Annotated in this window: 52 protein-coding genes, 1 tRNA gene and 1 pseudogene (1 of these 54 only partly in view); 26 read left to right on the top strand and 28 right to left on the bottom strand. The window is 68.8% G+C overall.

Annotated elements, in window-relative coordinates:
• Window positions 1-163 precede the first annotated feature (163 nt).
• The 5 genes from RS85_RS03830 (at window position 164) to RS85_RS03810 (ending at window position 5,747) form a co-directional block, all read left to right on the top strand.
• Window positions 164-376: a heavy-metal-associated domain-containing protein gene (locus tag RS85_RS03830; RefSeq protein ID WP_046012093.1), complete on the top strand. Its 213-nt coding sequence runs from the start codon at window positions 164-166 to the stop codon at window positions 374-376.
• On the top strand, window positions 373-1,293 hold the full coding sequence (locus RS85_RS03825) for a hypothetical protein (RefSeq protein ID WP_046012092.1): 921 nt from the start codon (window positions 373-375) through the stop codon (window positions 1,291-1,293). Before RS85_RS03830 ends, RS85_RS03825 begins: the two co-directional genes overlap by 4 nt.
• Window positions 1,290-3,566, top strand: coding sequence for a heavy metal translocating P-type ATPase (locus RS85_RS03820; protein WP_046012091.1), 2,277 nt, complete (start codon window positions 1,290-1,292; stop codon window positions 3,564-3,566). Before RS85_RS03825 ends, RS85_RS03820 begins: the two co-directional genes overlap by 4 nt.
• A 110-nt stretch (window positions 3,567-3,676) precedes the next feature.
• Complete coding sequence (locus RS85_RS03815; protein ID WP_052703367.1) at window positions 3,677-4,510, top strand: sugar nucleotide-binding protein; 834 nt, start codon at window positions 3,677-3,679, stop codon at window positions 4,508-4,510.
• Window positions 4,511-4,655: 145 nt separating this feature from the next.
• Complete coding sequence (locus RS85_RS03810; protein WP_235282326.1) at window positions 4,656-5,747, top strand: zinc-dependent alcohol dehydrogenase family protein; 1,092 nt, start codon at window positions 4,656-4,658, stop codon at window positions 5,745-5,747.
• Here the strand turns inward: RS85_RS03810 and RS85_RS03805 are convergent.
• Entirely contained in the window at window positions 5,698-6,714 is a 1,017-nt protein-coding gene (locus tag RS85_RS03805) for a LacI family DNA-binding transcriptional regulator (protein ID WP_046012088.1), read from the bottom strand. The genes RS85_RS03810 and RS85_RS03805 overlap by 50 nt on opposite strands.
• Window positions 6,715-6,809: 95 nt before the next feature.
• Complete coding sequence (locus RS85_RS03800; RefSeq protein ID WP_052703364.1) at window positions 6,810-7,838, bottom strand: zinc-dependent alcohol dehydrogenase; 1,029 nt, start codon at window positions 7,836-7,838, stop codon at window positions 6,810-6,812.
• A 192-nt stretch (window positions 7,839-8,030) separates the two neighbouring features.
• On the opposite strand from RS85_RS03800, the gene RS85_RS03795 reads away from it, so the two are divergent.
• The 8 genes from RS85_RS03795 to RS85_RS03760 all read left to right on the top strand — a co-directional run bounded on the left by RS85_RS03795 (window position 8,031) and on the right by RS85_RS03760 (window position 17,586).
• Window positions 8,031-9,050 carry a substrate-binding domain-containing protein gene (locus RS85_RS03795; RefSeq protein ID WP_200894785.1) on the top strand — a complete coding sequence of 340 codons (1,020 nt, stop codon included), beginning with the start codon at window positions 8,031-8,033 and terminating at the stop codon, window positions 9,048-9,050.
• A gap of 47 nt (window positions 9,051-9,097) precedes the next feature.
• Entirely contained in the window at window positions 9,098-10,627 is a 1,530-nt protein-coding gene (locus RS85_RS03790; protein ID WP_046012086.1) for a sugar ABC transporter ATP-binding protein, read from the top strand.
• Window positions 10,624-11,628 carry an ABC transporter permease gene (locus tag RS85_RS03785; RefSeq protein ID WP_046012085.1) on the top strand — a complete coding sequence of 335 codons (1,005 nt, stop codon included), beginning with the start codon at window positions 10,624-10,626 and terminating at the stop codon, window positions 11,626-11,628. The genes RS85_RS03790 and RS85_RS03785 overlap by 4 nt, the downstream gene beginning before the upstream one ends.
• Window positions 11,629-11,673: 45 nt before the next feature.
• Window positions 11,674-13,134 (top strand): L-fucose/L-arabinose isomerase family protein, encoded by a 1,461-nt coding sequence (locus RS85_RS03780; RefSeq protein ID WP_082087478.1) that lies wholly within the window; start codon window positions 11,674-11,676, stop codon window positions 13,132-13,134.
• 47 nt (window positions 13,135-13,181) lie between these two features.
• On the top strand, window positions 13,182-14,639 hold the full coding sequence (locus tag RS85_RS03775) for an L-fucose/L-arabinose isomerase family protein (RefSeq protein ID WP_046012084.1): 1,458 nt from the start codon (window positions 13,182-13,184) through the stop codon (window positions 14,637-14,639).
• A gap of 70 nt (window positions 14,640-14,709) precedes the next feature.
• Entirely contained in the window at window positions 14,710-16,020 is a 1,311-nt protein-coding gene (locus RS85_RS03770; RefSeq protein ID WP_046012083.1) for an MFS transporter, read from the top strand.
• On the top strand, window positions 16,017-16,340 hold the full coding sequence (locus tag RS85_RS03765) for an L-rhamnose mutarotase (protein ID WP_235282325.1): 324 nt from the start codon (window positions 16,017-16,019) through the stop codon (window positions 16,338-16,340). Before RS85_RS03770 ends, RS85_RS03765 begins: the two co-directional genes overlap by 4 nt.
• Before the next feature lie 79 nt (window positions 16,341-16,419).
• Complete coding sequence (locus RS85_RS03760; protein ID WP_046012082.1) at window positions 16,420-17,586, top strand: MalY/PatB family protein; 1,167 nt, start codon at window positions 16,420-16,422, stop codon at window positions 17,584-17,586.
• A 15-nt stretch (window positions 17,587-17,601) separates the two neighbouring features.
• Here the strand turns inward: RS85_RS03760 and RS85_RS03755 are convergent, their stop codons facing one another.
• Entirely contained in the window at window positions 17,602-18,288 is a 687-nt protein-coding gene (locus tag RS85_RS03755; RefSeq protein ID WP_046012081.1) for an SGNH/GDSL hydrolase family protein, read from the bottom strand.
• A 64-nt stretch (window positions 18,289-18,352) separates the two neighbouring features.
• Window positions 18,353-18,426 (bottom strand) — tRNA-Gly (locus tag RS85_RS03750).
• A gap of 102 nt (window positions 18,427-18,528) precedes the next feature.
• Between RS85_RS03750 and dcd the strand changes: the two genes are divergently transcribed.
• Together dcd and RS85_RS03740 are read left to right on the top strand one after the other, a co-directional pair.
• Window positions 18,529-19,134: a dCTP deaminase gene (dcd, locus tag RS85_RS03745; protein WP_046012080.1), complete on the top strand. Its 606-nt coding sequence runs from the start codon at window positions 18,529-18,531 to the stop codon at window positions 19,132-19,134.
• 1 nt (window position 19,135) lies between these two features.
• The gene (locus RS85_RS03740) at window positions 19,136-19,591 is read left to right on the top strand and encodes a hypothetical protein (protein ID WP_046012079.1); all 456 of its coding nucleotides are present in this window, start codon (window positions 19,136-19,138) and stop codon (window positions 19,589-19,591) included.
• On the opposite strand, the gene RS85_RS03735 is transcribed toward RS85_RS03740, so the two are convergent.
• A complete protein-coding gene (locus tag RS85_RS03735) occupies window positions 19,575-20,516 on the bottom strand; it encodes an alpha/beta fold hydrolase (RefSeq protein WP_046012078.1) in 942 nt (313 codons plus the stop codon). The two genes, RS85_RS03740 and RS85_RS03735, sit on opposite strands and share 17 nt — an antisense overlap.
• A 72-nt stretch (window positions 20,517-20,588) precedes the next feature.
• Between RS85_RS03735 and RS85_RS03730 the strand changes: the two genes are divergently transcribed.
• A complete protein-coding gene (locus tag RS85_RS03730; protein WP_046012077.1) occupies window positions 20,589-21,236 on the top strand; it encodes a TetR/AcrR family transcriptional regulator in 648 nt (215 codons plus the stop codon).
• Window positions 21,237-21,369: 133 nt separating this feature from the next.
• Window positions 21,370-22,539, top strand: a complete 1,170-nt coding sequence (locus RS85_RS03725) for an ATP-binding protein (protein WP_046012076.1) — start codon at window positions 21,370-21,372, stop codon at window positions 22,537-22,539.
• Between the two features lie 76 nt (window positions 22,540-22,615).
• Here the strand turns inward: RS85_RS03725 and RS85_RS03720 are convergent, their stop codons facing one another.
• Window positions 22,616-23,350, bottom strand: coding sequence for a MarR family winged helix-turn-helix transcriptional regulator (locus RS85_RS03720; RefSeq protein WP_046012075.1), 735 nt, complete (start codon window positions 23,348-23,350; stop codon window positions 22,616-22,618).
• Between the two features lie 103 nt (window positions 23,351-23,453).
• On the opposite strand from RS85_RS03720, the gene RS85_RS19950 reads away from it, so the two are divergent.
• Window positions 23,454-24,011 (top strand): MarR family winged helix-turn-helix transcriptional regulator, encoded by a 558-nt coding sequence (locus RS85_RS19950; protein ID WP_235282324.1) that lies wholly within the window; start codon window positions 23,454-23,456, stop codon window positions 24,009-24,011.
• A 219-nt stretch (window positions 24,012-24,230) separates the two neighbouring features.
• Here RS85_RS19950 and RS85_RS18905 read toward each other — a convergent pair.
• A pseudogene (locus RS85_RS18905) lies at window positions 24,231-26,162 on the bottom strand (Ig-like domain-containing protein); the annotation flags it as partial.
• 825 nt (window positions 26,163-26,987) lie between these two features.
• Here RS85_RS18905 and RS85_RS03700 point away from each other — a divergent pair.
• Window positions 26,988-27,797: a CPBP family intramembrane glutamic endopeptidase gene (locus tag RS85_RS03700; protein WP_046012072.1), complete on the top strand. Its 810-nt coding sequence runs from the start codon at window positions 26,988-26,990 to the stop codon at window positions 27,795-27,797.
• Here the strand turns inward: RS85_RS03700 and RS85_RS03695 are convergent.
• The 3 genes from RS85_RS03695 to RS85_RS03685 all read right to left on the bottom strand — a co-directional run bounded on the left by RS85_RS03695 (window position 27,794) and on the right by RS85_RS03685 (window position 31,315).
• Complete coding sequence (locus RS85_RS03695; protein ID WP_046012111.1) at window positions 27,794-28,702, bottom strand: cation diffusion facilitator family transporter; 909 nt, start codon at window positions 28,700-28,702, stop codon at window positions 27,794-27,796. The genes RS85_RS03700 and RS85_RS03695 overlap by 4 nt on opposite strands.
• A 141-nt stretch (window positions 28,703-28,843) precedes the next feature.
• Complete coding sequence (locus tag RS85_RS03690) at window positions 28,844-30,244, bottom strand: MFS transporter (protein ID WP_052703359.1); 1,401 nt, start codon at window positions 30,242-30,244, stop codon at window positions 28,844-28,846.
• Between the two features lie 174 nt (window positions 30,245-30,418).
• On the bottom strand, window positions 30,419-31,315 hold the full coding sequence (locus RS85_RS03685; protein WP_046012071.1) for an Lrp/AsnC family transcriptional regulator: 897 nt from the start codon (window positions 31,313-31,315) through the stop codon (window positions 30,419-30,421).
• Between the two features lie 221 nt (window positions 31,316-31,536).
• Here RS85_RS03685 and RS85_RS03680 point away from each other — a divergent pair, with 221 nt between their 5' ends.
• From RS85_RS03680 to speB, 4 genes are read left to right on the top strand one after another with little or no spacing between them, the layout of a single operon-like run.
• Window positions 31,537-32,874 (top strand): MFS transporter, encoded by a 1,338-nt coding sequence (locus tag RS85_RS03680; protein ID WP_046012070.1) that lies wholly within the window; start codon window positions 31,537-31,539, stop codon window positions 32,872-32,874.
• 49 nt (window positions 32,875-32,923) lie between these two features.
• Window positions 32,924-34,591, top strand: a complete 1,668-nt coding sequence (locus tag RS85_RS03675; RefSeq protein ID WP_046012069.1) for an amidohydrolase — start codon at window positions 32,924-32,926, stop codon at window positions 34,589-34,591.
• Complete coding sequence (locus RS85_RS03670) at window positions 34,584-36,206, top strand: thiamine pyrophosphate-binding protein (protein WP_046012068.1); 1,623 nt, start codon at window positions 34,584-34,586, stop codon at window positions 36,204-36,206. Before RS85_RS03675 ends, RS85_RS03670 begins: the two co-directional genes overlap by 8 nt.
• Before the next feature lie 2 nt (window positions 36,207-36,208).
• Window positions 36,209-37,165, top strand: a complete 957-nt coding sequence (speB, locus tag RS85_RS03665) for an agmatinase (RefSeq protein WP_046012067.1) — start codon at window positions 36,209-36,211, stop codon at window positions 37,163-37,165.
• 211 nt (window positions 37,166-37,376) lie between these two features.
• Here speB and RS85_RS03660 read toward each other — a convergent pair whose 3' ends face one another.
• Window positions 37,377-38,204, bottom strand: a complete 828-nt coding sequence (locus RS85_RS03660) for a serine protein kinase RIO (RefSeq protein WP_046012066.1) — start codon at window positions 38,202-38,204, stop codon at window positions 37,377-37,379.
• 193 nt (window positions 38,205-38,397) lie between these two features.
• Window positions 38,398-39,447, bottom strand: a complete 1,050-nt coding sequence (locus RS85_RS03655) for a hypothetical protein (RefSeq protein WP_235282323.1) — start codon at window positions 39,445-39,447, stop codon at window positions 38,398-38,400.
• A 136-nt stretch (window positions 39,448-39,583) separates the two neighbouring features.
• Between RS85_RS03655 and RS85_RS03650 the strand changes: the two genes are divergently transcribed.
• Entirely contained in the window at window positions 39,584-40,774 is a 1,191-nt protein-coding gene (locus tag RS85_RS03650; RefSeq protein WP_046012109.1) for an MFS transporter, read from the top strand.
• Window positions 40,775-40,781: 7 nt separating this feature from the next.
• Here RS85_RS03650 and RS85_RS18900 read toward each other — a convergent pair whose 3' ends face one another.
• Window positions 40,782-41,699 carry a helix-turn-helix domain-containing protein gene (locus tag RS85_RS18900; RefSeq protein ID WP_052703357.1) on the bottom strand — a complete coding sequence of 306 codons (918 nt, stop codon included), beginning with the start codon at window positions 41,697-41,699 and terminating at the stop codon, window positions 40,782-40,784.
• Between the two features lie 146 nt (window positions 41,700-41,845).
• Here RS85_RS18900 and RS85_RS03640 point away from each other — a divergent pair, with 146 nt between their 5' ends.
• Window positions 41,846-42,307 (top strand): DUF3817 domain-containing protein, encoded by a 462-nt coding sequence (locus RS85_RS03640; protein WP_046012064.1) that lies wholly within the window; start codon window positions 41,846-41,848, stop codon window positions 42,305-42,307.
• 12 nt (window positions 42,308-42,319) lie between these two features.
• Here the strand turns inward: RS85_RS03640 and RS85_RS03635 are convergent, their stop codons facing one another.
• The 15 genes from RS85_RS03635 to RS85_RS03565 form a co-directional block, all read right to left on the bottom strand.
• Window positions 42,320-42,997 carry a hypothetical protein gene (locus RS85_RS03635; RefSeq protein ID WP_046012063.1) on the bottom strand — a complete coding sequence of 226 codons (678 nt, stop codon included), beginning with the start codon at window positions 42,995-42,997 and terminating at the stop codon, window positions 42,320-42,322.
• Between the two features lie 5 nt (window positions 42,998-43,002).
• Window positions 43,003-43,632 carry an RES domain-containing protein gene (locus RS85_RS03630; RefSeq protein ID WP_052703355.1) on the bottom strand — a complete coding sequence of 210 codons (630 nt, stop codon included), beginning with the start codon at window positions 43,630-43,632 and terminating at the stop codon, window positions 43,003-43,005.
• Window positions 43,629-44,195, bottom strand: coding sequence for a hypothetical protein (locus RS85_RS19670; protein WP_046012062.1), 567 nt, complete (start codon window positions 44,193-44,195; stop codon window positions 43,629-43,631). Before RS85_RS19670 ends, RS85_RS03630 begins: the two co-directional genes overlap by 4 nt.
• A 100-nt stretch (window positions 44,196-44,295) precedes the next feature.
• Window positions 44,296-45,255 (bottom strand): NAD(P)/FAD-dependent oxidoreductase, encoded by a 960-nt coding sequence (locus RS85_RS03620; protein WP_046012061.1) that lies wholly within the window; start codon window positions 45,253-45,255, stop codon window positions 44,296-44,298.
• Window positions 45,248-45,577 carry a ferredoxin gene (fdxA, locus tag RS85_RS03615; RefSeq protein ID WP_046012060.1) on the bottom strand — a complete coding sequence of 110 codons (330 nt, stop codon included), beginning with the start codon at window positions 45,575-45,577 and terminating at the stop codon, window positions 45,248-45,250. Before fdxA ends, RS85_RS03620 begins: the two co-directional genes overlap by 8 nt.
• The gene (locus RS85_RS03610) at window positions 45,574-47,016 is read right to left on the bottom strand and encodes an FAD-dependent oxidoreductase (protein WP_046012059.1); all 1,443 of its coding nucleotides are present in this window, start codon (window positions 47,014-47,016) and stop codon (window positions 45,574-45,576) included. The genes fdxA and RS85_RS03610 overlap by 4 nt, the downstream gene beginning before the upstream one ends.
• A 22-nt stretch (window positions 47,017-47,038) precedes the next feature.
• Window positions 47,039-47,950 carry a uroporphyrinogen-III C-methyltransferase gene (cobA, locus tag RS85_RS03605; protein WP_082087473.1) on the bottom strand — a complete coding sequence of 304 codons (912 nt, stop codon included), beginning with the start codon at window positions 47,948-47,950 and terminating at the stop codon, window positions 47,039-47,041.
• The gene (locus RS85_RS19945; RefSeq protein ID WP_046012058.1) at window positions 47,947-48,867 is read right to left on the bottom strand and encodes an ABC transporter permease; all 921 of its coding nucleotides are present in this window, start codon (window positions 48,865-48,867) and stop codon (window positions 47,947-47,949) included. The genes cobA and RS85_RS19945 overlap by 4 nt, the downstream gene beginning before the upstream one ends.
• Window positions 48,857-49,600, bottom strand: coding sequence for an ABC transporter ATP-binding protein (locus RS85_RS03595; RefSeq protein ID WP_046012105.1), 744 nt, complete (start codon window positions 49,598-49,600; stop codon window positions 48,857-48,859). The genes RS85_RS19945 and RS85_RS03595 overlap by 11 nt, the downstream gene beginning before the upstream one ends.
• Before the next feature lie 116 nt (window positions 49,601-49,716).
• Window positions 49,717-50,832, bottom strand: a complete 1,116-nt coding sequence (locus RS85_RS03590) for an ABC transporter substrate-binding protein (RefSeq protein WP_235282321.1) — start codon at window positions 50,830-50,832, stop codon at window positions 49,717-49,719.
• Between the two features lie 65 nt (window positions 50,833-50,897).
• Window positions 50,898-52,211 (bottom strand): sulfate adenylyltransferase subunit 1, encoded by a 1,314-nt coding sequence (locus tag RS85_RS03585; protein WP_046012057.1) that lies wholly within the window; start codon window positions 52,209-52,211, stop codon window positions 50,898-50,900.
• The gene (gene cysD, locus RS85_RS03580; protein ID WP_082087470.1) at window positions 52,211-53,173 is read right to left on the bottom strand and encodes a sulfate adenylyltransferase subunit CysD; all 963 of its coding nucleotides are present in this window, start codon (window positions 53,171-53,173) and stop codon (window positions 52,211-52,213) included. The genes RS85_RS03585 and cysD overlap by 1 nt, the downstream gene beginning before the upstream one ends.
• Entirely contained in the window at window positions 53,170-53,931 is a 762-nt protein-coding gene (locus RS85_RS03575; protein ID WP_046012056.1) for a phosphoadenylyl-sulfate reductase, read from the bottom strand. Before RS85_RS03575 ends, cysD begins: the two co-directional genes overlap by 4 nt.
• Window positions 53,928-55,649, bottom strand: a complete 1,722-nt coding sequence (locus RS85_RS03570; RefSeq protein ID WP_046012055.1) for a nitrite/sulfite reductase — start codon at window positions 55,647-55,649, stop codon at window positions 53,928-53,930. Before RS85_RS03570 ends, RS85_RS03575 begins: the two co-directional genes overlap by 4 nt.
• Before the next feature lie 157 nt (window positions 55,650-55,806).
• Entirely contained in the window at window positions 55,807-56,481 is a 675-nt protein-coding gene (locus tag RS85_RS03565; RefSeq protein ID WP_046012054.1) for a sirohydrochlorin chelatase, read from the bottom strand.
• 172 nt (window positions 56,482-56,653) lie between these two features.
• Between RS85_RS03565 and RS85_RS03560 the strand changes: the two genes are divergently transcribed.
• Window positions 56,654-56,781 carry the start of an ABC transporter substrate-binding protein gene (locus tag RS85_RS03560; RefSeq protein WP_046012053.1) on the top strand. 1,147 nt of this gene lie beyond the right edge of the window, so the window shows 128 of its 1,275 coding nt (coding positions 1-128); the start codon lies at window positions 56,654-56,656; its stop codon lies beyond the right edge, outside the window.

The raw sequence follows: 56,781 nt of genomic DNA, 5'->3' as shown, positions 1-56,781 counted from the left end.
GGGGTGGGTGGGACATGGTTCTCCTCCTTGATTTCCGGACCGTCCGGCGAGTGGTCAGTCTATACCCCCGGGGGGTATCTTAACGTCAGAGTGGCGGAATACCCAGGCGGGGTATACCGTTGGGACAAGTACACCGACCGAGAACGACACGGAAGAGGATGAGATGACGACGAACGAGTACCAGGTGACGGGCATGACCTGCGGACACTGCGAGATGTCGGTGCGTGAAGAGGTCGAGCAGATCGCCGGCGTCGAGGGCATCCAGGTGAGCGCGAAGACCGGGCTTCTCTCGGTCACCACATCCGCGGAGATCGACGACGCGCAGATCCTCGCGGCCGTCGAGGAAGCGGGCTACTCGGCGGTACGAGCGTCATGAGGACCGGCGCACGGCTGGCGCTCTACGGAGCAGGGCTGGTGGTGGCCTTCGCCGGCGCCTTCGGCATCGCCGCAGCCGTCGCGCCGGATGACATCGTGACGGCATCCGAAGAAGGGAATGAGATGAACCAGCACGGAGACGGTCACGCGACCGGGCCCGAGTCGGCCGAATCGGCGCCGGAGCTGGCCGCCGCCCTCAAGGGCCTGGCGATCAGCATCGACGGCTACGTGCTCTCGCCGGTCGAGGCTCCCGCCGTGGTCGGCGAGGCGGAAGAGCTGAGCTTCCGGATCGAGGATGCCGCGGGAGACACGGTCACCGACTACACGACCTCGCACGACAAGCAGCTGCATCTGATCGTCGTGCGCTCCGACGGCACCGGCTTCCGCCACGTGCACCCGGAGCTCGACGACTCCACCGGCACCTGGTCGCTCCCCTGGGAGTGGACGGATGCCGGAACGTACCGCGTGTTCGCCGACTTCACCCCGGCGGACGGCGAGGGCATCACGATCTCCCGCACCGTCCAGGTCGCCGGCGACTTCGCCCCTGTGGCATCCGAGCCGAGCCAGGTCGATGAGGTCGACGGCTTCACCGTCTCTCTCGAGGGTGCTGTGGTCGCGGGCTCCGCGAGCGAACTGACCATCTCGATCTCGCGCGACGGCGAGCCCGTCACGGCTCTCGAGCCCTACCTCGGCGCGTTCGGCCACCTGGTCGCGCTGCGCGAGGGCGATCTCGCGTTCCTGCACGTGCACGCTGAGGGTGACGAGCCGCAGGCCGGAGACACCGCAGGACCCGAGATCACGTTCTTCGCCGAAGCTCCGACCGCCGGCCGCTACCTGCTGTACCTGGACTTCCAAGTCGACGGCGAGGTGCACACGGCGTCGTTCGTGGTCGACGCCGAGCACGGAGACCACTCATGAGCACTTCCCTGTCGCAGACCTCGGGGTCCGGGGTCGAGCTCGAGATCGGCGGGATGACCTGCGCCTCCTGCGCGATGCGGATCGAGAAGAAGCTCAACAAGCTCGACGGCGTCACGGCGACCGTGAACTACGCCACCGAGAAGGCGAAGGTCACCGTGCCGGAAGGCTACGACACCGCCGCGCTGATCGCCGAGGTCGAGAAGACCGGATACACGGCCGCGCTGCCCGCACCGAAGTCGGCGCGACCGGCCGGAGGCGCCGACGACGACGAGGACCCCGAACTGCGCTCGCTGCGCCACCGGCTGATCGGTTCGATCGTGCTGACCATCCCGGTCATCGCGATGGCGATGATCCCCGCGCTGCAGTTCACCTACTGGCAGTGGGCGTCGCTGGCGCTCGCCGCGCCCGTGATCGTCTGGGCCGCCTGGCCGTTCCACCGTGCCGCGTGGATGAACCTGCGTCACGGCGCCGCGACCATGGACACGCTCATCTCGATGGGCACCTCGGCCGCGTTCCTCTGGTCGCTGTACGCGCTGTTCTTCGGGACGGCGGGCACCCCGGGGATGACGCACCCGTTCGAGTTCTCGCTGTCGCCCTCCGACGGCGCCGCGAACATCTACCTCGAGGTCGGCGCGGGCGTGACGATGTTCATCCTCGCCGGGCGCTACTTCGAGAAGCGGTCGAAGAAGCAGGCGGGCGCTGCTCTTCGCGCGCTGCTCGAGCTCGGCGCCAAAGAGGTGTCGGTCGTGCGCGACGGCTCTGGAGGGAAACCCGTCGAGGTGAAGATCCCCGTCGAGGACCTGCGCGTCGGCGACCAGTTCATCGTCCGCCCGGGCGAGAAGATCGCGACCGATGGCATGGTCGTCTCGGGCACCTCGGCGGTCGACGCCTCCATGTTGACGGGGGAGTCGGTGCCAGTCGAGGTCGCCGAGGGCGACGCCGTCACCGGTGCCACCACGAACATCGGGGGACGACTCGTGGTGCGCGCGACGCGCGTCGGATCCGACACGCAGCTGGCCCAGATGGCTCGCCTCGTCGAGGACGCGCAGACCGGCAAGGCCGAGGTGCAGCGGCTCGCCGACCGCATCTCGGGCGTCTTCGTGCCGATCGTGATCGTCATCGCCGTGGTCGCCCTCGGCGCGTGGCTGGGTGCCGGATTCCCGGTGGCTGCGGCTTTCACGGCGGCGGTCGCGGTGCTGGTGATCGCTTGCCCGTGCGCCCTGGGGCTGGCGACGCCGACCGCGCTGCTGGTCGGCACCGGTCGCGGCGCGCAGCTGGGCATCCTCATCAAGGGCCCGGAGGTGCTGGAGTCCACGCGCACCGTCGACACCGTCGTGCTCGACAAGACCGGCACGGTCACCAGCGGCAGGATGATGCTGGTCGACGTGGTCGTCGAGCCGGGTACCGATCGCGCCGAGCTGCTGCGCCTCGCCGGTGCTCTGGAGGATGCATCCGAACACCCGATCGCGCAGGCCGTCGCGAAGGGCGCGACGCAGGAGGTCGGCTCGCTGCCCCCGGTCGAGGGCTTCACGAACCTCGAGGGCAGGGGCGTGCAGGGCGTCGTGGACGGCCATGCCGTGCTCGTCGGCCGCGAGTCGCTGCTGGCCGAGTGGTCTTTGCGGTTGAGTCCGCCGATCGCGCAGGCGAAGGCGGATGCCGAGGGCCAGGGCAAGACGGCCGTCGCGGTGGGCTGGGACGGTGAGGCACGCGGCATCCTGGTCGTGGCAGACACCGTCAAGCCGACCAGTGCCGAGGCGATCCGGCAGTTCACGGCTCTCGGGCTCACGCCTGTTCTGCTCACCGGCGACAACGAAGCGGTCGCACGGCAGATCGCGGCCGAGGTGGGGATCGACGAGGTCATCGCCGAGGTGCTTCCCGCCGACAAGGTCGACGTGATCCGGCGCCTGCAGAGCGAGGGCAAGGTCGTCGCGATGATCGGCGACGGCGTCAACGACGCTCCCGCTCTCGCGCAGGCCGATCTCGGGCTCGCGATGGGAACCGGAGCGGATGTCGCGATCGAAGCGTCCGACATCACGCTCGTGCGGGGGGATCTGCGCAGCGCGGTCGATGCGATCCGGTTGTCGCGGAAGACCCTCAGCACGATCAAGGTGAACCTGTTCTGGGCCTTCGCGTACAACGTCGCGGCGATCCCGGTCGCTGCCCTCGGCATGCTCAACCCGATGCTCGCGGGCGCGGCGATGGCCCTGTCGAGCGTCTTCGTGGTCGGCAACAGCCTGAGGCTGCGCGGGTTTCGGAGCGTGGCGCGGAACTGAGCCCGCCGACACCCCGGCTTACCGCCGAGACCCCGGCCTGTGGGCGTCACCAGGCCGGGGTCTCGGCAACTATCGGGGGTCTCGGCGAGCCGGTGTGACAGATTGGGGGGGTGACCTCTCCTTCTGTCCCACTCGACCCCCCGCGCCGCACACTCCTCGTCGGCTTCGGCAAGCTCGCCGTCCGTCTCGCGCCCCGGCTGCTCGCCGACGGCGGCGAGGTATTCGCCCTGCGCCGTAGTGAGGGCGAGCTGCCGGAGGGCGTCGTCGGTTTCCGCGCCGACCTGACGGCCCCTCTCGAACAGCCGCTTCCCGAAGTCGACGCGATGGTCGTCACCCTCCCGCCTCCGGGAGGCGTCGACGGCTACCGCATCGCCCTCGCCCACCTCGCCGCCGCACTGCCGGCGATCCCGGCGCGCACCGTCTTCGTCTCTTCCACCGGAGTCTTCGAGGGGTCGGCATCCGACCACGCGATCACGGAGCAGGACGAACCCGTGCCGACATCCGATCGCTCCCGCGGGCTGTACGACGGCGAGCGCGCGGCGATCGAGTTGTTCGGCGCGGTCATCGTGCGGCCGTCCGGGATCTATGGCTCCGGCCGCGGGTTCCTACTCCGGCAGGTGCGCGAGCAGGCGACGGTCAACCATCGCCGTCGCACGAACCGCATCCACGAGGTCGACCTGGTGCGCACGCTCGATCTGCTGCTGCGGATGCCGGAGCCCCCGGCGCTCGTGCACGCGGTCGACGAGGCTCCGGTGCTGCTCGGCGAGGTCGTCTCCTACATCGCCGGTGAGCTCGGGCTGCCCGTGCCGCCCGACGACACGTCCGCCGAGCCGACAGGACTCGTCCATGACGGATCGTTCCTGCGGTCGCTGCTCGGCACCCTCGACTACCCGACCTACCGCGAGGGGTATGACGAGATGCTCGTGGGCGGGCCGAGAGCCTGAACCGCGTCGCCTCCCACTCATCGTCGCATCGTCCAGGTCGAGCAGTGAATGCACCATTCCGGGCTCGGCGGTCGCGTCGTAGCGTGTGCGCGAAGCGAGATGCGACGATGCATCGCGCGCGACGAGAGGAACGACCGTGCGTGGTGTGATCCTTCCAGGCGATTCGACGGCGCAGGTCCGCGACTTCCCCATGCCGCAACCCGGTCGCGGACAGGTGGTGGTCCGCACTGGGGCGTCGGGCATCTGCGGCAGCGACATCGGCTACATCTACCGGGGATACAAGACCCACAAGGGGCTCAACGGCGAGCCGGCGTACAAGGGAGTGATCGCGGGACATGAGCCTTGCGGTCGGATCGTCTCCGTGGGTGAGGGCGTCCGCAGATTCGGCGTGGACGACGACGTCATCGTCTACCACATCCACGGGTGCGGCGTCTGCCGGAATTGCCGGGCGGGGTACGGCATCAGCTGCTCGGATCAATCACGACGGCAGGCCTACGGATGGCAGCGCGACGGCGGTCACGCGGAGTTCGTGCTGGTGGACGAGAGCGAGTGCGTCCCGCTGACCGCGCCGCTCTCCTACACCGACGGCGCGCTCATCGCGTGCGGCTTCGGCACGGCATACGAGGGTCTTCGTCGGACTGGTCTCCACGGCGGCGAGGACCTCCTTGTCGTCGGACTCGGTCCGGTCGGGCTGGCGGCAGCGATGATCGGGCGGATGCTCGGAGCGCGACGCGTGATCGGACTCGAGCGGAATCAGGAACGGATCGAGTTCGTACGCGGGCTCGGGCTCGTCGACGAGATCGTCATCGCGGACGACGACGCCGTCGACTCCGTACTCACCCTGACCGGCGGCAAAGGCTGCGAGGTCAGCGTCGACGCGTCCGGCAGCACGCCGGGCCGGCTCGCTGCGGTCTCCGCTGCGGCGGAATGGGGGCGGGTCGCCCTACTCGGAGAAGGGGGCGCGCTCGAGACCGAGGTCTCCGAGAATCTGCTGCACAAGCAGCTGACGATCACGGCGTCGTGGGTGACATCCGTGCAGGGGCTGGAGGACTTGGCCCGGATGCTGGCTGCCGAAGGTCTTCACCCTGAGATCGTCGTCAGCCATCGTTTCGTCCTGGAGGATGCCGATGAGGCCTACCGAGTCGCCGCCGGCGGAGCCACAGGGAAAGTCGTGCTGATGCCCCTGGTCAGTGCCTCGGAGAAGTCGACTCGCGAACGATCAGATGCGGCCGGATGATCTCTGCGGAATGAGCGTGGTTGGCTCCGTCTGTGAGCTCGTCCAGGAGCAGCTCGACCGCGTGCTCGCCCATCGCTTCCTTCGGCTGACCGATCGTCGAAAGCGCATGGCGGCCGTCGAGTCCGAGGTCGCCGTAGCCGATCACTCGGGCGTCGCGCGGCACGGAGACGCCGCCGCGCGACAGCCCCTCGAGCACCCCGGTCGCCAGCTGATCGTTGATGCAGAAGATACGGCGCGGCGCGCCCGTCGCGAGGATCCGCTCGGCTGCCGCGATGCCGGCGTCGACCGTCATCTCGTCAACCGTGATCTCGACGAGGTCGCGCTCCGAGAGATCCGCCTCGCGAAGGGCCTCGATAGAGCCGGCGTGCCGATCACGGCACTGGGGGATGGATCGCTCTCCGTTGACGAGTGTGATCCCGTCGCCGGGCGAGGACAGGAGGTGACGGACGGCGAGGTGACCGCCGTGTACGTCGTCCACTGCAACGGAACAGCCCTGAGCCGTATCGATCGGCCGGTCGACGAGGATGATGTGCGTGCCGATGCTCCGCAGCATCGCGAGTCGCTCCGCCTCGGGGTTGATCGGCACGACCAGCGCTCCGGCGGCACGCTGCTGCGCGAGCATCTCGAAATGACGCCGCTCCCGAGCCGGGTCCTCGTGGGTCACGCACAGCGATACCGCGTAGTTGTGCTTGTCGGCCGCATTCACGACCGCATCCGCGATCGCGGCGTAGAACGCGTTCGTGATCTCGGGGACGATCAGACCGAGAACACGGCTCGCGCCGCCGCGCCGTAGCGTGGCGGCGGATCGATTGGGCACGTACCCGAGCTCATCGATCGCCGCCTGTACGCGGCTGCGCATCCGGTCGGATACCAGCTCCGGCCGATTGATCGCAGTCGAGACGCTGCCGACGGACACACCGGCGAGCCGTGCGACATCGATCTGATCCGGCTGTCGCTCAGTGTCCACGTGCTCTCCAAGAAGGGGGATCGCCGCGACTCGGCGACGCGGGTGACGACGCCGGCAGGCGCTGTCGGATCGTACCCGAATATATCGCCCGCCTCTCAGTCATTCACGCGGATCATCGTCTTCACCTCGGTGTCGAGCGGCACCGTCCACGCCTCGATCGCCCGATCGAAAGGCAACGCGCGGGTGACCAGAGAGTCGGCGTCGATCCGCCCGGCGGCGAGTGCGTCGATGACCGTCGGCCACGTGAACGCGTAGCGCATGACGCCCTGGACGGAGACCTCTCGCTCGATGATCGCCGGCATCGGGATGGAGGCATCCTGCGCACCGACACCGATGAAGATCGCCTTGCCGCCCGGTGCCACCTTGAGACAGGCGTCGTGGCGCACGACGCCGACGCCGGTGCATTCGACGACCGCGTCGAACAGTTCGTCGATGTTGACGAGGTCGGCGCCGACCTCGCATCCGTAGCTCGCCGCCTTGGCGCGCCGCTCAACCTGCGGTTCGACGAGGACCACGCGCGACGCTCCGTGCAGGAACGCCAACTGCGCGGCGAAGAGACCGATCGGCCCGCCGCCCGTGATGAGTAGGTGGCTGCCCGCCGAGACCCCTGCCTTGCGGATGCCGTTGAGTGATACCGAGATCGTCTCCACCATGGCCGCCGCATCATCGCTGACCGAGTCCGGGATGACGAACGCGTTCTCCACGGGCACGCGGAGGAACTGCTGCAGAGCGCCGTCCGTGCCCGGAACCCCGAAGAACTTCTGATCGGGATCGAGGTTGTAGCTGCCCCGTCGTGCCTGCGCGGATCGAGGATCAGACATCAGCGGCTCGACGGACACGCGACGGCCGACCAGCGCGGCATCCGCGGTGGATCCCACCTGGACGACCCGGCCGCCAAATTCGTGACCGAGCACGAGCGGCTCGGTCACGATCTCGCTGCTCGCCCGCCCTTCGAGATAGAAGTGCTTGTCGGAGCCGCAGACCCCCACGGACCCGATCTCGATGAGTGCTTCTCCGGGCTCGGCGTCAGGAATCTCGCGCGTCTCGAAGCGCAGATCCTGCGGGCCGTGCAGCACGAGCGCCCGCATCGTCCGGGGTGTTCCTGTCGACGTCGTCGATGACATCTTCTCCTGCTTTCTTCAGGGGCTTCACGCTCAGATTCGCGAGATATTCCGAACTTCGCTTGACGATCTTCCCGACCTGCGCATACAGTTGGGCCGCTACCTGAGACGTTTCAGTTTCAGGGACTATACCGCACCGAAGACGTTGCGGTGAATCAGAAGCCAGAAGCGCCACACGGCGCGGAAGGGATCATCGTGGATCTCTCAGCATCACGTATTCGCAGGACGGCGGCCATCGCCGTCGTGTTGGGTCTCGCACTGACCGGATGTGCCGCAGGGTCGGGAGGATCGGGAGGCTCCGACGGCTCGGCCGACGACGACACCCTCAAGATCGGGGCCATCTACCTCGACACCCAGGGTTTCTACGCGGGTGTCAAGAAGGGCGTCGAGCTCGGCGCCGACGAGGCCGGCAAGAAGGTGGAGTTCGTCGAGACGAACGCCGCTGCCGACGCCTCCAAGGAGTCTGCCTTCATCGACACTCTCATCTCTTCGCAGGTCGACGCCATCCTGCTCTCGGCGGTCTCCGCCGACGCCTCGGTCGCGGCTCTGCGCAACGCCTCCTCGGCCGACATCCCCGTCATCTGCTACAACACCTGCATCAATGACGACGACGCCCAGAAATACGTCAAGGCCTATGCCTTCGGCGACCCGGTCGAGTTCGGGTACAAGACGGGCGAAGCCGCCGCGGACTACTTCGAGGCGAACGGCATCGACGCCCCGCAGATCGCAGTACTCAACTGCGAGTTCGTCGAGGTGTGCGTGAGCCGGCGTGAAGGCTTCGAGAAGGCGCTCACCGAGCGCGGGATCGACTACACGCTCGTCGCCAACCAAGAGGGAAGCGATCCGACCGAATCCATCGGCGTCGCCGAGAACATCCTCACCGCGAACCCCGCCATCGACGCGTTCTACGGCGAATCCGGCGGCGCGGCCATCGGGGCCGTGAAGGCGGTGGAGAACAAGGGCTTCACCGGGAAGACCGTCGTCTTCGGCTCCGACATGACCGCCGATCTCGCCAAGGCGCTTGTCGACAACACCATCCTCAAGGCGTCGATCGACGTCTCGGGGATCGCCGTGGGCAAGGCGGCGATCGCCGCGGCGATCGCCGTCCACGAAGGCAAGGAGCAGGAGTTCACCGTCGCCGTGCCGATCGACGTGTACACCACGCCGGATCAGGGCACGGAGTGGCTGGAGACCCACCCCGACGGAATCCCGTGAGCCCGGCCGTTCGCCACTGACCCTCACCAGCGGAAGAAGGCACGGAGATGACATCTGATGAGTACGTCGCCGAGGTCGTGGGCGCATCCAAGTCGTACGGTCCGGTCGTCGCGCTGACCGACGTCAGCTTCACGATCGGCCGGGGTGAAGTCCGTGCGCTTCTCGGGAAGAACGGCGCGGGCAAGTCGACTCTCATCCGCCTGCTGTCCGGAGCTGAGGCTCCGGACAGCGGGGATGTCATCGTCGGCGGCGATCGGCTCGGTGGAGCGGGCGTCGACGGCGCTCACCGGCTCGGCGTCCGCACGGTCTACCAGGAGCTCTCCCTGATCGGCAGCATGACCGTGGCGGAGAACATGTTCATGGGCCGCTGGCCCTCGTCCCTCGGAGCGCTCAACTACCGGCGGATGCATGCCGCCACACGTGAGGCGCTGTCGCGGCTGGATCTGCGCATCGATCCCGGTCGGGTCGTAGACGAGCTGAGCGTCGCCGATCAGCAGCTGGTCGAGATCGCGAGGGCCATCTACGACGAACCCCGGCTCCTGATCCTCGATGAGCCGACGAGCTCGCTGGCCGCGGCCGAAGTCGACCGGGTCCTCCGCGCGGTGCAGGCCATCGCCGCCGGCGGCGTCGCCGTGCTCTACGTCAGCCACCGGCTGGGGGAGATCAGGAAGATCGCAAGCACGGCCTCGGTCATGCGGGACGGCCGCCTGATCGACACCCGCAGCCTCGCGGAGGTCGACACCCGCGAGGTCGTGCAGATGATGATCGGGAACGCCGTGGAGGACTTCGCTCCGATCCGGGAAGCGAAATCGGACCCTGGCACCGTGGTCCTGGAGGTCTCCGAGATCCATGAGGAGCCGCATCTGCACGGGGCATCGTTCGCGCTGCATGAGGGCGAGGTGCTGGGCATCGCCGGGGTGCTCGGCAGCGGACGCACCGAGCTGCTCGAGATCATCAACGGGCTCGCGGCCGCGGCATCGGGGACCGTGCGGATACGGGGGCGCGATCTCTCCGGACGCGGTCATCGTGCGGCGCTGCGCAGCGGCGTGGGGATGACCCCGGAGAGCCGAAAACAGGACGGCATCTTCCCGGCCCTCGGCGTCGACGAGAACATGCTCGCCTCAGATTGGAAGGCCGTCTCGTCGGGCGGATTCACCTCGCCCCGAAAGATGGCCGGCGCCGCCAAGGCGCTGATCGATCGACTCCACATCAAGACTGCCTCGCCCCGCGCCGAGATCGACACTCTCAGTGGCGGCAACCAGCAGAAGGCCGTAATCGGTCGATGGCTGCATGCACGGAGCGACATCCTGCTCCTCGACGAGCCGACCCGGGGTGTCGATGTCGAGGCGAAGGCTCAGATCTACGCCCTGATGCGAGATCTCGCCGCGGCCGGCACCTCGATAGTTTTCGTGTCGAGCGAGATGGAAGAGCTGCCGTCGGTCTGCGACCGGGTGATCGTCCTCCGCGGAGGACGGATCGTCGAAGAGCACCGGGCGCCGCGGATCAACACCGACGCCATCCTCACCAGCGCCATCGCCGGCCCTGATCTTCCCCCCGATCGGAAGGACCCCTCATGACAACGACGTCGAGCACCCCCACCCGAAGCGCACGCGCTCCCCTTTTCCGCGCTCTCAACACCCAGCGCATCAACGAGATCGGGCTCGCGGTCGCGATCATCGTCCTTGCCGTCGTCCTCGCCAGTGTGGCCCCGGGCTTCGCGACCGGGAACAACGTGTGGAGCATCCTCCGCGACGCTGCCACGGTCGGCATCGTCGCGTGGGGAGCGACTCTCGTCATCGTCGCGGGCGAGATCGACATCAGCATCGGCCCAGCGGTCGCCTTCTGGTCGGTGATGCTCGCCGAGATGGCGGGGCCGTGGGGCATCGGTCTGCCCGGTGGCATGATCGCCGTCCTCGTCGGCGGTCTCGTCGTCGGCGGGCTGGCCGGATGGCTTCGCGCCGTGCTCGGCATCCCCTCGTTCATCGTGACACTCGGTCTCTGGAGCGCGTACCGCGGACTCGCCCAATTCATGACCAACGCCCTGCCCGTGCCCGTCGAGACCAACGAATTCTTCGATCTCCTCGCAGGGTCCATCGGCCCGGTCCCGACGCCGGTCGTGGTGTTCTTCCTCCTCTTCGTGGTCTTCTACTTCGTATCCACGCGGACGAGCTTCGGCCGCTCGGTCTTCGCGGTCGGCGGCAACGCGCGGGCGGCGATGCTGTCCGGCATCCACGTCACGCGCACCCGGATCGCCGTGTTCGCGATCACCGGGCTCCTCGCCGCTGTCGTGGGCATTCTGCTGACGGCACGTCTGGGATCCGGCAACAGCGGAGCGGCGACGGGACTCGAGTTCGACGTCATCGCGGCCGTCGTCGTGGGTGGCACGGCGCTCGCCGGAGGGCGCGGCTCGATGCTCGGGACACTCCTCGGAGTCATCTTCATCGCGATGATCGGCAACGGCCTCATCCTCCTGGGCGTCAACTCCTATGTCCAGGACGTCGTGTCCGGCGCGATCATCGTGGTGTCGGTCCTGATCAACATCCTCCTGAGTCGAAGAGGGAAGAAGACCGTTGACTGATCTTTTCGCCGCACGCATCCCGCACCCAGAGAACCGAGGTCGACCATGACATCTCACCCGTTCCCCGTCATCGCTCCGGAGCCGCTGACACGCGTGCCCTCAGAGCACCCGAAGATCGCGCTCGTCTCCGGTGGGCTGGGCGTGTATTGGGGCCAGTTCGACGGGCTGCTCGACACGGTCCGCGCTTCGGCGGCCACCATCGCCGCCCGGATTGAGGGCATCGGCGCCACAGTGACAGATTTCGGTGTCGTCTCCGATCCGGTGGGCGGGGCCGCTGCTGCCGACCGCATCCGGCAGGCCGACGTCGACCTGATCGTGCTGTTCGTGTCGACCTACATGACCAGCGCGCAGGTACTGCCCATCTTCAAATACGGCGGTGCGCCGATCCTGCTCGTCTGCCTGCAACCCGGCCGGAGCATGGACCACGAGAACTTCGGAACCGGCGATTGGCTCGGATACGCCGGCTCGGCGGGGCTCCCCGAGATGTGCGTCGCGCTGGAGCGTCTGGGGCTGCCCGCCCGCAGTGTTTCCGGACACCTCGACGACGAGCGCGCCTGGGAAAAGATCGGCCGTTACATCCGCGCCACCGGTGTGAAGGCCACGCTGCGTCGCGGTCGGTATGGCCTGCTGGGACACCTCTATCCCGGGATGTTTGACATCGCGTCCAACATCACGTCGACCTACTCCACGTTCGGCGGTCACGTCGAGATACTCGAGCTCGATGATCTGCGGCGCCTGTACGAGGGGGTGACGGAGGAGGACACCGAGACCAAGCTCCGCACGGTCGAGAAGATCTTCTCGATCGATGCCGGCGCGGATCGCACGAACATCCGGTTCCAGGCGCAGGTCTCGGTCGCCCTCGACCGCCTCATCGAGGAATACGACCTCGACACGCTCGCCTACTTCCACATGGGCAACTCCGACGACATCTACAGCCGGCTCGCCACCGCATTCCCGATCGGCGCGACGCTGCTGTCGACCCGCGGGATTCCGACGGTCACCGAGTTCGAGCTCCGTGCCGGCATCGCGATGCTGATCACCGGACAGCTCGGGGGCGGCGGCACGTTCACCGAGGGGCAGGCTCTCGACTTCGACCGCGGACACGTGGAACTCGGCCACAACGATGCGGCGGATGCGTCGATCACGTCCGATCGACCGGTCCTGCGCAACCTCGAAGTGTTCCACGGCAAGTCCGGAGGCGGGGCATCCGTCGAAGCGACAGTCCGCCCCGGACCCGTCACCCAGTTCTCGATCGGGGAGATGCATGACGGACGCCTGCGCTTCATCGCGTCGGAGGGCACGGCCGTGGCAGGTCCCGCGATCAGGATCGGCAACACGACCACCCGTGTCGACTTCGGGTGCGACCCGGGCGACTGGACCGATGCCTGGGCGCAGTCCGGGTCGACCCATCACTGGTCCATGGCAGTCGGACACCTGGCGAAGGACATCGAGGCGCTCGCCGACCTGCTCGGTGCCGAGTTCCGCCGGATCCCGCCGTCGTCCTAGACCAACAGACGCACAGACACAGAGACAGAAAGAATCAGGAGATCACCATGAGCGATGATCGGCGCGCCCGCACCGCAGAACTTCTTCCCCGCATCAGGCGCCGCAAGACGAGGATCGGCCTCGTCGCCGGGGGCCTCGGAGCGTACTGGCCGCAGTTCCCCGATCTGCTGCCGCAGCTGCAGGAGTCGTCGCGGTACGTCACCGAACGGTTCCAGAAACTCGACGCCGACGTGACCGACGTGGGCTTCATCTCGGACCCGCAGGAGGCGGCCGTCGCGGCGGAGCGGCTCCGGATCGCCGACCCCGACCTGATCGTCGTCTTCCTGACCACGTATCTCACCGCATCGATGGTGCTGCCGATCGCTCAGCGTTCCGGCGCCCCCGTGCTGGTCATCGATCTCCAGCCGACGGAGTCCATGGACCACGCGACCTTCGACACCGGACAATGGCTGGCCTATTGCGGGCAGTGCGCGGTGCCCGAGGTCGGGAACGTGTTCCGCCGAGGAGGGATCGAGTTCCGCTCTGTCTCGGGATACCTCCGGGACGAGCATGCCTGGACGCGGATCGAGCGGTGGATCGCCGCGGCAGATGTGCGCGCCACCCTTCGGCACGCGCGTCACGGTCTGATGGGCCACCTCTACCCGGGGATGCTCGACGTCTCCACGGACCTGACCTCGGTGGCCACTCAGTTCGGCTCGCACGTCGAGGTCGTCGAGTTCGACGACCTCCGGGTGCGCGTCGAGCAGGTGACCGACGCGGAGGTCAGGGAGCGCGTCACGCTAGCGAGAGAGGTCTTCGTCCTCGATGAGGAGACGGTCGACGCGGACGACCTCGCCTGGGGTGCGAAGGTGTCGGTCGGACTCGATCGGCTGGTCGACGATTTCGCTCTGGACTCGATGGCGTACTACCACCGCGGGCTCAACGGAGAGCAGCACGAGCGCCTGGGCGCGGGGATGATCCTCGGCGCATCGCTGCTCACGGCGCGGGGCATCCCCATGGCGGGCGAGTACGAGCTTCGGAACAGCATCGCGATGCTCGTCGCCGACACCATCGGCGCTGGCGGATCGTTCACCGAGATCCAGGCGCTGAACTTCTTTGACGGCGTGGTCGAGATGGGTCACGACGGCCCTGCGCACCTCGCCATCAGTCAGCGCGATCCCCTGCTCCGCGGGCTCGGCGTCTACCACGGCAAGCGCGGGTGGGGAGTGAGCGTCGAGTTCGACGTGAAGGCCGGCCCGGTCACGACCTTCGGGATCGGGCAGGAGCGTGACGGCCGGTACGTCTTCGTCGCCTCGGAGGGCGAAGTGGTCCCGGGCCCGCTCCTCAAGATCGGGAACACCACTTCGCGGGTCGATTTCGGCTGCCATCCCGGCGAGTGGGTCGACGAATGGAGCGCGAGCGGTGTCGATCACCACTGGGCCCTGTCGACCGGTCATCGCGCGCAGGACTTCAAGGCGGCCGCGAATCTTCTCGGCATCGAGTTCCGCGAGGTCTCCGTCCGCTGAGACGGGACCTCGACCACGAAAAAAACAGGCGCCCACAACAGGGCGCCGATCATCATCGAAGGAGACAGCAGTGAAACTCGGGAGCAAGTCCACGACCGGATGGCGAGCGACCATCGCCGTAGCGATGTCCAACTACATCGAGGCCGGATCCATCATCGCGATCGCGACCAGCCTCGGGTTCTGGCAGGCAGAACTCGGGTTCGGCGACCTCACCGCCGGCCTGCTGGCAGCGTTCAGCGCCAACGCCTTCGGCGCCGCGATCGGTGCGATGCTCGGAGGGCCACTCAGCGACAAGCTGGGGCGCAAGTTCATCTACACCTACGACCTCGTGGTCTTCATGGTCGGCATCCTGCTCGCGGCGTTCGCCGTCAACGTGCCGATGCTCTTCCTGGGCTTCATCCTCACCGGCATCGCCGTCGGTGCCGGGGTCCCGGCATCCTGGACCTACATCGCGGAGCAGGCTCCGACCAAGGACCGCGCCAAGCACGTCGGCACCGCGCAGCTCGCCTGGTCGTTCGGTCCGCTCGTCGGCTTCGCTCTCGCGGCACTCCTCGCTCCGCTCGAACTCTTCGGCAGTCGGATGATCTTCATCCACCTGTTCATCGTCGCCGCGATCGTGTGGTGGGTCCGGCAGGGCCTGCCCGAATCCCAGCTCTGGAAGGACGAGAAGGCCAGTCAAGGACGCCGAGATGCCGCTCCCTCCCGCACGGGTCGCGGATTCGGGGCGCTGCTGTCCAAGCGGGTCAACCTCAAGGCGTTGCTCTTCCTCTTCGGGATCTACGGATTCTGGGGCGTCGTCGCGGGGCAGGCGGGTATCTTCATGCCGCGTGTCTACGCCGCCGCCGGTGTCGAGAGCGTCGTCGAGCAGAGCCTTCTGCAGGTGCTCGTGTGGGGCTGCACGGTGATCGCCACCTACTTCGGGTTCATGCTGCTGGCGGATCGTATGTCGCGCCGCCTCCTGTACATCATCGGCGCGGCCCTTGGCATCCTCGGATGGATCGTCCTCGTGTTCGGCGAGCCGGGCACCGGCACCCTCGTCACCTTCGCCGTGACGTGGGGGTTGTCCTGCGGAATCGGCGCGCAGGCCTTCTACGGGCTGTGGGCCAGCGAACTCTTCGCAACTCCGTACCGCGCCAGTGCGCAGGGTCTGCTGTTCTTCGCCGCTCGACTCGCCATCGGGTTCCTCAGCTACTTCTTCCCCGTGCTGCTCACGGCTGTCGGCGTGCCCAACGTCGGTCTGATCATGGTCGCCTTCCTGACCGTCGCGCTCCTGGTCGGTGCGATCTGGGCGCCCCGCACACAGGGCAAGAGCCTGCAGGAGATCGAGGAGGAACGGTACGGGATGCGGGTGTCCGCGCCGACCGGGACGGCGACCCGATGACCGCGGTGCAACGGGTGTGCTTCACGCTTCGCCTTCGAGCGGATCGGCTTGACGACTACCTTCGGGATCACGCGGATGTGTGGCCGGAGATGCTCGAAGCGCTTTCCGACGCGGGGTGGACGAACTACTCACTCTTCCTCCGTCGCGGAGACGGATTGGTGGTGGGGTACCTCGAGACGGAAGACTTCGAGCGTGCACAGTCGGCTATCGCTCGTCGTGAAGTGAATGCGCGGTGGCAGGCGTCAATGGCGGGCTACTTCGAAAGCGGACGTCCGGATGGAGCCCTCGAGGAACTGGAGGAGTATTTCCACCTCGCCTGAGGCGCGGGCGGGCCGAGAGCCTGAGAACCGGGCGAAGATGGAGAGGCGCATTCCAGCGCCCGGACCGACAGGAGCACGCATGTCTCTCGCCTCACCCTTCGACGCCATCGAGGTCGAGCACCTCCGTCGCATCGGCGGGATGAAGTGGTCGATGTTCCCCGACGCGGTCGGCGCGTTCGTCGCCGAGATGGACTTCGGCGTCGCGCCCGGCATCTCGCGGGCGCTGCACTCCGCGGTCGATCAGGGTCTGTTCGGGTACCTGCCGACGTCGCTGTCGGATGAGATGTCCGCGGCCACGGCCGAGTGGCTGCGGGATGTCTACGGGTGGGAGGTGCCGGCATCCGACGTCCACCCGATCGCTGACGTGATCCAGGGTCTCGAGCTCGCGATGGAGCACTTCTCGCTTCCGGACGCTCCGGTGATCGTTCCGACGCCCGCGTACATGCCGTTCCTGTCGGTACCGCCGGCGGCGGGGCGCGAGGTGATCCAGGTGCCGATGACGGTGACCGACGGCCGCTATGCGGTGGATCTCGACGGCATCGACGCCGCTTTCCGCGCCGGTGCGAGCCTGCTGATCCTCTGCAACCCCTACAACCCGGTCGGGCGCGTCTTCACGCGCGAGGAGCTGCTCGCGGTGAGCGACGTCGTCGAGCGTCACGGCGGACGGGTGTTCTCCGACGAGATTCACGCGCCGCTCGTCTACGCTCCGGCTGCGCACGTGCCGTACGCCTCGATCTCGGATGCCGCGGCCGCGCACACCGTCACCGCGACCTCCGCCTCGAAGGCGTGGAACCTGCCGGGGCTCAAGACCGCGCAGATCATCCTGACCAACGACGCCGATCGGGCGATCTGGGAGCCGATCGGGATGATGGCGTCGCACGGCGCGAGCAACCTCGGCGTCATCGCGAACACCGCGGCCTACCGCGACGACCGCGCCTGGCTCGCCGAGGTCAAGGAGTATCTCGACGGCAACCGGCGGTTCCTCGGCGAAGCGCTCGCGGCCCGCATCCCCGAGATCTCCTACCGCGAACCCGAAGGCACCTACATCGGCTGGCTCGACGCGAGAGCCCTCGATCTCGGCGCTCAGCCGGCCGAGTTCTTCCGCGAGAAGGCCGGAGTCGCCCTGACCGACGGATCGGCGACCGGGCTGGCGGGCGTCGGCTTCATGCGCTTCGTCTTCGCGACCCCGCGGCCGATCATCGAGCAGACCGTCGACCGCATGGCGGAGGCGCTGGCGAGGCGCTGAGGTCCGTCCGGCTGATCAGAGCGGGGGATCCAGCTGCGCCAGCGCAGCATCCATCCGCTCCGCCATCTGCGCGTACCCGATGTCGGACGGATGCAGGCCGTCAGCCGCCATCCAGCTGTCGGTCGATCCGACGTAGTGGCCGTCGAGCCAGCGGCTCGCGCCGGGAATCCAATCGGCGCCGATCTCTCCGGCCGCCTCTTCGGCCCACGAGATGATCTGCTCGACGGATTCCGGGCGCTTCTCGGTGTACCAGAACGGCTCGACCACGATGATGCGGGAGTCGGGCAGCGCGTCGTTGATGCGGGTGAGGTCGGCTCTGATCGTCTCTCGGATGAGGTCGGCGCGCTGGGCGTAGCTGAAGTTGTCGTTCAGCCCCATGGTGATGAACACGATGTCGGGCTGCGATTCGATGACGAGCGCGGGCAGATCGTCCTCGCCGAAGCTCGGGCGCTGATTTACGAAGCCGAGTCCGTTCACGCTCGGGTTGAACTCGCTCCACCCGCGATCCTCGCTGATGATCGTCGACCACCGCAGCGCCGGGTCGCTCGCGCCGGTGCCGAGCGTGTACGAGTCGCCGTAGAACGCGACGACCGGACCGTCTCCGGCGGGAGAGGGGGATGTGTCGGGAGCGGGCGCCGCGCTGCAGGCTGTGAGGCCCAGAGCGAGGGCGATCACGGAGGCGAGGGAGCGGAGTCGGCGCATGGCTGTTGTTCGGTGCGGCGTACGGTGTGGATTGAGCCTACGCGTCTCTGCGCGATCCGTCTGATGGAGGGGCTGACGGGAATCGAACCCGCGCTATCTGCTTGGGAAGCAGAAGTTCTGCCATTGAACTACAGCCCCGCACCCGCTCGCAGAGCAGGTGAACGCAAGCCTACCCGCCCGCCGCCCTGAGGCCAAAGCACCCTCCGACATGCGCCCGCCGGCCCGCACTAGGCTGAACCCGTGCTTCTCAGTGATCGCGACATCAGGGCAGAACTCGCATCGGGCCGCGTCGGTCTCGATCCGCACGAGCCGGAGATGATCCAGCCGTCGAGCATCGACGTGCGCCTCGATCGGTACTTCCGTCTGTTCGACAACCACAAGTATCCGTTCATCGATCCGTCGGAGGATCAGCCGGAGCTGACCCGTCTCATCGAGGTCGATCCGGAGGAGCCCTTCATCCTGCACCCGGGCGAGTTCGCGCTCGGCGCGACGTATGAGCAGGTCACCCTCCCCGACGACGTCGCCGCCCGCCTCGAGGGCAAGTCCTCGCTCGGCCGCCTCGGACTCATCACGCACTCCACCGCCGGGTTCATCGATCCGGGATTCACCGGGCACGTGACCCTCGAGCTCGCGAACGTGGCGACACTGCCGATCAAGCTGTGGCCCGGGATGAAGATCGGGCAGCTGTGCTTCTTCCGCCTCACCTCGCCCGCCGAGAACCCCTACGGCTCCGGCCCCTACGGCAACAGGTATCAGGGGCAGCGCGGGCCGACGGCATCCCGCTCGTTCCAGAATTTCCACAAGACGGATGTCGGCGTGACCGACATCGGAGCAGTAGGGGGCTGACATGAGTGACGGCAGCGGCACGACTCCGGACCAGTCTCTCTCCCCTGAAGAGCCCGCGATCGCGCCCGCGGATACCGTCATCCCGCCGCCTCCGCCCGAGATCCCGATCCCGGACGGTCTTCTCACCCCTCCGCCGTCAGAGGGCTCTGTGCCGGATCCCGTGATCCCGCCGCCTCCGCCCGAGGCACGGCTGCGCTCCTCCGAGCGCCCGCGACCGGCGATCCTGCAGGGCGACCAGCCGGCCGCGGTCGCCGACGACTGGGCGAAGCCCTCCGTGGCGCCCGAGGTCCCGACATCCGGCGGCTATCGCGGACTGACGGTCGCGATCTTCGCGTTCCTGCTGTTGCTGCTTCTCGGCGCGGTCGCTGTGGGCATCTACCTGCTGAGCACCGGGAGCTTCCCGTTCTTCACGTTCGGCGCCGCGTCGGCGCCGAACGATCTCACGCCGCTGTTCTGACGTCGTTCTTCGTCGGGGTGGGTGACGGCGTGGGCGCCGAGTCCCGACTGGTCGTGCCGAGCGCGTCGACCGCCGCGAGCCCGCCTGTCACCAGCGCGACCACCGCGTCGAGCGTGGCATCCGCGGTCAGCACGCGCGTGTGACCGAAGCCCTCCGTGCGCAGCAGCCGCGAGCGGTCGCCGTGCGCGGCGTGCAGGCGCAGCGAGTCGGCATCCGGCATCCGCCGATCGCCGCGATCGTGCACGACGAGCAGCGCCGTCTCGGCGGGGAGCGGATGCTGTGCCGCGTCGTACCTCTCTTCCACGGGTGCGTCATCCGAGCGGAGGCGCCGACGGAATCGCGCACGCAGGTGCTCGGTGGTCGCGCCGTCGAGCCGGAAGTCGCGGGCGAACTGGTCGAGGAACGCAGCAGGTGCGGCGGCACCCGCGATCGTGACCACGGCCGGAGTGGGCACGGTCGTCCGAGCGACCGTCAGCGCGGCGAGGGCGCCGAAGGAGTGCCCGATGATCGCGGCGAACGGACCGTGGATCGCCTGCAGCTGCTCCGCGAGCGAGACCCAGTCGCGGATGTCGGTGCGGCGGCCCTTCGATGCTCCGTGTGCGGGGGCGTCGAACGAGACCACGCGGAAACCCTCGAACACGAGCTCCCGCACCAGCGGCGCGAACTGCGAGGCGCGGCCGCGCCAGCCGTGCAGCAGCAGCACGGTCCGCGGACCAGTACCCCATTCGTAGCCGGTCACCTTCATGCCGCGAACCGTGAGGTCGCGGTGCCGGGCGTCGTCGTGAGTGGCGTCATCCCGATCCCTGACCGGCATCCGAGGTCCGGTGGAGAAGAACGCGCGATAGGCGAGGTTGCCCGCGACGGCGGGTGAGACGACGGTCGTGGCGCGGATGCTGCGGGCGATGAGGGCGGGCAGGGATGACATGGATTCTCCTTCGCCGAACAATACGAACGATCATACGTGTAGTAGGCGAACGATCGTTCGTATACTAGGGGGATGTCGGATCCCGTAGTTCTCGACGGCCGAAGGGCCCGCGGCGACGCCTCGCGCCGCGTGGTGTTGCAGAGCGCGACCGACCTCGCCTCGGTCGATGGGCTCGACGGCCTGACCATCGGGCGCCTGTCCGAGGCGTCGGGGTACAGCAAGAGCAGTATCGCCACCCTCTTCCAGAGCAAGGAAGGGCTGCAGCTCGCGACGGTCGCAGCGGCTCGCGAGATCTTCATGGCGCAGATCGTCGAGCCGGCCAGGGGCGAGCCGCGGGGGGTGCGCCGGTTGGCGGCGCTGATGCGCAATGGTCTGATCTACTCGCGCGACCGCGTCTTCTCCGGTGGCTGCTTCTTCGCGGCCACCGCCGCCGACGTCGACTCGAAGCCCGGACCGGTGAGCGACGCCGTGCGGGCGGGGCTGGCCGACTGGTACAGCTACGTCGGCATGCAGATCCGCTACGCGGTCGACGCCGGCGAGATCGAGGTCGACGACATCGAGGTGCTCGCCTTCGAGCTGATCGCCCTCGACGACCAGGCGAACTCGCGCTCGCTGCTCATGCGCGACGAGCGTCCGTACGCTCTGGCCGCCGCGGCGATGCGCGGACGCCTGCGTGCAGCGGGTGCAGACGAGGACGCGGTCGCGCTGCTGGAGCTGTGAGTCTCGGACGTCGCAGGGCTCTTCGATCCGAGTCGACGCGCGAGACGAATCGATGATCAACCCAGGTCTATGTTTATCTATGAGAGTCTAGTGAAACGCTAGACTTTGGTAGATCTCGATAGAGGTGAACGCGATGGACCCCGTACGCAATCCGTATTCGCCGGGCGCCGGCCGTAAACCGGCTGCGCTCGTCGGCCGAGATAAAGCGCTCAAGGCCTGGGCGACCTCGATAGAGCGCACGAGGATTGGTAGAACCGACCAGCCAGTGATCCTCTACGGCCTGCGTGGTGTGGGCAAGACGGTGCTCCTTTCCGAGTTTCGGCGAAATGCGGCGAAGCGGGATTGGATCGTGGCGCAGATTGAAGCTGGAGCCGGAAAGACGCTCCGCGAACTCGTCGGGGAAGCGCTGTACGCACCCCTCGCCGATATCGCTCGCGCTTCGGCCGGCAAGCGACTCTTGAAGGCGATCAAGACCGCCTTGAGTTTCAAAGCGTCGTACGACACGAACGGCATCTGGTCCTTCGGGCTGGACCTCGACGGGACTCCTGGTGGCGGCGCTGACACCGGGATACTCGACACGGATCTGAAGAAGCTCATCCATGACCTCGCTGAAGCGGCGGAGGAAGAAGGTGTCGGGCTCGCCATCCTCATCGACGAAGCCCAGGACCTCGATCCCGCAGAGCTCATCACGCTGTGCACTGTCGCCCACGCGGCGGCGCAGGACAACTGGGCTGTCCTGTTCGGCTTCGCCGGGCTGCCGAGTTTGCCTCGCATCCTCGCTGAGGCCAAGTCGTACGCGGAGCGCTTTGAGTACTTCAAGATTGAACAGATCGAAGAAGACGTGGTCTCGGAGGCGCTCTCGATTCCCGCAGCGCAGGAGGACGCGACCTGGGACGACGAAGCGATCGAGCTCGTCGTGGCCGCATCGGGTCGCTATCCCTACTTCCTCCAACAGTTCGGGCAAGAGACCTGGAACGTCGCTTCCGGTCCGAATATCCGTGCGGCGGAAGCGCAGCTCGGCATCCTTCAGGGGTACAACCAGCTGGACAACGGATTCTTCCGGGCCCGCTGGGACAGGGCAACGCCCGCGGAGCAGGCGTATCTCCGAGCGATGGCGCCAGACGGTGATGCAGGAAGCTCCTCGGGGGAGGTCGCCGGTCGTATGAACAAGAAACCCAAGAGTCTGGGGCCGACCCGAGCGAACCTCATCAGCAAGGGGCTCGTGTACGCGCCTGAGCACGGGGTTGTCGCATTCACGGTGCCTGGGATGGCTGATTTCATCGGACGTCAGATCGATCCTTGACACTCGCCCGACTGTGACGAAACGCCCCACCCGACTCTGCGTCGGATGAGGCGTCTCGGTTGGGTACGGCGAACCGTCAGGCGTCGCGACCCCGGCTGAAGCCGGCGTCGAAGCCGCGCTCGTAGGCGTGCTGCGCGAAGCGCACCGCCCGCTGCGGCCCGTGTCCGGGGTGGTGGCCCTGGTCGCCGTGGCCGGGGCCGTGGCCGTCGCGGAAGCCACGGTGCCCGTGGCGACCCTGCCCGTGCTCGCCGTGGCGGCACTCGTCGTCACGCTGCTCGGCATCCGGGCCGAAGCCGTGGCCGAAAGCGGGACTGAAGCCGTGACCGAAGCGACGACCGAAGCGTCCGGGGAATCCGCGACCGTGGCCGCGCTCACCGAAGCCGTGACGACGGCCTCGGGGGAGAGGAGTCTCCTCGTCCCAGCCGAAGGCGCGGGCGATCTTCTCGAGCGACGCGAGGGTCGTCGCCATCTCCTCTGCGGAGACGGCATCGGCGACCTTCGCGCGGATGCCGTCGACGCGGGTGCCGAGGCGATCCTTCGCCGCGCGGCCTTCGTCGGTGAGCGTCCAGCCGCTTTCGCCGTCTGCGACGACCCAGCCGCGCTCGACGAGTCGATGCAGCTTGTGGTCGTTCAGCGGGCGGTGCCTCGGGACGGTTCCATCGATGACGTTCAGGATCCGCCAATCACGGCGGCTCGCCTGCTCGGCCTGGAACGCGGTGTCGAACTCGGCCGCCATCAAGCGGTCGGCTGCCTTCAGCCAGTAGCCGAAGGGGCGGGAGGTGTTCTCGGGGTCATGTGTATCGGTGTTCATGAGTGTTCCTTAGATGTCAATGTGCATGTGGTTGTCAGATGTCATGTATATGTAGTGTGACATGCAACGTGAAAGCATGTCAAGTCGCATGTAAAATCGACACGTGCCGACCGAACCGAACGATCCCGCCGAAGCCATCGCCCAGGCCCTCTCCCGGCTGCGGGGGCGCCGCCTCGGAGGCGGCCCCGGCGGCCGTGGCCACGGGGGGCCCCATGGCTGGCCGGGTGGCGCGCCCGGCGACCGCGGCGATCACGGCGGGCACTTCGATCACCACCGCGGCCACCCCGGCCCGCCGCCCTGGATGGCCGACCCCTCCGGCCGCCTGGGGGGCCCGGCACGCATGCGGATGCTGGAGGCGCTCGCCACAGCATCCACTCCGCTCAGCGTCAGCGCGCTCGGCGAGGCGATCGGCGTCGATCAGCCCCGCGCGTCACGGCTCGTGCAGCAGGGCGTGGAGCGCGGCTTCGTGCGCCGCGAGGCCGATCCCGACGACGCGCGTCGTACGCGCATCGCGCTCACCGACGAAGGTCGCAAGGTGGCCCGTGGCATGAAGGGAGAGCGACGCGAGATGCTCGCGGGCGCCCTCGCCGCGTTCACCGAGGAGGAGAGCGCAGAACTCGCCCGGCTGCTGAACAAGCTCGCCGACAACTGGCAGCGCTGAACTCCCGGCGTGGCGCCGGGAGCTCAGCGCTCGTCGCTGCCGGCGCCGACGGTGGAGGGCGAACGCTGCCGCGCCTGCGAGCAGCAGAAGGATGCCGACGCCCGCGGACTGCCACTCCACCGATCCTCCGGTCGCGGCGAGTGGCCGGCCGTCGGAGCTTCGAGTGCTCGGACCCGCGGCACCCGGGGAACCGGCTTCGGTAACCGACACGCGGATGTTCGCGGTCGATCGGTTTCCACTGGCGTCGGCGACCGAGTACTGCACGCGCGATTCACCGCGGAACGCAGAGTCGGCGGTGAAATTGATCAGCCCGGTGGCCGAATCGACGACGTACACCCCCTGGTCGGGCAGCGCGAGCCGCGTGACGAGCGCGCCCGCGGCCGGGTCCACGAGTCGCAGGCTGCTGCGGTCGAGGGCGCCCGTCGTGGGAGCGTCGTTCTCGAGAGGATCGATGGTCACACGGGCACCGCTCCCGGTGCTCGCCGTGTCGTCCTCGAGGACGGGAGTCGCCGCCGTGACCGTCACCGACACGGAGCCGACCACGGGATTCCCGTCGGTGTCCGCCGCCCGATATGACGCGGTGACCGTGCCGACGAACCCCGGCTCGGGCGTGAAGACCACTGTTCCGAGCGGGCCGACGGTCCACACGCCCTGTCCTGGGGCCTCGAGGCTCTCGACCTCGGTCCCGAGCTCGTCCAGCAGCTCGACCGAGTCGTAGTCCATCGCGGCCGCCTCGCCGGCGGTGTCGTTGTCGAGAACATCGACGGTCGCCGTGCGGCCTTGAAGGACTGTCGAGGAATCCGCGGAGGCGATGGGACCCTTGGCGATCGCGGCGGAGATCGTGGCGGTCACGGAGTCGCCGACGTTGGTGTCGGCCGTGTAGCGGACGTCGGTGGCGCGACCCGAGAACCCGTCCTCCGGAGTGAAGGTCACCTCTCCCGAGGCGACGTCAACCGTCCAGCTGCCCTCTCCCGGGACGGCCAACGTCGTCACCGGGGCACCGGTGTCCGGCTCGAGAAGCCGCAGCGTGGTTCCGTCGAACGAGGTGCCGGACGGGCCGGCGTCATCGTTCGCGAGCGGGCTCACGGTCACCGACTGGTTGTACGGCGCATCGCCGGAGTCGTTCTCCGCCGCGGGTGGCTCGGGCGACGCGATGGTGACGGTGATGTCTGCCGTCACCGAGTCTCCGAGCGTGGTCTCCGCTGTGTACGCCAGCGGGGTGGCTTCGCCGGCGAAGGCCGGGTCGGGGGTGAAGGTCACCGCGCCCGTCGTCGCGTCGACTGAGTAAGCGCCCTCACCGGGGATCGTCACCGAGGTCACCGGGCTCCCGCTGACCGGATCGATGAGTCGCACCGTCGACGGATCGAACTCGGCGCCGGGATCGCCCTTCTCATCGTTGCGGGTGGGGTCGACGGTGACGGGCGTGTTGTATGCGCCCGTTGCGGCGTCGCTGACACCGCGGGGCGGGATGGGCGCCGGTACGACCTCGGTGATCGTGGTCTGCGTCGTGGACTCGCGCGCGGTTTGCGTGACCGGGTCGGTGAACTCGACGATGGCCGTGTTGCTCACCGCGCCACCCGTGGCGGCAGTGATCCTCACGTCGAAGGTCGCGGTCGTGGTGACGCCGGGCTGCAGAGTTCCGCCTGCCCCGCCCTCGACCCCGTCGCCGAGCAGGAAGGCGACGAAGCGGTCCTCGGCCGAATAGGCGCCGCGGTCGGCGTCGAGCGTATCCGTGACGCTGCCGGCACCAGGGCCGGCCGTGATGCTCATCGAACCCGGCACGAGTTCAACGCCATCGGGCAGATCGTCGATGGCGGCCGTGAGGAGCGCGGGGGTGCCGCCGTTGTTCGTCGCCGTCAACGAGTAGCGGAGCGTGTCTCCGACCTCCGCGGGCGACCCGCCGGAGAGGTTCTGCACCTGCTTGTCGGCGATGATGCAGGGGCCGGTGCCGAAGCTGATGCTGTCGAGGAAGTTGCCGATCGTGATGTTGCCGCTGGCGGCGCTCACGGCCTCGAAGGCGAACCGGGTCGTCGTCTGTCCCGCCGGAACGGTGTAGGTGCCGGTGTGGAGCCCCCAGGCGGTGTTGCCGTCACTGATGACCGGTCCGGACTGTGCCAGCGGGCCGGTGGGTGAGCCGATGATCACCCGCATCGAGTCGACGCCCCCGCGGCCGCGGTGGGCGAGTGACCAGGCGAGCGTCTGGCCGGGTGTGGTCGGCACGTCCTGGAACATCGTGGATGCCTGCGTCGCATTGAGCTCGATGAACTGCTGCCCGGAATCCGCGGCGATCCCGAGGAACCCGCTCGACCAGATCTCGACCACGCGGTCGGCGGCGGTGGTGTTCCATCCCGGCACCTGCGAATCGGTGACGAACAGGTTCCCGGCACCGGCGGGTACCACCGGCTGCTCGAAGCCCCCGTTCGTCAGCGCGAGAGAGTTCGGGCACTGAGCGGGATCCTGGTCGGCCGCGGCGGAAGAGACCTCGGCGATATGGGGGACGACCAGTGCTGCGGCGAACGCGGCGATCGCACAAGCCAGGGATACAGCCGTCCGCCGTCGCTGCCCGCGATCCGTCGCCCGTGTACGGCGCTCCGGGCCGATCGATGTGCGCATGCGTGATCCCCCCACGAGATGAAGTCGAGCGTCGAACTCTTGGAGAACGTATGACACTCGAGGAGAAAAAGCCACATATGATGCAAAGGAAAGCCACAATACGCGCAGCCGATTGCGCATCAGCCCCAGGCACACGATTCGAATGAGCGAACGGTGGGGCGAGTGGTACCCCGGTACCGGTGGCCTCCGCCCCGGGTCGGATTTCCGCTCGACACGACGGATAGGGGGACGCCGAACTCATAACGTGGGGACGTCCATCGGCGCCCTCGCCCGGTCGGCAGCCCGCGCTCCTGCGCGGATTCGTGGATTTCCACTGCGTCGCGATCAACGCCGACGCCCATCACTCCGAACGAAAGTATCCTCATGTCCTATCGCGTGAAGCCACGCCTCTGGATGGCGCTGCCTGTCGCCGTCCTGCTCGCCCTCATCAGCATGCTCGGCGTGCCGCTCCTGCTCAGCTCTTGGACGAATGATCCGTCGCGCATCTGGATGGTGCTGGTGGCCATCTGCCTCACGGTCCTGCTCGTGTTCGTGCCGGTGTTCGCGGCGCTCGGCTGGCTGCGGCCGACATTATTCGACCCGCAGCGCGTGCGGAACGTCGGTCTGTTCGTGCTCTCGATGTCACCGATGATCGTGCTCGCGGTCTGGATCGCTTTCGGCGGCTACGGCGATCCGCAGGGCCTCGTCATCCCGATCATCCTGTCCGCCTTGCAGGCGGCCCTCTGGGAGGAGTTCGTCTGGCGCGGAGCCACCGTCTTCCTGCTCCGTACCCGGCTCGCGGAGATCTGGGTCGCCCTCATCCCGGCTGCTCTGTTCGGTGTGATGCATCTGACGAACCTCTCCACGGGAAAGAACCTGGGCGACACGATCTATCAGGTGTTCTACGCCACGCTTTTCGGTCTCGCGATGTACGCCATCCGCCGTGTGACCGGCAGCATCTTCGTGGGAGTGCTGGTGCACTTCCTGAACAACTCCGTCACGGAACTGTTCTACTTCGACGACGCCCCGGTCCTGTACAAAATCGGAGACATCCCGATGACGTTGCCTGATCTGATCATGGACTCGTCGCTGGTGGTGGGTGCCATCACCGCGATCATCATCGCGCTCCGCTACCCGCGCGTGCCGGTCCTGCCGACGCCCGACGTCGGATTCGCGACGCGGAAGAACCGCTAGACCGGACCGAACTTCAGAGACGGTTCATCGTCGACCGAGAGCGACAGCACGACGGTCTCGACGGCGTCGTGCGCCTCGATCCGGCGCTCCACATCGCGCAGCCTCCGGGCGACGTCGTGCTCGAGGGCGTCGCCCGCGAGGTCGACCTCGGCGACGATGAACAGTCGGTTCGGACCCACGTACTCGATGTGCAGGTAGGTCACGCGCTCGATCTGCGGCAGGACGAGCAGGGCGGTGCCGACGCGGGCTCGCAGCTTCGGCGCCGCGGTCGCCCCCACCAGGAAGTCGATGTTCCGGCGGATCAGGATGACCGCGACCACTCCGAGCAGCACGCCGACGAGGATCGAGCCCACGGCATCCCACGCGGCGACGCCGGTGAGCTGATGCATCAGGATCGCCCCGCCCGCGAGGGCCAGACCGATCAGTGCGGCGGAATCCTCGAAGAACACGGCCCGAAGGGTGGTGTCGCTCGTCTCCAGCACGAAGTCCCACGTCGACGATCCGCGCTCCTTCGCCAGTCGGCGGGACTTCACCATCGCCTGGGTGAACGACGCGCCCTCGAGCACGAACGAGATGCCGAGCACGATGTACGCGACGAGTGGGCTCTCGACCGGGCCCGTTTCGGACAGCTCTTGGATGCCGTGCATGATCGACACGATCGACCCGGCGGTGAAGATTCCGAACGCGGCGATGAGCGACCATACGAACGCGTTGCGTCCGTATCCCAGCGGATGCCGGGCGTCCTTGGTGCGCGCGCCACGGCGGTCGGCGATGAGGAGGAAGACCTCGTTGCCGGCATCCGCCCACGAGTGCGCGGCCTCGGCCACCATCGACGCGGACGATGTGATGATCGCGGCGACCGTCTTGGCGATCGCCACCAGGATGTTGGCGAGGAAGGCGAGCATCACGGTCACGCGGTCAGGTTACTCCGCGGAGCGCGTGCACAATTCAGTCTGATCTTCGCGAAACCCCGCGAAACGATGCCCTGCAGCACGTTTCAGCTCGTCCTTGCTGAATTGTGCACGGCAGACCGCCGTGCCGGAGAGTCAGCGCGGGGCCCTGACGGGGAGCAGCAGCACGAATCCGAGGGCGAGCACGACGACGATGCCGAGAATGCCGAAGGCGGTCTGGCCCGTCAGCACGATGAGCACCGTCCAGGCGCCCGAAGAGATCCAGCTCGCCGCCCGCCCGGTCGTGGCGTACAGCCCGAAGATCTCGCCCTCGCGCCCGGCGGGGGTGACGCGAGCCAGGAACGAACGGGCGGCCGCCTGAGCCGGACCGACGAACGCGCAGAGGATGAGCCCGCCGACCCAGAACACGGTCGTCCCGCCGTCGCGCAGCAGGAACACCGCGAGACCGGCCACGATCATGGAGCCGATCGACGCGAGGATGATCCGCTTCGGTCCGAGACGATCGTCCAGGCGTCCGGCGAGGATCGTCGAGACGCCGGCGATGAGGTTCGCGGCGATGCCGAAGACGATGATGGCCTGGGTCTCGAAGCCGAAGACCGCGGTGCCGATGATCGCGCCGAAGGCGAAGACGCCGCCGAGTCCGTCGCGGAAGACGGCGCTGGAGAGCAGATACCAGAACGTCGGGCGGGTCTCGGGGTCGCGGTAGAGCCGCTTCACGTCGTTGACCAGCAGCGGGTACGACGCGAAGAACCCGACCTTGCGCTCGGGGCGACCGAGCGACGGCTCGGGCACATTAAGGAAGATCGGGATGCTGAAGATGATCGTCCAGACCGCGCATCCGACCGCGATCAGCCGGTAGGCGAGCCCGTTGTCGGTCGACATGCCGAACCAGTCGAACGTGTCGAGCACCACCACGATCACGAGGGCCAGAATGCCGCCGATGTAGCCGAAGCCCCAGCCGAGGCCGGAGATGCGGCCGACGTTCTTCGGGGTCGCGATGCCGATGAGCATCGCGTTGGAGTTCACGGCGGCGATCTCTCCGAACACCGATCCCGCCGAGATCAGCGCGACGCCGAGCCAGAACAGGCTGGGGGTCGGCTCGACGAACCAGAGCCCGAGCATGCAGAACACCAGGGCGCCGGTGCCGATGCCCAGCCAGAGCTTCTGCCGGCCCGCGGCATCCGCTCGCTGGCCGAGCACCGGCGCGAGCAGCAGGATGCCGAACGCGGCGATCGTGGACCCCAGCCCGAGTCCGGAGGTGAGTTCGGCCTCAGCGGCCATGCGCGTGGGGTCGGAGGGGTCGAGGGCCGCGATGTCGGCCGGGAGGAAGCCCTCGCCCACGAGGTACAGCGCCGTGAAGACGAACGTGAGGATCACGGTGTTGAAGGGCTGCGTCGCCCAGTCCCACAGCGCCCAGGAGTACACCTGCTTCTTCGGCGCCGGCGTCTCGCCGCGCAGGTCGAGGCCGACCACCGCGACAGCGCCGCTGTTCGCGGTCGCGACGGGCTCGGGGATGCCGGGACGCGGTTCGCTCATGCTCGAAGTCTGGCGCTGCCCGGTGAACGGGCGGTGACGGCGCGCCGCGCGGTGATTCGGCGTTCCGGTCGCAGTTTGCGCCGTCCCGCCGTCGCGGGGGCGGCAGCAACTGCGACCGGAATCTCGCCAACCGGCAGCAACTGCGACCGGAGCGCCGGCCGGCGCCGCCCCCGATCAGTCCGTCCGCAGGGGCCGAAGGGTGCGGGCGTAGTCCTCCTTCAGTACGGCCAGATGCAGCCACGCCTCGATGCGCGTGACTCCGGGCAGCGCCCGTAGGCGCTCGAGGCTCGCGTACAGCGCTCCCGCAGACGGCTCGACGAGCGTCGCGACCGCGTCGAACCGGCCGAGCGTGCGCGCGGCGAAGTCGACACCTCGCCCGCGGCGCAGCTCGTCGATCACGGCCTCGTCGTCGTCGCCGAGAATCATGCCGACGCCCATCGACAGCTGCCGGTGGGCGAGACCGCGCGCCTCGACCGCGCTGATCTTGATGACCCCGGCGTCGATGAGCCGCTGCACCCTGGTCGCCACCGCCGACGGGGAGAGGCGCACCTCTTCGCCGAGCGCGCGGAAGCTGCGGCGGCCGTCGGTCTGCAACTGCTCGATCAGCGCCTCGTCGGTCCCGTCGAGCGTGACCCCACCGTGGTACTCCGAGACGAAGAACCCCTTGATCACGGTCGAGTAGATGATGGTGTTGATGTCGAGCACGCCGGTGATGGCGCGGATCTGGGCCAGCAGATCGTGCAGTTCGGCCATCGAGCCGACGCGGATCTCGGTCACCACGTCGTGTGCGCCGCCGACCGCTGACACCAGGACGGTCTCATCGAGGTCGCGCAGGTGCTCGGCGACGACCTCGACGGCGCCGTCGGTACGGATCGAGACGTGCGCGAGCACATGCTGCCCGAGGAAGACCGGGTCGACCGCCGCGACGACGCGCACCGTGCGGTCGTCGAGCATCGACTTCAGCCGCGCGGCCACAGCGGCTCGTGACGCCCCGACCCGCACGGAGAGAGAGCGGATGCTGGCGCGCCCGTCCTCTTGCAGCGCTCGGATTAGCTCAGCGTCGAAATCCATGCCGTCCGCCCGATTCGTCAGATTCCCGGGAACGCTCGCGGTTGCGAGCAGATCCTCAGCCTAGGCCCGGTCGTAACGCGGGGAAGACCACATTTGCATGCGCATAGAGGCAACTCTCCAGTGAATGAACCCTTCCACTGGAGTTCTGCCCTTGCCTGGCATCCGTAGCGGTCGTAGCATCCTCCGGTACCCGACATCTTCCGCAAAGGAGCGGCACACTCATGACTTCCCCCCACGCCACCGGCACGCACAGCAGGGCCCGACGCGCAGGCATCGCCGCCTTCGTCGGCACCACCATCGAGTGGTACGACTTCTACGTCTACGCGACCGCCGCCGCCCTCGTCTTCGGCCCGCTGTTCTTCCCGTCCGGTGACCGTCTCGCCGAGACCGCCGCGGCCTTCGCCACGTTCGCCGTCGCCTTCCTCGTCCGCCCACTCGGCGGCATCATCTTCGGTCACATCGGCGACAAGCTCGGCCGGCGCACCTCTCTCGTCATCACCCTGCTGCTGATGGGCGCGGCCACCGTGCTCGTCGGCTGCCTGCCGACCTACGAGAACATCGGCATCCTCGCTCCGATCCTCCTGATCCTGCTCCGCGCGATCCAGGGTCTCGCAGTCGGCGGCGAGTGGGGCGGTGCGGTGCTGATGAGCGTCGAGCACGCGCCCGAGAAGTCGAAGACCTTCTACGGGGGCTTCACGCAGCTCGGCAACCCGGCCGGCGCGCTGCTGGCCTCGGGCATCTTCGCGATCATGACCCGCTTCGGCGAGGACTTCATCATCAACGGCGGATGGCGCATCCCCTTCCTGCTGTCGATCGTGCTGGTCGGCGTCGGCTTCTGGGTCCGCTACCGCGTCGAGGAGACCCCCGTCTTCGAGGCGAAGGTCGAGGGCCGCAAGCAGTCGATGCCCCTCGCCTTCGCCCTGCGCACCAACTGGAAGCCGATCCTCCTCGGCATCGGCATCCTGCCCATCTCCACCGGCGGCTACTACCTGGCGACCACGTTCGTCACGGCCTACGCCACCGGCGAGCCGATCTCGGTCAGCGAGCAGGTCATCCTCGACGCGATGACGATCGCATCGTTCGTCGAGTTCGTCGTGACCCTGCCCGTCGCCTGGCTCGGCGACAAGTGGGGCCGCAAGAACGTCATGTACATCGGCCTCGTCACCTCGGTGCTGACCTTCGTCCCCTTCCTGTTGATCATGCCCGGCCGCGTCGAGCCGCTGATCTTCCTCTTCGCCTCGCTGGTGCGCATCGCGATGAGCGCCACGTACGCTCCCATCGCGGCACTTCTGGCGCAGATGTTCCGCCCGCAGGCGCGGTACACCTCCATCGCGCTGTCGTACGGCGTCGGCGCCGCGATCTGGGCAGGGTTCTCGCCGTGGTTCGCGACGCAGCTCATCGCGTGGACGGGCAGCATCTGGTCGGTCATCGCGATGTTCATCGGCATGGCGATCATCGCCGGTATCTGCACGCGTCTCGCGCCGCAGCATTCGGATGAGGCCCCCGTGACGGCATCCTTCGCGGCCCGCACCGACACGACGGCGAACCGGCTGCCCTGACCGGGTTCCGCCCCCTCCGCCGCCCGCCCCGACTCGCGAACAGGTCCTCATGAGAAAGCTCACCCCCTTCGACCGCTCGGCCCAGAAGGCCGCCCGAGTGCTCACCGCGCGGGCGATCCACACGGCGGATGCCGGGAACACCACGGCCACGGCGATGCTGACCGATCGCGGGCGTATCCTCGCGATCGGCAGCGTCGACCAGTGCGAGGCCGCCGCGGACCGCGCCGGCCTCGCCCCCGAACGGGTCGACCTCGGCGCTTCGGTCGTCGTGCCCGGGTTCATCGACGCGCACGCCCACCCCCTGATGTTCGGGCAGCTGATGACGTGGGTCGACTGCGGGCCGGAGAAGGCCGGCAGCATCCCGGAGATCGTGGCGCTGCTGCAGGCGGCCGCCGCCGAGACGCCCGCGGGGCGGCCGGTACGCGGTTACGGGTACGAGCAGCGCAACCTGGCTGAGAAGCGGCATCCGACCCGCTTCGAACTCGACGAGGTCGCGAGCGATCGCGAGGTGTATCTGATGAACGCCTCGGGCCACGGCGGCGTCGTCAACTCGCACACCCTGTCGGTGAACGGTGTCGACCGCGACACCCCGAACCCCGAGGGCGGCGAGTTCTTCCGCGACGCGGAGGGCGAGCTGACCGGCGAGCTGTCGGATGCCGCGTGCAACATCCTCACCGGAGTCCATGGAGTCAAGATCGGGCACCACGGCCCGAACTTCCACCTCGCCGACGAGCCAGAGGAGCATCTCCGCCAGCTGGATGCCGCGACCCAGCGGTTCCTCGCCGGCGGGGTCACCTCGATCGGCGACGCCCAGGTCACGCGCCGCGAGTTCGACATGTACCTGCGGCTCGCCGAGGCCGGGCGCCTCGAACTGCGCGTCTCGATGTACCTGCTCTCGCATCTGCTCGACGAGGCGCTCGAGATGGGTCTCGTCGGCCAGTTCGGCAACGCGCACCTCAGCTTCGCCGGCATCAAGCTCTACGCCGACGGCACGCTCGGGGGCTGGACCGCGTACTTCCCCGACGGCTACGTGGGCGACCCGTGCCGCACCGGCCAGCTGTACCACGAGCCCGCCGAGTACACGGCTCTGATCAGCAAGGCGCACGCGGCGGGCCTGCAGACGGCGACGCACGCGCAGTCGCCGACCGCGATCGAGATGGTGGTCTCGGCGATCGAGGCCGCGCTGGCGGAACGCCCGGATGCTGACGCCCGGCACCGCATCGAGCACTGCGGGCTGCCGACGCCTGAGCAGATCGAGCGGATGGCGGCCTCCGGCATCCGTCCCGTGAATCAGACGCAGCACTATTTCAACTGGGGCGAGGGCGTGGAAGAGGCGATCGGCACCCCGGGTGAGCGGTTCAACCCGCTCGGTGAGTTCGAGCGCGCGGGCGTCCCGTTCACGATCTCGTCGGATGCTCCCGTCGCCGAGCCCATCCCGCTCGAGGCCATCCAGACCGCGGTCACCCGCGTGACGCGCCGCGGGCACAAGCTCGGGCCCGACGATCTGCGGGTCTCCGCACTCGCCGCGCTGCGCGCCCACACGATCGAGGGCGCCGTGTCGATCGGTCGCGAAGACGACCTCGGCTCTCTCGAGGTCGGCAAGTACGCCGACTTCGCGGTGCTGTCGGACGACCCGCTGGCCGTTGCCGGCGAGGACATCGCGGCCATCACGGTGCGCGAGACCTGGGTCGACGGGGAGCGCCGGTACCGTGCCTGATTCTGAGGAGATCTACGCCGACACCGCCGGCCGCGCGGTCCTCGAGACCATCCGCGCCTACGGCGTGACCGCGATCTTCGGGATCCCGGGGACGCACAACTTGGAGCTGTACCGGCCGCTCGCCGATCTCGGCATCCGCGCGGTGACGAACCGCCACGAGCAGGGATCAGGTTATGGCGCCGACGGCTGGGCACAGCAGACCGGACTCCCCGGCGTGGTCATCACGACCTCCGGGCCGGGGCTGCAGAACGCGATGAGCGCGATCGGCACCGCGTTCTGCGAGTCGCGTCCGCTGATCGTGCTGTCGCCGGGCGTGCCGCTCGGGGCCGAGTTCGCCGACGTCGGCACCCTGCACGAGACGAAGGATGCCACGTCCATGGTCGGCGCGATCGCCGAGTGGTCGCGCCGGGTGCGCTCGGGTGCTGAGGCCGTCGAGGCCGTGCACGACGCCTTCACGCTCTTCCGAACCGGTCGCCCGCGGCCCGTGCATATCGAGATCCCCCTCGATGTTCTCGAAGCCCCCGCGCGTGTCCCCCTCGCGGATCGGAGCGCGCGTCCCGCGCCCGACCGCGCCGCGGGCGACCCCTCTTCTGTGGCCGAGGCCGCGCGACTGCTGTCGTCGGCCCGCCGTCCGGTGATCGTCGCCGGTGGCGGAGCGACGGATGCCGCACACGAGGTCACCGCGATCGCTGAGCGCCTGGGGGCCCCGGTGCTCACCACCCTCAACGGGAAGGGTGTCGTCGACGAGCGGCATCCGCTCTCTCTGGGATCGAACCTCCGGCTCGCGGCCGCTCGTGCTATGGCCGAAGACGCCGACGTGCTGCTCGTGATCGGGTCGAAGCTCGGTGAGGCCGAGCTGTGGGCTCCGCGGCTGGAAGCACGCGGATCGGTCGTGCGCATCGACATCTCGCCGGCGCAGCTCGACAAGAACCTGGCGGCGACCGTCGGGATCACCGGAGATGCGGCGGCCGTCGGCGATGCGCTGCTGGCGCTGCTGCCGGCTGAGCCGCGGACTCCTCGCGAGCTCGCCGCCGAGCGTGCCGCGATCGACGCGGAGACGCGGGCGACCGCACCGGATGCCGTGGCTCTCGCCGAGATGATCGCCGAGGCCCTGCCCGTCGACACGATCGTCGCGGGCGACTCCTCGCAGATCGTCTACCTGGCGCTGGGCAGCGTGCTGCGATCGCAGCATCCGCACTCCCTTCTCTACACGCCCACCTACGCGACGCTCGGCTACGGACTGCCCGCGGCGATCGGCGCGCGGGTCGCACAGGCCGAGCACCCGGTCGTCACGGTAATCGGCGACGGCGCGCTGATGTTCTGCGTGAACGAGCTCGTGACCGCCGTCGAGCAGCGCCTCGACGTCACGATCATCTGCGTCGACAACGGCGGCTACGCCGAGATCCGGCAGAACGAGGTCGACCGTGGCATGGCGCCGATCGGCGTCGACCTCGTGCAGCCAGACTGGGCGGCGCTCGCCACAGCCTTCGGCGCGACCGGGCGACGTGTCGATCGGACTGAGGACATCGCGCACAGCATCCGTGAAGCCATCGCCGACGGCGGCGTGCAGCTCGTGCACATCCCCACCGGCGCTCCCACCGGAAGACAGGACTGACCATGACCGAGAACATCGGCCCCATCGACGCCTCCGTGAATCCGCGGTATTCGGGGATCGCGACGTTCGCGCGTCTGCCGCGCATCGAAGACGTGCCGCGCGCCGACATCGCCGTCGTCGGCATCCCGTTCGACTCGGGCGTGAGCTACCGCCCGGGCACGCGCTTCGGACCCTCGCACGTGCGGGAGTCGTCGCGGCTGCTGCGTCCGTACAACCCGGCGCAGGACGTGTCGCCCTTCGCGATCGCGCAGGTGGTGGATGCCGGCGACATCCCGGTCAATCCGTTCGACCTGACCGAGGCGGTCGGCGAGGTCGAGAAGGCCGCGGTCGCTCTCGGTGAGCAGGTGCAGCGCATCGTCACGATCGGCGGCGATCACACCGTCGCGCTGCCGCTGCTGCGCGCGATCAACGCGAAGCACGGCCCGGTCGCGGTGCTGCACTTCGACGCGCACCTCGACACCTGGGACACCTACTTCGGCGCCCCGATCACACACGGCACCCCGTTCCGCCGGGCGAGCGAGGAGGGACTGATCGACCTCACCGCCAGCTGCCACGTCGGCACCCGCGGACCGCTGTACTCGAAGCAGGACCTGGTCGACGACGAGCGCCTCGGCTTCTCGATCGTGTCGAGCGAGTACATCGAGGAGCACGGCGTCGAGGCCGCGATCGCGCGGATCCTGCAGCGCATCGGCGACAAGCCCCTGTACGTCTCGATCGACATCGATGTGCTCGACCCCGCGCACGCGCCCGGCACCGGCACCCCCGAGGCCGGCGGGCTGACGAGCCGCGAGCTGCTGCGGATCCTGCGGGCGCTCGGCGCGCGGAACATCGTCGGCGCGGATGTGGTCGAGGTGTCGCCGGCCTACGACCACGCGCAGATCACCGGCATCGCGGCGAGCCACGTCGTGTACGAGCTCGTGTCGCTGCTGGCCGCTCAGGTCGCCGGGGCCGCTGACTGACCTGCCGCCCCGGCATCCGTCCTCCGGTTCCGGTCGCACTTTCTGCCGTCCCGTGGCCGCGTGAGCGGCAGCAACTGCGACCGGAGCACAGGCAGCCTGCGACGCCCCCGGCATCCGTCCCCCCACTTCTGCGGCCACCTTCATCTTCTGCGGCCAGGATCGCCCGGATCGGCCGCCGAAGTTGCGATCGGCCGCAGAAGTTGAGACCCCCTCACGCGTACGACGCGGCGAGCAGGTCGGCGAACAGCTCCTCGGCGTCGCACTCGACCCGCCGCCGCGCGAACCAGTCGCAGATGTTGACGCAGTCGCGATGCAGCAGGTCGAGCCCTTGCGGATTCGCGATGATGTCGACGATCTGCGGCAGGTCGATGACCCGCACCTGCTCCTCGTGCACGAGCAGGTTGTACGCCGACAGGTCGCCGTGCGCGAAGCCCGCCGCCGCGAACACCCGCATGATCTCGACGATCTGCGCGAAGTACTCCGCGAGTTCGACCCGGTCGCTGCGCACCTGGGCGAGCCGGGGGGCGGCCGTGCCGTCGGGGTCGCCGATGAATTCCATGAGCAGCTCGGTGCCGTTGACCTGCACCGGGTAGGGCACGGGTGCACCCAGCTCCCACATGCGGCACAGCGCTTCGAACTCGGCGAACGACCACTGCGCGGCCGCGACCTCCCGTCCGTGGCTCGACTTCTTCGCGAGGGCGCGGGTGTCGCGGGTGTTCCGGGTGCTGCGGCCCTCGGTGTACACGGCCGACCGGTGGAAGCTGCTGTGTTCGGCGGAGCGATAACGCTTCGCCGCCAGCAGCGTGCGCTGCACCGGGTCGTCGGGCACGGCGCGCTCCAAAAGGAACACATCGGCCTCCTTGCCGGTCTTGAGGATGCCGAGCTCGGTGTCGAGAGCGCCGGCCGAGGTCACGACCCACGAAGGCCAGGGCTCGGGCCCGCGTTCGGAGGGAGTGACGGCCGGCCACGTGGACCAGCGCTGGTTCTCGCCGGGTTCGACGTCGGCGAAGAAGAGTTCTGTGTCGAAAGGATCAGTCAAGGTGTGGCTCCGGAAGAGGAGGCCACACCAGGGATCAGGAGCGGGTGACCTCGAAGGGAAGGATGTCGGCGGAGAGCTCGACGAAGACGGTGTTCATGTCCTCAGCTCCTTCCGCTCGGGCCTTCCGGGGTCGTCCCGGTGCGTCGATGAGCCTAGGGTGCGCGCAGCGTTCCTGTCCAGACTTCTTTCGACTTCAGTCGCGCGCGTCTGGCGGAGTGAGACGCACGAGCACCCCGTCGCCCTCGCCGCCGATCGCGACGACCCACGAGTCCCCGGTCCAGACCGCAGCGTTCGCCCCGCAGAGGAAGGGGAGCGGATGCTGCGCCTCACCGTCGCTCAGCCACAGGGCGTCCGTGCGATACACGTCGTCGCAGTCCTCGCGCTGCGCGATCGCCTCCTGCGCCTCTGCGGACCCTCCGATCGTCACACCGCGGATGGCGGACTTCTCGGGCTCGCCGCCCCACCAGAGTGCCGTTCCGTCGGGCCGCACCGAGACGCGCGGGTGATCCGCCGACTGGGGCTCTGCGCTCAACACCGCGCCCTCGGCATCCAGCACGATCCGCTCCGACGGGGTTGCGAGGTAGATGCGCCCATCGGCGTCGGCGTCGACATCGACCGGGGGCACGCCGGGGAACGAATCAGGGGCGTCCCCGAGCGAGATCGGCGCGCTGTACAGCAGGGTTCTCGAGCCGTCGTCCAGGTCCACCCGCAGCACCTGGTAGTCGAGGTAGGCGTCGGGGGGTCGAGGCTGATAGCGCACGAGGATCGCGTCGCCCTCATGAACCGCGACGTCCCCGAACGCGAAATCGCCGAAGTCGTCGCTGCTCACCGGCGGCTCGCCGGGCAGATCGCGCCACTTCATGGTCGTCGTGTCGAGCACGGAGAGCACGGGGACACGCGTGCTCCGGGTCGCGACGAACTCGGTGTCGGACAGTGCCGCCATCGCGCCGATACCGGCGAGCGGATCACCGTCGTCGGCGCTGAACATCGCGAGCGTCTCGCCGTCACCGCCGACGTGCAACCATGACCTACCCGAACTCGCCCAGAACCCGCCCGACCCGTCGGTCGCGAGCTGGTGCATCCCGAACGCGAAGTCGGTGCGCCCGAGTGCGGTCTCGAACGGGATCGGCTCCAGCGTCCAGTCATCCGGCCCCACCTGTGGAGAGCACCCGGCGAGGAGAGCGCCGACGGCGACGAGACCGAACAGGCGCAGCATCCGTCCGCCCCTCCGACCCGATCGCATGCGTCCCACCCTGCCCGCCCTGGATGGGAAGCCGGTGAAGGCCCGCTGACATTCGTCCGGATCGTCCCGGACGAATGGTCGGATGCTGCGGACGACCGGTCGGGCGCCGGCATCCGATCTGCGCGAGGGTGGAACCATGACCACGACAGCGCCCGTTCCGACGACAGCCTCCTCTCGACCACAGCGGATGCCGTACGGCGGTCTCATCGTCATGATGATGATGAGCTTCCTGCTGGTGACGGCGGAGTTCCTCCCGAACGGCGTGCTCACCGAGATGGCGGCGTCGCTCGGCATCACTCCCGGCCAGGCCGGGCAGACGGTGACGGTCACCGCACTCGTCGGTCTGGTGGTCGCGCCGACGATCGGCCTGATGTTCCCGCGGCTCGATCGCCGCTCGCTGCTGGTCTGGATGGCGCTCGCCGCGGCCGTGTCGAACCTCATCGTCGCGATCTCGCCGAACCTCATCATCATCCTGCTCGCCCGGTTCCTGCTGGGCGCGGCGATCAGCGCCTTCTGGTCGATGTCGATCACCGTCGCCGCGCGGATCGCCGGCCCCGAGCGGCTCGGTCGCGCGGTCATGTTCACCGCCGCCGGAACCTCGCTCGCCACGGTCGCCGGGGTGCCGATCGGGGTCATGCTGAGCGAGATCATCGACTGGCGCATGGTCTTCGCCCTGGCAGGAATCGTCACCGGGCTCCTCGCGATCGTCCTCCGGGTACTGCTCCCTTCGGTCCCCGCAGCGCAGGCCTCGAGCATCCGCCTGCTGGTCGACACGATCCGCCGCCCCGGGATCAGCCTCGGGATGATCGGACACGTGCTGATCGTGCTCGGCCACTTCCTCGCCTACACCTACGTGCGGCTCGCGCTGGAGCGGATCCCGGGTGTCGACGCCTCCACGATCGTCGTGCTGCTCGCGCTCTTCGGCGCGGGAGGCCTGATCGGCAACCTGGTGATCGGACTCGTGATCGACCGGTCGTTCCGGTTCTTCGCCGTGTTCGCCCCCGTCGTGATCGCCGTGGCCGTCGCGGCGATGATCGTGCTCTCCGGCACGATCATCGGCATCGGGATCGTCGTGTTCGTCTGGGGCCTGTTCTTCGCCTCCTGGCTGATCGTCGTGAACACCTGGGTCGGGCACCGGATGCCGGACCGGCTCGAGGCGGGCGGCAGCCTGGTCGTGGTCGGGTTCCAGGCCGCGATCATGATCGCCGCGGGCGTCGGCGGATTCCTCGTCGACACCATGAGCGTCGAACTCGTCTATTCGCTCGGCGCGGCGATCCTGCTCGTCGGCGCCGCGCTGTTCGGGGCGTCGAACCGCGTCAAGGCGTGAGCACTCTTCACGCCGGGATGGGCGTGCGGTTCGCCATCCGCCACGACGACGGGGTCATGCCGGTGCGGCGGCGGAACGCGCGACTGAAGCCTTCGTCCGAGGCGTAGCCGAGCTGGCGTGAGATCTCGGACACGGAGCGACCGGCATCCAGCATCCGCTTCGCCGCATCGACCCGCACCTCGGTGACGTAGTCGGCGGGGGAGCGGCCGATGGCATGGCGGAAGCGCTCGGCGAAGGTCGAGCGGGACATGGCTCCGACGCCGGCGAGGCGTTCGACGGTCCAGTCGCGGCCGGGCTCCTCATGGATCGCCTCGACCACGCGGTCGAGGAAGGGATCGTTCGACCGCGACGGCCATCCCTGCGGTGCGCAGCCGTTCGCGGCCCAGGCCCGGATGACCGAGAGCAGGACGGTGGTCGCCATCATCCGGCAGATCAGCGGGTCGCCCTGGCGCGTGGGGCAGGTGTCGTGGTCGACCAGTCCCATGTTCTCGGCGAGTGCGGCCGCGGCGGGTTCGAGAGCGTCGAAGCCGGTGACGGTGATGAACTCCGGAAGCACCGCACGCAGCTGCGACGCGGCATCCGCCAGGACGAGATCGACGACCATGAGGCTGGTGTCGTCTTCGGCTTCGAGAGCGAAGGGTGAACCGCCCAGCATCAGGAACGCGTCGCCCGCGATGAGACGATCGCAGCGGCCCTGCGGCTCGACGATCAGCTGATGGGAGTCCGGATCGACGTCGAGGCGGCATCCGTCACCCAGCGGCGGATGCCCGTGCACGCTGCCCTCGATGAGGTACACGAGGGTGAGGGCGTCGTGAGGAATCGGCAGCAGTTCTCCCGCCGGGAGGGGCATGCGCCGCGCCACGCCGACGCGCAGATCGACGGTGCCGAGCACCTGCGAGAGCGCGTCCGCGACCACTGTCACCATGCCTTCGGCAACGTCCCCGCGCGGTCAGGTATTCCGCTTTCGAATCGCGCAACTGGTCGGTCTGTCGTCACCGGACCAACCAGTTGCGCGATTCGAAGGCGATGCCGCGCCCGGATACGCTGGGAGGACGCCACCCGAGGAGTCCCGTGTTCCGCACCCCCGACCGCCTGTTCCGAGTTCTCGCGATCGCGGAGGCGATCACCTGGACGATCCTGATCTCCGCGATCGTCGCCCGCGCCGCCGGCGCACCCGGAGTCGTCGTGACGATCGGCGGTGGCATCCACGGCTTCGTCTTCCTCGCCTACGCGGCGACGGCCGTGCTCGTCGCCCTCAACCAGCGCTGGCACGTCGGCGTCGGAGTGCTCGCGGTCGCGAGCGCCATTGTCCCCTACGCCACGATCCCGACCGAGATCTGGCTGCACCGCACCGGCCGGCTCGACGGCGCCTGGCGCCTCGAAGCGACCGACGACCCGCGGGATCGCCGCTGGTACGACCGGCTGATGCGCTGGTTCCTGCGTCGTCCCTGGGTGCTGGCCGCCCTGCTCGCCGTCGGCATCGTCGCGCTCTACGTGATCCTGCTGCTGGTCGGCCCTCCCGGCGGGAAGTGAGCCGACGCCTGGCTAGGGCGTGACGACGACGGCGTTCGCCTCGTTGACCAGGTTCATCGTCGCCTCTGCCCCGGCACCGCCGGTGCAGTCCACGATCACGTAGACCCCGACGCCGACCGTGGTGAATGCTCGTGCGGCCATCATCCAGGTGCGGTCGCCGTCCGTGCCGACCACCTGTCGGCTCTCGACCCCACCGCTGCCGCCGATCTGGTAGCTGAACTCGCCGGTGGTGGCGACCGGGGTGATCTCGGCAGTCGAGGACTGCAGCAGTACGCCGAGGATCGCGTCCGACGAGGCGCTGTCGTCTCCCTCGACCACGGGCACGTCACTGATGCGGCCCTGCCAGAACTGGGCCGTGCACGTGTCGTCGATCGTGCCGTAGGTCCATCCGCCGTTGCCGTCGTCGGGTGAGACCGTCTTCCAGGCGTCGTCGGCCAGGAAGCCGTCGCCCCACTCGATGTAGGCGCTGTCCGAGAGTTCGAGACCCTCGGCGAAGGTCAGCGTCGTCCCGTCCGTCGGTTCCTCTGCGGGCTCGTCGGTCGCCTCGGGCTCGTCTGAGGGCACGCTTCCGGTCGACTGCCCGCTCGGGATCTGCGCGTACAGGCACCCGCTGAGGGGGAGCGCGACTCCGGCCAGCACGATCGCCGCAGTGAGGCGGAGGAGCGAGGGAGCCTGCCGAGTGCGCGTCATGGCGGTCAGCCTAGCCCTGTGGCATTCTCGACGACGGTCAGAGCGCTGAGTCGAGGCGGTCCGGTGACGGTCATCCCCACTGCCTCGCATGCCTGCGGCCCCCGAAGGTGCACCGCGGCGGTGAACCCGCCGCCGGGAGCTCCTTCGTCACCGAACAGTGCCAACGTGCTCGCGCGGCCAGTCGTGTAGCCGGAGCCGTAGAAGACTCCGCCGAAGCCGTGTGATGCGAACGCGCGCGCCCATCTCTGCGTGAGCCCGTAGTCACCGGTCGTCACGAGATCACGGACGACGCCGAAGCGCTCTGCGCGACTGGAGCTCACCGCGGCGCACGTGTACTCCGCCGGGGCCGACAACGCGGACAGCGCGAAAGTCTCCGCGAACACCCGCGACACGACTCCCGTGGAGCTGACCTCGTCTCGAACCTTCTCCCTGATGGCGGTCTCCGCCCGCGTCGCCGTGCAGCAGGTGCCGCGGGGGTGAGTCAGGTTGAATCGCCCATGTGGGCTGCTGTCGAACCACCATGCACTGCGGTCGGCGCGGTGGGCACGGAACAGTGCGGTGCCAGACGTGATCGTCTTCTTCGGGAAGGAGCCGTACGACCGCGCCGGCTCCGGCGGCTGCTGCACCGCTGTCACGCCGCCCAGCTCGCCGCCGTGCGTTCGGCGTCTCGGGCGACGGCATCCACGTCGCCGGCGACCAAGCGGTCGATGTTCCGACGAGGCGGTTCGGAGGGCGCCCGAGACACGGGGGCGTTCAACCACTGCGCCCAGGTCCATGGGTCGTCGATTCCGTTCCTCAGGGCCGTGAGGACTCTCTGCATGCCGGAGACGAGGCGTCCGTCCCGCACCTGGAACGCGGGATACACGGTGTGTCCGTCCGCTGTTTCGAGCCGGAGCACGCGCAGTTCTCGTACAGCCTTCGATACGGCCTGACGTCCGACGCCGAGTTCGCGCTGCAGGGAGCCGCTCTCGTAGACGGGGCCGACGATGTCGGACCAGGGATTCACCGCCAGCGGGAGACGGTCGATGATCTGATCGGCGACGTCGCCCGGGTCGCCGAGTCGCGTCAGCTCGATGCCCTGATTCACGCGGATGATCAGGCGTGCGTGGAGCGCCTCAAGGATCCGATCGGCGGCCTGCTCCTGCTCCGGTGACCGCGTCACCGGCCGCGAGAGGCGTCGGGTCGCGATAGCGCTCATGAGTGCCTCCGGGATGTCAACTATGTCAACCATCTTCCGCTCCGGCGTCGACGTTGTCAACCATGTCAACCAGATCGTTCCTGCCCGTCGGCGAGGGCTTTCAGTGGGCTGTCGCGACGCCGATCGTGTCGTGCACGATGACCGCGGCCACTCGTGCGCCGGCGCCCGCCGCGACGATGAGCTGCTGCGGCCCGGGGGTCGCGGCGTCGCCCGCGGCGTAGAGGCCGGGGATGTCGGTGCGGCCAGAGCGGTCGGTCACCAGATGGCCGTCGTCGTCGAGGGCCGGCGCGATCCCATCGAGGAATGACAGCTCGGTCTCCCACTCCGGTCGCACGAATCCGCCGTCCACGGCGACCGTCGTGCCGTCCGCCAGCCGCACGGCCTCGAGGCGGCCGCGGTCTCCGATCAGCTCGACGATCGGATGCCGCTGCACCGCGACGCCGGCAGCGGCGAGCTCCGCCTCTTCAGCCGTGGTCACGACATCGCTGCCGTTCGTGAAGACGGTGAGCGTCTCGGTCCAGCGTCCGATCAGCCGCGCACGCGACGCGAGGTCGGCGGATTCCCCGATCAGCGCGAGCCGCCGCCCCTGCAGCTCCCAGGCGTCGCACGCCGCGCAGCTGAACAGGCTCATGCCGTAGAAGCCGCGGAGGTTCGGCACCTCGGGCAGCGTCTCGCGCAGCCCGGTGGCCAGCAGCACCGTGCGTGCGGTCACGGTCGTCTCGGGTTCGCGGCGACCGATCTCGGCTTCGAACCGCGCGCCCTCAGGCGCTGCGACTTCGGATCCGGCATCCGTCGACCGCAGCGCGGCGACCCGGACTCGCGAGCGGATCTCGACGTTCGGGTAGGCCGTGAGCTCCTCCCGGGCGAGGCGCCGCAGTTCGTGAGGCGGAACGCCGTCGCGGGTGAGGAAGCCGTGCGAGTTCAGCGTCGCCGCGTTCCGTGGGCGGTCGGCGTCGATCACGAGCACGCGCACGAGCGAGCGGCCGAGGTTGAGCGCCGCCGAGAGACCGGCCGGTCCTCCGCCGATGATGAGCACGTCATACGCACTCGACTCAGTCATGCGCACCCTCCTGTGGGGGAAGGGCGGCGACCACCGGATGGTCGAACGGGTAGACGCCGACCTTGGCGGCGCCGCCGGGCGAGCCGATCTCGGAGAAGAAGTCGACATTGGCCCTGTAATAGTCCTGCCATTCATCCGGCAGGTCGTCCTCGTAGTAGATGGCCTCGACCGGGCACACGGGCTCGCACGCCCCGCAGTCGACGCATTCGTCAGGATGGATGTAGAGGGAGCGCTCACCCTCGTAGATGCAGTCGACAGGGCACTCGTCGATGCAGGCCCTGTCCTTCACATCCACGCAGGGCAGTGCGATGACGTACGTCATCGGACGAGGGCGCCGTCGCGCGACAGCGTCTGAGAGGACACCGCCACCTGCTCGTCGCGCGGCACGACCTTGACGCGCTCCCGTGCATGCGTGTGCGTCTCGCCGAGATGCCGCTCGTGGGCGTCGAGGGCGAGCCAGCCGTCCCACGTCGTGTAGGCGGTCTCGCGCGCCTCGAGCAGGTCGAGCACGTCACCCTCCTCGACAGCAGGTTCCGCGAGCAGCCCTGCGTCGGCATCCGCCACGAGGTTCGTCACCGTCTCGAGCGCGTCGGACTTGGTGTGGCCGATGAGGCCGACCGGTCCGCGCTTGATCCACCCGGTCGCGTACAGGCCCACTTCGTCGTCGACGCGGCCGCCCTCGTTCGGCACGACGCCGCGCGCCTCGTCGAACGGGGCGCCGGCCACTCGCGTGCCGTAGTACCCGACGGCGCGGTACACCGCCTGCACGTCGTAGTCGCGGAACTCGCCGGTGCCGACGAGCCTGCCGGCGGCATCCGTCTCGGATCTCTCGACGCGGGTGCGCTCGAAGACGATGCCGTCGACCTCGCCGTCGCCGGTGATCTCGACGGGCGCGTGCCAGAAGTGCAAGTGCAGACGGCGGGATGCCGTGCCGGCAGGTCGATCCCGCCAGCTGTTGAGCGTGCGGAGCATGACCTTCAGCTGGTTGTTCGGCGCGGCGGCCGGGTCGACGCCCTCGAAATCCTCGTCGTACAGGACGATGTCGACGTCGTGCACCTCGCCGAGCTCACGAAGCTCGATCGGGGTGAACTTGATGTCGGCCGGGCCGCGGCGTCCGAACACGTGCACATCGGTCACGGCGGAGGATTCGAGCCCGGCGAGCACGTTGTCGGGCACCTCGGTCGTGCGCAGGTCGACGGCATGCTTGGCGAGCACGCGGGCGACGTCGAGCGCCACGTTGCCGTTGCCGATCACCGCGACCGACGAGGCATCGAGCGGCCAGGTGCGGGCGACATCGGGGTGGCCGTCGAACCAGGCCACGAAGTCGGCGGCGCCGTACGAGCCCGGCAGATCGACGCCGGGGATGTCGAGCGCGGCGTCGCGGATCGCTCCCGTCGCGAGGATCACCGCGTGGTACCGCTCGCGCAGCTCGTCGAGGGCGAGGTCCCGCCCGATCTCGACGTTGCCGATGAACCGGATCGTGCGGCGCTCGGCGCCCTCCCGGGGAAAAGCATCGAGCATCTCGTGCAGCGAGTTCACGATGCCCTTGATGCGGGGGTGGTCGGGCGCGACGCCGTACCGGATCAGCCCGTACGGCGCGGGAAGCGACTCGAACAGGTCGATCTCGACGTGCGCGTGCCTTTCCCCACTGGGTTCCTGGGCCCGTCGAAGGACGGCGTTCGCGAGGAGGTTGCCCGCGTAGATGCCCGCGGGGCCGGCCCCGACGATCGCGACGCGGAGGGCAGGAGGGAAGGATGTCATGACGGCCTTTCGGGGGCGCGGTTCAGCGCGAGCGAGAGAACAGGGAGGTGAGGGGACGACGAGCGGATGCCGGATCGAGCGAGTCGACCGCCTGGATGAGTCCCGTGTCGACGGCGAGGCCGGCGTCGAGGGCATCCGCCCAGTGGGGTTTGGGCGCACGAGGGGCGCTGGCGCCCTCCGACAAGCTCAGGGACCCCGACGCATGCGGACTCAGTGCCACCACGTCGCCGACCACCACGACAGCGGGCGAGCGCACCTGACGGCTCGCGGCGAGGTGAGCGATGGTGCTGAGTGTGCCGATCGTGACGCGCTCGCGCTCGCCGTAGCCGTCTTCGATGATCGCGACCGGGCAGTCGAGACCACGGCCGCCGGTGCTCAGCACATGCGCGGAATGCCCGAGAGTGTTGACTCCCATCAGCAGCACGACGGTGTGGTCGCTGCCGCCGGGCACCTGCTCGATCTGGTCGTGTCCACTGAGCACGGTGAAGGATGCCGCGATGCCGCGATGCGTGAGGGGGATGCCGGCGACCGCAGGCACCGACACCGCGCTGGTCACCCCGGCGACGACCTCGACAGGGATGCCGGCGTCTTCGCAGTACTGCTGCTCCTCGCGTCCGCGGCCGTACACGAAGGGATCGCCGCCCTTGAGTCGCACGACACGGCGGCCGGCGGACGCATGCTCCACGAGCAGCGTGTTGATGCCCTCCTGCGGCACCGGGTGGTGACCGGGGAGCTTGCCGACGTCGATGACCTCGGCAGTGATCTCCACGCCTTCGGCCGCCAGTTGGTCGAGCACGGCGCGAGCTCCGAGCCGGTCGGCGACGATGACGTCGGCCTCCTGCAGCGCGCGGAGTCCGCGGAGAGTGAGCAGGCCCGCGTCACCGGGTCCTGCGCCGACGAGCGTCACGGATCCGGTCACCGGCGTGCCGGTCATCGGTCGCCTCCCAGCGCGAGGCCGCGCGCTCGCAGCATTCGCCGTTCGAGCGGGCCGAAGAACGCGAGTTCGATCAGGATGCCGATGGCGAGGATCACGATGATGGTGCCGAGCACGCTGGCGAGGTCGGCGAGCTCGCGGGACTGATTCAGCATGGTGCCGAGCCCGAAACCCATGGTCCCGCCTCCCGTGATGATCTCCGCAGCCATGAGCGACCGCCACGAGAACGCCCAGCCCTGCTTGAGGCCGGCGACGTATCCCGGCAGCGAGGCGGGCAGGATGACGGCCGTGGCGAGCTGCCATCGGCTCGCGCCGAGCACGACTCCGACCCGGCGGAGCTGCGGCGGGACCTGGTCGATGCCGGAGAGCAGGCCGTTGACGATCGAGGGGATCGCGCCCATCAGGATCACGAAGTACGCCGTCGCGTCGGAGAGGCCGAACCAGATGATGGCGGCCGGCACCCAGGCCACGGAGGGCAGCACCATGAGACCGGAGATCAACGGTCCTGCCGCACGTCGCAGCACCGTCGACTCGGCGAGCAGCATCCCGAGCAGCGTGCCGACGGCGATCGCCACGAGGAAGCCGAGAATCCCGCGCTCGAGACTGGTGAGGACCGATTCCTGCAGACGGCCGGATTCCCAGGCGTCGCCGAGAGCTCCCAGCACCTGAAGCGGACCGGGCGCGATGTCGGGGCGGGGATCCGCGATCACGACGTAGAGCTGCCAGGCGGCGAGCAGCACGAGCAGAAGGACGATGGGCGGCAGCACCTTGGGCAGCGTGGTGCGCCAGGGCGGCGTGTGATCGGCTTCTTCGCTCTGGAGGCGGTCGAGTCCGGCGGAGAGCGTGCGGAGCTCGTCGTCCTTCGTCTCGCTGCGCTCGCTCAGGAACCGGGGGACGGATGCGGTTTCAGGAGGCATTGCGGCGGATCTCCTTCCGCAGCTCGGCGGTGATCTCGGTGGCGAGGGCGGAGACCTCGGGCGACTCGATGCGACGGCCGGTGGTGGAGGCCACCTTCCATTCGCCCACGACCCGACCTGGGCGGCTGGAGAGCAGGATCACGCGCTGGCCGAGGCGGGCCGCCTCCCGCACGTTGTGCGTGACGAACACGATGGTGCGGCCAGTGGCCCGCCACACGCGCTCGAGCTCTTCGTGCAGCAGATCGCGGGTGATGGCATCGAGCGCCGCGAACGGCTCATCCATCAGCAGCACGGGGCGATCCTGCGCGAGAGCACGGGCGAGAGCGACGCGCTGACGCATGCCCCCGGAGAGCTCGTGCGGGCGCTTGTCGCCGGCCTCTTCGAGGTTGACGGTCGCGAGCAGACGCTGGGCTTCTTCGCGGCGCTCGCCGCGAGGGATGCCGCGCAGTCGCAGTGCGAGCTCGACGTTCTTCCGCGCAGTCAGCCACGGCATCAGCGCGGACTCCTGGAACATCACCGCCGCGCCCGACGAGGGGGTCTCGATGTCTCCCGAGGTGAGGGGCTCGAGCCCGGCGATGAGGTTCAGCAGAGTGGACTTGCCGCACCCCGAGGCGCCCAGCAGGCACACGAACTCGCCGGGCGCGATGTCGAGTGACACGTCGTCGAGCACGAGAGGCCCGGCGCCGAAGCGCTTGGTGACGTGGGAGAGGCGCACCGCGGGGTCGACCGTCACGCCGGGCCTCTTCGGCGGCGTCACGCCGTCGAAGCTCGGCGTCAGCGAGGTGACGGTCACTGCGCCCTTCGACGGGCTCAGGGACCCAGCTCGTGCTGACCCCGCGGGCGCACTCATCATTCCTCCCCGAGATCGGCGGCGGAGACGGGCTCCTCGCCGTTCTTCTCGAGGAGGGCGTTCAGCGTCCGCAGGTCGAAGAGCCCGTCGATCGAGCCCTCCTTCTGCGTGCCCGCCGCGAGTCCGTCCTCGACGAGGGTCTCGAAGGTCTCCGCGTGCGGGTCGACCGTGAACGTGACGTTCTCGAGGGCGCGGGCGAGCACGTCGTCCGACAGTCGCTTGCCGGTCGCCTCCTCCAGCGCGTCGTTGATGACGGTGGGTGCCTCGCCGGCGTTCTCGTCGAGCCAGGCGACCGACGCGACGTGACCTTCGAGGAGATCCTCGACGACGTCGGGGTGCTGCTCCGCGAACTCCGCCCGCACGAGCAGCACGGTGGTCGGGAACGCCCCGTCCTTCCAGAGGTCGGCCTCATCGACGAGCACGTGCGCGCCCGCCTCGACCACGAGCCGCGACACCCAGGGCTCGGGGAGCCAGGCGCCGTCGACACCGCCCTGCTGGAACAGGGTCAGGGTCTGCGCGTTCTCGGTCGGGGTGATCGTCACGTCGCCGCCGCCCGCGGTCGACGTCTCGAATCCCTCGTCGGCCAGCCAGCTGCGCAGCGCCACATCCTGCGTGTTGCCGAGCTGCGGGGTCGCGATGTTCGCGCCTTCGAGGTCGTCCGGGCTGTCGATGCCCTCGCGCACCACGAGTGCGGCGCCGCCGGAGGTCGCCCCGGCGATGATGTGCGCCGACTCGCCCCCCGACTGGATGAACGTGTTGATCGACGGGTTGGGTCCGATGTAGGTCGCGTCGATCGCTCCGGCCGACAGCGCCTCGATCGCGGCAGGGCCGGCGTTGAACACCTCGGTCTTCAGCTCGACGTCGCCGAGAGCGTCGGTGAACAGGCCCTCCGAGAGGCCGACGAGCGCCGGTGCGTGCGTGACGTTCGCGAAGTGGCCCAGGCGCACCTCGGCCGGAGCATCGTTCTCGCCCTTCGCGGCGTCGCCCGTGGCAGATGCCGAGGCGCAGCCGGCCAGCATCATCGCAGCGAGTCCCAGGGCAGTGCACTTCGACGCGCGCGCGCTTCGTGCGGGCTTGCTCAGTAACCGTGTCGTGGTGGTGCGGGTGATCTTCACGGTTTCGCCTCCTCAGCGGTCGGTGGTGCAGGGTTTCGGTGTTGCAGGTCAGGTGAGTGCAGGTCTCAGTGTTCGTCGATCACGGTCGCCGCGGCCAGCGTCGCGCCGTCGGCGGGGTGGATCAGCAGCAGTGATCCGCCGGAGCGGTCGCGCGCGTACGGCTCGAGCGGCAGCTCGGCGGCGAAACGAAGGCGTACGCGGCCGATCTCGTTCGCGGCGAGGGACTGCGCGTCCTCCAGCGCGAGCGTCTCGAGATCGCGGCGCGACAGGACCTCGGCGACGAGTGCCTGCACCGTGGCGGTGCCGTGCTTGACGAGGACCCGTGTGCCGGGTGCGACGGGCCGCGAATCCAGCTGGAACAGCTCGACCACGGCCTCGCGCGTCCCCGCCGGTGCCGTCCCGCTCGCGGCGATCACGGCGCCGCGGGCGGCGTCGAGCTCGTCGGCGAGGGTCAGTGTCACGGACTGCGGGGCTGTCGCGGCATCCGCCGGCTCGCCCGCCACATGGATGCCGGTGACCGTCGTCTCATGCCCGCCCGGGAACACCTCGACGCGGTCCCCGACCTGCACGACGCCCGAGGCGATGCGCCCCGCGAAGCCACGGAAGTCGCGGTACAGCTCGGCGTCGGCCTCGCTGATCTCGGGGGAGAGGCCGCCCTGCGGGCGCAGCACGAGCTGCACCGGGAGTCGGAAAGCGGATGCCGCGGCATCCGCCTCGTCCTGACGCGGAAGCTCTTCGAGCAGTTCGATCAGCGTCGGCCCGGTGTACCAGGGCGTGCGCGCGGAGCGATCCACGATGTTGTCGCCCTCGAGCGCCGACACCGGCAGCACGTGGATGCCGGTGAGGCCCAACTGCTCGGCCACCCGAGCCGCCTCGAGCTCGATCTCGACGAAGCGCTCCTCGTCGTGGTCGATCAGGTCGATCTTGTTCACGGCGATGATCACGTGCGCGACCCGCAAGAGCGAGACGACGGCGAGGTGGCGGCGCGTCTGCTCCAGGATGCCCTTTCGGGCGTCGACCAGCACGATCACGGCGTCGGCGGTGGCGGAGCCGGTGACCATGTTCCGGGTGTACTGCACATGGCCGGGGCAGTCGGCGAGGATGAAGCTGCGACGGGGTGTGGCGAAGTAGCGGTAGGCGACGTCGATCGTGATTCCCTGCTCGCGCTCGGCCCGCAGGCCGTCGGTGAGGAGGGCGAAATCGAACTCGCCGTGCGCGAAGCCGCGACGCCGGGAGGTCTCCGCGACCTGCTCGAGCTGGTCGGCCAGGATCGCCTTCGCGTCATGCAGCAGGCGTCCGACGAGGGTCGACTTGCCGTCGTCGACGGACCCGGCAGTGGCGAAGCGGAACAGCGTCGTCTCGGTGAGCACGTCACTCATCAGAAGTACCCGTCCTTCTTGCGGTCTTCCATGGCGGCCTCGCTGATGCGGTCGTCAGCGCGGGTGGCGCCGCGCTCGGTGAGCGTGGAGCGGGCGACCTCGGCGACGACGGATGCCGTGTCGGCGGCATCCGATTCCACCGCTCCCGTGCAGCTCATGTCGCCGACCGTGCGGTAGCGCACGACCCGTCGTTCGGTCTGCTCGCCTTCGCGGGGCTGGGAGTGCTCGCCGATCGCCCACCACATGCCGTCGCGGCGGAAGACCTCACGCTCGGCGGCGTAGTAGAGCGGCGGGAGAGCGATGTTCTCGCGCTCGATGTAGCGCCAGACGTCGAGCTCGGTCCAGTTCGAGATCGGGAAGGCGCGCACGTGCTGACCGGGGAGGTGCCGGCCGTTGTAGAGGCTCCAGAGCTCCGGGCGCTGATTGCGCGGGTCCCATTGCCCGAACTCGTCGCGCAGTGAGATGATCCGCTCCTTGGCGCGCGCCTTGTCTTCGTCGCGGCGCGCTCCGCCGAACACGGCGTCGTGCTTACCGGCCGAGATGGCGTCGAGCAGGGGCTGCGTCTGCAGGGGGTTGCGGGTGCCGTCGGGGCGCTCAGCGAGGCGGCCGTCATCGATGTAGTCCTGAACGCGGGCCACCTCGAGACGGATGCCGAGCCGAGCCACCGTCTCATCGCGGAAGGCGATCACCTCGGGGAAGTTGTGACCGGTGTCGACGTGCAGCACCGGGAAGGGAACGCGGCCGGGGGCGAAGGCCTTGGCGGCGAGGTGCAGGACGACGACCGAGTCCTTGCCGCCGGAGAACAGCAGCACAGGACGCTCGAACTCCGCCACCACCTCGCGGATGATGTGGATGCCCTCCGCTTCGAGAAGGTCGAGCGCGGAAAGGGTGCTGGTCGTTGACGTTTCGTCTCGCTTCGCTCGCTCAACGACCGGGAAAACGCCCCCAGCTTGAATACTCATAGGTGCAACCCGCATTCGGTCTTGGACAGTCCGGCCCACCGGCCGGAACGAGGATCTTCGCCCGCGGCGACGGGCTTCGTGCACGGCGCGCAGCCGATCGACGGGTAGCCGTTGGCGATGAGTGGGTTCACCGGCACCTCGTTCACGGTGGCGTAGTCGATGAGGTCGTCGAAGCTCCACGCCGCGACGGGGTTCACCTTCACGAGCCCGTTGCGCTCGTCCCAGACGATCAGCGGAGTGTCGGCTCGGGTCGGCGCCTCCTCGCGGCGGACGCCGGTGAACCACAGCTCGTACTCGGCGAGGGACCGCTGAAGCGGCTCGACCTTGCGGAGGGCGCAGCACAGGCCGGGGTCGCGGGCGAAGAGGTCTGCGCCGTGCGCGGCATCCTGCTCGCGCACGGACTGCAGCGGCTTGACGTCGACGATGCGGACGTCGAGCTCGCGCTCGACCTCGTTGCGGGTGACGGTGGTCTCGGCGAAGTGGTACCCGGTGTCGAGGAACAGCACATCGACGCCGGGAAGGCTCTGAGCGACCAGGTGCGGCAGCGCGGCATCCGCCATCGAGCACGCGACGGTCGCCTGGGCGACGGCGAAGTTCTCGGCGACCCACGAGACGACCTCGGCCGGACTCGCCTCATCTGCCTCTCTGCTGCGCAGTTCGCGAGCGCCGCGTTCGGCGAGAGCGCGCAGCTCGTCCACGGAGCGACGCGCGGGACGTCCCTTCGACAGGCTCAGGGACCCAGCGGAGATAGGGCTCATTGCAGCGCCTCTTCCTCGGCACGGTGCGCCCAGACGGCGAACGTCTCGGCGTCCTCGCGGTCGGCGAGGTAGCGGCGGATGACCCGCTCGGCGTAGTCGGCGATGCCGTCGGCCTCGACCTTCAGGCCGCGCACCGTGCGACCGAGGCCCGCCTCCTCGCGGTCCTGGCTGGCGAGACCGCCGCCGAGGTGCACCTGGTAGCCGGGTACCTGCTCGCCCGCGGCATTCGTGATCAGCTGCCCCTTGAGTCCGATGTCGGCGACCTGGATGCGGGCGCACGAGTTCGGGCATCCGTTCACGTGGATCGTGACCGGGCGGCCGATCTCGGGCTCGAGCTCGCCGAGGCGCTCCTCGAGCTGGCGCACGGCATCGGCCGCGTTGACCTTGGTCTCGACGATCGCGAGCTTGCAGTACTCGATGCCGGTGCAGGCGATCGTGCCGCGCCGGAAGAGGCTCGGGCGGGCGGCCAGGCCGATCCGATCGAGCCCCTCGACGAGGGAGTTCACGCGGTCCTCGGCGACGTCGAGCACCAGCAGCTTCTGGTACGGCGTGGTGCGCACGCGCTCCGAGCCGTGGGCCTCGGCGAGGTCGGCGAGCCCGGTCAGGATCGTGCCGGAGACGCGCCCGACGACGGCCGCCGCTCCGACGTAGAACCGGCCGTCCTTCTGGCGGTGCACGCCGACGTGATCGCCCTGGCCGAGCGGCTTGGGCGCCGGAGGGCCGTCGGGGAGCGGGCTGCCGAGGTACTCGGTCTCGAGCACTTCGCGGAACCGCTCGGGGCCCCAGTCGGCGAGCAAGAACTTCAGGCGGGCCTTGTTGCGCAGGCGGCGGTACCCGTAGTCGCGGAAGATCTGGATCACGCCGTGCCAGACCTCGGAGACGCGTTCGGGGGCGACGAACGCGCCGAGTCGCTCGCCCAGCCGGGGAACCGTCGACAGGGCCCCGCCGACCCAGAGGTCGTAGCCGATCCCGTGCTCCGGATGCTCGACGGCCACGAAGGCGACGTCGTTGATCTCGTGCACGACGTCCTGGCTGGGGTGGCCGGTCATGGCCGACTTGAACTTGCGCGGAAGGTTGGCGAGCGTGTCGTCGCCGATGAACCGGTCGGTGATCTCGCGGATCTGCGGCGTCGGGTCGATGAGCTCGTCCGCCGCGATGCCGGCGACCGGAGAGCCGAGCACCACGCGCGGCACGTCGCCGCAGGCCTCGGTCGTGCTGAGTCCGACCGCTTCGAGGCGGCGCCAGATCTCGGGCATATCCTCGACCTGCACCCAGTGCAGCTGGATGTTCTGGCGGTCGGTGAGGTCGGCGGTGTCACGGCCGAACTCGGTCGAGATCTCGCCGATCACGCGCAGCTGCTGCGTGGTGAGCTGGCCGCCGTCGATGCGCACGCGCAGCATGAAGTACTCGTCCTCGAGCTCATGCGGCTCGAGCTGTGCCGTGCGGCCGCCGTCGATGCCGGGCTTGCGCTGCGTGTAGAGGCCCCACCAGCGGAAGCGTCCGTGCAGGTCGGTCGGGTCGATCGAGGCGAAACCACCCTTCGCGTAGATCGTCTCGATGCGCTCGCGCACGTTGAGCCCGTCGTCGGCGAGCTTGAATTCCTCGTTGGCGTTCAGGGGCTCCCGCCCGTCGACCAGCCACTGCCCGTGGGGCTTGGTGGGTGTCCGCGCGGTGCGCGTGCGGGCACCACGGATCGGCGTCGGCTGCTCGATGGTCATGTCCTGCTCCCTGGATGGCTTCGCCTCAAGGTAGGAGCTTGGACCCGGTGCAAGAACCTCGATGACACAGGACGTCAGCGGGCGTCACGCGGCGACACACGCTCACCGGAATATTGACTTTCCCGCGAGAGGTCGGTGCGTGTCAGGCCAGTGCGAGTCAGGGGAGCAGCGCGGACGTCTCCTCGTAGCGCGACACCACGATGTCGACCAGCATCTCGGGCACTGCGCCGCCGTCGAGCAGCGGGAGAGCGAGGCGGCGGCCGGCGGCCTGCCGCTCCGCGAGGTCGAAGAAGTACCCCCGGGCAAGGAGGTACGTCGCGACGTCGGCATCCGGATGCTCCGTCAGCGCCGTCGGAAGATCGGGCTCGCGCGCCGCCAGATACGCCAGCTCGACCGGGCGGCCGAGATGCTCGCGCAGCACGGCGGCCATGCCCTCGGCATCCGTCAGCGAGCGCGGATCGCGTGATCCTGCGACCGTCAGGATCACCGGCAGAGCGGATGCCGGGGGCAGCCGCTCCGCGAGCACGGCGGCGAGCCGCGGGTCGGGGCCGAGCGGGGCGGCGACGACGGCATCCGCTCTGTTCTTCACCATGCCGTGCAGGTCATGATGCACGTGGAATCCGCTCGAGAGCAGCAAGGGGACCACGACGACGGGACCGTCGACGGCGGCGAGGGCGTCGACCGCCTCGGGTTCCTGCACGTCGACGAAGGCGGCTCGTACCTCGACGTCGGGAAGCCGCGCGGCGACCGCCTCGACGAGTCCCGCGATCGCGGAGGCGCCGGCGGTGTCGTTCGTGCCGTGCGAGACGGCGAGCAGGGTGGGGCGTGCCATGCGGCCAGCCTAGGAGGTGCGTATGACGGAGATGTTTCGACGGCGGATGACTCGCACGAGGGAGAGCATGACGTTCTGTGTCGGCGCGGTCGCGAGCGCGGGAGCGATGTCACTAGCGTGCTCAAGCGGCCACTCGGCCGCATCGCCTCCCGCACATCCGAGGATCTCTCCCATGCATTCATCCCGACCACGGCGCGTCGGCGCGCTCGTCATCACGGCCGGTCTGGCCGCAGGTCTCAGCGCCTGCGCCATCTCCGACGGCTCCTCCGGCGGCGGAGGAACCGATGACGACCGGACTCT

Origin of the sequence: Microbacterium sp. SA39 (assembly GCF_000967865.1) — a bacterium.
Taxonomy (GTDB): domain Bacteria; phylum Actinomycetota; class Actinomycetes; order Actinomycetales; family Microbacteriaceae; genus Microbacterium.
This window is presented reverse-complemented; position numbering and strand designations above follow the sequence as displayed.

Excerpts from the sequence above, each read along its gene's own strand:
- RS85_RS03820 (WP_046012091.1), top strand. The coding sequence starts at position 1,290 with ATGAGCACTTCCCTGTCGCAGACCTCGGGGTCCGGGGTCGAGCTCGAG.
- RS85_RS03570 (WP_046012055.1), bottom strand. The coding sequence starts at position 55,649 with ATGACCATCGAGCAGCCGACGCCGATCCGTGGTGCCCGCACGCGCACC.
- RS85_RS03765 (WP_235282325.1), top strand. The coding sequence starts at position 16,017 with ATGACCGCGGTGCAACGGGTGTGCTTCACGCTTCGCCTTCGAGCGGAT.
- RS85_RS03740 (WP_046012079.1), top strand. The coding sequence starts at position 19,136 with ATGAGTGACGGCAGCGGCACGACTCCGGACCAGTCTCTCTCCCCTGAA.
- RS85_RS03655 (WP_235282323.1), bottom strand. The coding sequence starts at position 39,447 with ATGCGATCGGGTCGGAGGGGCGGACGGATGCTGCGCCTGTTCGGTCTC.
- RS85_RS03825 (WP_046012092.1), top strand. The coding sequence starts at position 373 with ATGAGGACCGGCGCACGGCTGGCGCTCTACGGAGCAGGGCTGGTGGTG.
- fdxA (WP_046012060.1), bottom strand. The coding sequence starts at position 45,577 with ATGACGTACGTCATCGCACTGCCCTGCGTGGATGTGAAGGACAGGGCC.
- RS85_RS03775 (WP_046012084.1), top strand. The coding sequence starts at position 13,182 with ATGAGCGATGATCGGCGCGCCCGCACCGCAGAACTTCTTCCCCGCATC.
- RS85_RS03800 (WP_052703364.1), bottom strand. The coding sequence starts at position 7,838 with ATGTCATCGACGACGTCGACAGGAACACCCCGGACGATGCGGGCGCTC.
- RS85_RS03785 (WP_046012085.1), top strand. The coding sequence starts at position 10,624 with ATGACAACGACGTCGAGCACCCCCACCCGAAGCGCACGCGCTCCCCTT.
- RS85_RS03790 (WP_046012086.1), top strand. The coding sequence starts at position 9,098 with ATGACATCTGATGAGTACGTCGCCGAGGTCGTGGGCGCATCCAAGTCG.
- RS85_RS19945 (WP_046012058.1), bottom strand. The coding sequence starts at position 48,867 with ATGCCTCCTGAAACCGCATCCGTCCCCCGGTTCCTGAGCGAGCGCAGC.
- RS85_RS03585 (WP_046012057.1), bottom strand. The coding sequence starts at position 52,211 with ATGAGTGACGTGCTCACCGAGACGACGCTGTTCCGCTTCGCCACTGCC.
- RS85_RS03690 (WP_052703359.1), bottom strand. The coding sequence starts at position 30,244 with ATGAGCGAACCGCGTCCCGGCATCCCCGAGCCCGTCGCGACCGCGAAC.
- RS85_RS03695 (WP_046012111.1), bottom strand. The coding sequence starts at position 28,702 with ATGCTCGCCTTCCTCGCCAACATCCTGGTGGCGATCGCCAAGACGGTC.
- RS85_RS03675 (WP_046012069.1), top strand. The coding sequence starts at position 32,924 with ATGAGAAAGCTCACCCCCTTCGACCGCTCGGCCCAGAAGGCCGCCCGA.
- RS85_RS03755 (WP_046012081.1), bottom strand. The coding sequence starts at position 18,288 with ATGCGCCGACTCCGCTCCCTCGCCTCCGTGATCGCCCTCGCTCTGGGC.
- RS85_RS03575 (WP_046012056.1), bottom strand. The coding sequence starts at position 53,931 with ATGAGCCCTATCTCCGCTGGGTCCCTGAGCCTGTCGAAGGGACGTCCC.
- RS85_RS03680 (WP_046012070.1), top strand. The coding sequence starts at position 31,537 with ATGACTTCCCCCCACGCCACCGGCACGCACAGCAGGGCCCGACGCGCA.
- RS85_RS03760 (WP_046012082.1), top strand. The coding sequence starts at position 16,420 with ATGTCTCTCGCCTCACCCTTCGACGCCATCGAGGTCGAGCACCTCCGT.
- RS85_RS03725 (WP_046012076.1), top strand. The coding sequence starts at position 21,370 with ATGGACCCCGTACGCAATCCGTATTCGCCGGGCGCCGGCCGTAAACCG.
- RS85_RS03635 (WP_046012063.1), bottom strand. The coding sequence starts at position 42,997 with ATGACGCGCACTCGGCAGGCTCCCTCGCTCCTCCGCCTCACTGCGGCG.
- RS85_RS18900 (WP_052703357.1), bottom strand. The coding sequence starts at position 41,699 with ATGGTGACAGTGGTCGCGGACGCGCTCTCGCAGGTGCTCGGCACCGTC.
- RS85_RS03700 (WP_046012072.1), top strand. The coding sequence starts at position 26,988 with ATGTCCTATCGCGTGAAGCCACGCCTCTGGATGGCGCTGCCTGTCGCC.
- RS85_RS03650 (WP_046012109.1), top strand. The coding sequence starts at position 39,584 with ATGACCACGACAGCGCCCGTTCCGACGACAGCCTCCTCTCGACCACAG.
- RS85_RS03720 (WP_046012075.1), bottom strand. The coding sequence starts at position 23,350 with ATGAACACCGATACACATGACCCCGAGAACACCTCCCGCCCCTTCGGC.
- RS85_RS03610 (WP_046012059.1), bottom strand. The coding sequence starts at position 47,016 with ATGACATCCTTCCCTCCTGCCCTCCGCGTCGCGATCGTCGGGGCCGGC.
- RS85_RS19670 (WP_046012062.1), bottom strand. The coding sequence starts at position 44,195 with ATGAGCGCTATCGCGACCCGACGCCTCTCGCGGCCGGTGACGCGGTCA.
- RS85_RS03830 (WP_046012093.1), top strand. The coding sequence starts at position 164 with ATGACGACGAACGAGTACCAGGTGACGGGCATGACCTGCGGACACTGC.
- cysD (WP_082087470.1), bottom strand. The coding sequence starts at position 53,173 with ATGAGTATTCAAGCTGGGGGCGTTTTCCCGGTCGTTGAGCGAGCGAAG.
- RS85_RS03730 (WP_046012077.1), top strand. The coding sequence starts at position 20,589 with ATGTCGGATCCCGTAGTTCTCGACGGCCGAAGGGCCCGCGGCGACGCC.
- RS85_RS03565 (WP_046012054.1), bottom strand. The coding sequence starts at position 56,481 with ATGGCACGCCCCACCCTGCTCGCCGTCTCGCACGGCACGAACGACACC.
- cobA (WP_082087473.1), bottom strand. The coding sequence starts at position 47,950 with ATGACCGGCACGCCGGTGACCGGATCCGTGACGCTCGTCGGCGCAGGA.
- RS85_RS03735 (WP_046012078.1), bottom strand. The coding sequence starts at position 20,516 with ATGTCATCCCTGCCCGCCCTCATCGCCCGCAGCATCCGCGCCACGACC.
- RS85_RS03685 (WP_046012071.1), bottom strand. The coding sequence starts at position 31,315 with ATGGATTTCGACGCTGAGCTAATCCGAGCGCTGCAAGAGGACGGGCGC.
- RS85_RS03780 (WP_082087478.1), top strand. The coding sequence starts at position 11,674 with ATGACATCTCACCCGTTCCCCGTCATCGCTCCGGAGCCGCTGACACGC.
- speB (WP_046012067.1), top strand. The coding sequence starts at position 36,209 with ATGACCGAGAACATCGGCCCCATCGACGCCTCCGTGAATCCGCGGTAT.
- RS85_RS03620 (WP_046012061.1), bottom strand. The coding sequence starts at position 45,255 with ATGACTGAGTCGAGTGCGTATGACGTGCTCATCATCGGCGGAGGACCG.